Below are 56065 nucleotides of genomic sequence, written 5' to 3'. Positions count from 1 at the left end.
CGCGTACGTTCTGGGTGCTCGCCGACGGACAGCACGCGGGGCTGGTCAGGTTGCAGGACCTCCCCGACGACACCCCCATGTTCGACCTGCGGATCCGGCAGTCATGGCGGGGACGGGGCCTCGGCACGGCGGCGGTCGCCTGGCTGACCGGCTACCTCTTCACCGAGTTCCCGCAGATCACGCGGATCGAAGGCACGACGCGCCAGGACAACCACGCGATGAGAGCGGTCTTCCGGAAGAGCGGATACGCGAAAGAGGCGCATTACCGGGAAGCGTGGCCAGGCCAGGACGGGATCCGCTATGACTCGATCGGCTATGCGATCCTTCGCCGTGACTGGCTTTCCGGGACGGTCACACTCCCGGACTGGGACGACGAATCCCAGTGAATCTCTTGTTCAGCTGTTCTTGATCATTCTCTCGCCCCCCAGAGCGAGAAGAAGGAACATATCGAACTGGTGCAGGTTGGCCTTGTCCATGCGTCTGATCGCTTCGATGCCTGTTTTGGCGGTCCAGACATGGATCAACGCTTCCTCGCGGGTGACCTGGAACGCGGGATCGTAGTCGGCGCGATGCCGCAGCACTTGAAGTTCGCTGAAGGTCTTGGCCAGTTCCTCGAGGTCCGCCGGGACCGTTCCCGTGGTGGAGTCCACGAACAGCAGGCTGACCGGGCCAGGAAGAGTGCGCCGAGCGACGAGGTCATCGACCCATCTGGCCGCTTTCCGGAAATTGCCGTGGGCGTACCAGCGGCCGATGACCTGCTGATGTTCGAGCGGCCCCGTTCGGGCCGCTCGACGTGCGCCATGCTGAACCAGCTCATAAAAGAGCGCGTAGTATGCGGTCGAGATCGCGCGGCGCAGAAAAACGGTGCGGCGGCCCCATGCTTCGCCCGTCAGAGCGCTGGCGAGATGGAGGTAGTCGTCGGCATTGAAGTCTCGTCTCACGGCCTCTCCTGCTGATCGGAGTCCATCGACTCATTGCCGGCGCTCGTGTCTTCGGGCCGGTCGCGAGAGGCCCAGTAGCTTGCGGTGAACAGCCTCACATGCACGTAGTCATCGAGGCCTTGTTCGACCGCGAGCCGATTCGCCCCCGTGTGGAGTCCGTGAAAGTACGCGACAGACCAGGTTTCGCCTTCCGGCGAGTCCGTGACGACCAGCGCCCTGAGGATGTCTTCTCCCGCCGAATCCTCGTACGGCTCGACGACTACCTGGCGAACCGCGGGACCGTCGGGGAGGTTCAACTCCTTGATCGCGGCGGCCAGGTTGTTCATCATTTCGGTTCGCCTGTGGGCTCTCATAAGAACCATCTTGACCCTTTCGGACATTAGTAGACGGCCACGTCAGCGGGCCATTCGCATCTTGTCAGAAGTCTCCATCACAGGCCTCGAATTTATGAAAGATCAGGCTCGCGACTACGTCAAATGCGGTCGCAATCCAGGGCAACACCGTCTTTGTTAGGCGGCGCCTTTCCGTTCGAGGAGGCGGTCGGCTCGGGTGCGGGCGGTCGTGGCGAGGCGGGTGGCGGCGGGCTGGCCGAGGAAGATGCCGAGCAGGGCCAGCGCGATCCCGCCGAGTTGCTGCGCGGTGAGCGCTTCCGCCGCGATCGTCGTCCCGAGCAGGACCCCGGTCACCGGGTTGAGCAGTCCGAGCAGGCCCACCGTGCCGGCCGGCAGGTGCCGCAGCCCCGCGAACCAAGAGGCGAAGGCGATGGCCGTGGCGACGACGGTGACGTAGGTGAAACCCGCGATCGCGGGGGTCGTCAGGGTCGGTGGCGGGCCTTCCAGAGCGATGGCGAACGGCATCAGGACGAGGCCGCCGGCGATGAGCTGCCACGACGTCGATGACAGTACGTCGACCTCGTGGCTCCACCTTTTGGCCAGCACGTACCCGAGTGACGACATCAGCATGGCCGCGACGGAGGCGAGCACGCCGCGGCCGTCGACGGCGGTCGTGCCGGTGAGGAGCATCAGGCACACGCCCGCGATGCCGACGGCGGCTCCGGCCAGGTACGTGACCCGCGGCCGCTCGGCGAGTAACGACCAGGCCAGCAGCATCATCACGACGGGCGAGGTCGCCATGATCGTCGAGGCGACGGTCGTCGGGAGCAGTTGCGCGGCCAGGTAGACGAGCGCGAAGAAGGCGCTCATGTTGAGGATCCCGAGGACGAGAGACTTCCACCACCACGTGCCATGGGGGCGCTTCCTGCTGAGGAGGAGCAGCAGCAGCCCGGCGGGCAGCGCCCTGATGGCGGCCCCGTACAGGGGGTAGCCGGAGGGGAGGAACTGGTGGGTGACGTAGTAGTTCGTCCCCCAGGCCACGGGCGCGATCGCAGTGACCAAGGCCCAACCCGCAGTAGCTTTCATGGAAGCTATAATATCTTCCTTGGAAGCTATATTGGAGAGTCATGAGCGAACCCCTGGATCACATCGCCCGCATCCAGCGGCAATGGGCTCGCGAGCGCCCGGACGTGGACGTCACCCCGCAGGGGGTGATCGGGCGGCTGCACCGCCTCGCCGGGCATCTCACCGAGCAGTTGTGCGTCGTCTACCGGCGGTACGGGCTCAAGGAGGGCGAGTTCGACGTCCTGGCCGCTCTGCGGCGGGCCGGGGAGCCGTACGAGCACGCGCCCGGGGAGCTCGCCGCGTTCACCATGGTCACCACGGGCGCGATGACCAAGCGCATCGACCGGCTCGAACGCGACGGGCTGGTCACCCGCCGGGTGAGCGAGCGTGACGGGCGCGGCCGGGTGGTGGCGCTCACCGACGCGGGCAAGGACCTGATCGACCGGGCGTTCACCGAGCACATGCGCAACGAACGCCGCCTCGTCGACGAGCTGGACCCGGAGCAGGCCGCCCAACTCGAATCACTGCTGGCGGCCTGGCTGGCCCACTTCGAGGCGCCCCTCCAGCCGGACGGCTGAGCACGCGCGGTGTTCTGTTATGTTGGGCGGCGACGCGGGGTGCCCGGAGATCCGGGCTGAGATCAAACCCGTCGAACCTGATCTAGTTCGGACTAGCGAAGGGACGTCAACGTTGACCTCGTCCATAGCGGCAATCGCCCCGAACGGCGACGCGGGCGCGCAAGGTACGTTCTGCGACGACATGTGGCAGCGCACCGCCGATCTGATGGGCGCGATCCACGACCACCCGTTCAACACCGCCCTCGGCGACGGCACCCTCGAACGCGACCGGTTCGCCTTCTACATCGTCCAGGACGGCCGCTACCTGGAGGCGTTCTCCAAGGCCCTGGCCACCGCGTCGACCCGCGCGGCCGACCCCGCGGACGCGGCCTTCTACGCCCAGAGCGCCCACACCGCCCTGGCCGCGGAACGCATGCTGCACGCGGGATACATCGAGGAGTTCGGCCTCGGCGCCGAGGACGCGGCGGGCATCGCGACCTCGCCGACGTGCCTGGCGTACGCGTCGTTCCTGCAGGCCACGGCACTCACCGCGCCCTATCCGGTGCTCGCCGCAGCGGTGCTGCCGTGCTTCTGGATCTACCAGGACGTCGGTACGGCCCTGCTTCAGAAGGCCGGCCCCGAGCACCCGTACCAGAAGTGGATCTCCACCTACTCCGACCCCGCCTTCGCGGCCTCGGTCGAACAGGCCAAGTCCATCACGGACCGGCTCGCCACGACCACCGACCCGGCGACTCGGGAGGCCATGGGGGAGGCGTACTGCCGGGCGGCCGCGTACGAGTGGATGTTCTGGGACAGCGCCTGGCACCGCGAGTCCTGGCCGACCGCCCGCTGGCTTTCCTGACGGCGATGGTCGTCCGGTGCGTACGCGCAGGCCGCCCGATAGGCTGCCGGGCCACCAGCGTGTCGCCGATCCGGCACATGACGTTGTCCCACCCGTTCGTCCCACCCGTTCGCCATCGCTTCGACCGGCAAGTGCGCGAGGTCAGGGTGCTGGGCGGCCAAGGAGCCGCCGTACGAGATCCGGGGAGACGTCCACTTCGGCGGCCGGCATGCGGTGCGGACCCACCCGGCGAGCCTGACTCGTTCCATTGGCGGCGGAGGGCCGTAGGGTGATCGCCGTGGAGAGACATATCGCGTTCGAGCGGCTGTACAACTTCCGCGATCTCGGCGGCTACCAGGCCGCGGACGGCCGTGAGGTGCGGTGGGGGCGGCTGTTCCGCTCGGACTCGCTGGCCAGGCTCGAAGGTCTGGACTGGGCCCGGTTCCAGGAGCTGGGGATCCGCACTGTGATCGACCTTCGCTACCCCTGGGAGATCGAGGCCCAGGGCCGCGTGCCCGCACAGCGGGGATTGGCCTACTTCAACTTCAGCATCGAGCACCGGCCGTACGACCAGGCGGAGATCGACCCGGACGTGGACCCGTGGCGCTACCTGGCCGACCGGTATGCCGAGGTGGCCTTGGACGGCGTGAACGAGCTCCGTCAGGCGCTCGAGGTCATCGCCGCGGGCACCGGGCCTCTGGTGTTCCACTGCAAGTCCGGCAAGGATCGGACCGGTCTGGTGGCCGCCCTCGTACTGTCCCTGCTGGGTGTGGCCGAAGACGACATCGTCGAGGACTTCGCGCTCACCGAACTGGCCACCGACCGCCTGCTCGCCGACTGGCGAGCCGCCAATCCCGGCCGCGAACTGCGCTGGCCCGCCTACGGACGAGCCCCGGCGGACATCATGCGCCTGTCCCTTGCCGACATGACCGCGACCTACGGCTCCATCCACGCCTACGCCACCGAGCGACTCGGTATCGACAAGGAACTGATCAGCCGGCTTCGAGGCAACCTGCTCAGGCCGTGAACGACGCAGACCCCAACGACCCGCCCCGGTCGCGTTGTTCCTCGGAGGCCAGAGCAGGCCTGCCGGAGGCGGCGGACCTGTTGGCGCACTCCCGCGTGGCAGGTGTCTGCGTGCATGGATAACTGCGGTGCGCGCAGCGCCAATGCCAAGCGCGAGGGTGCTCTTCCATGATGGAGGCCAATGCACGCAACGCCCACTTACGGGGGAACGGGCTCAGGGCTACGCGATACCGACGAACAGGGCCCGCCTCATTATCATGATCATGTCACACATCACCACCACCGCAGCGGGACTGGCCGCAGTCGTGGCCGCCGGCCTGATCGGCGCTCCGGCCTCTGCCGCCTCCGGCGCGATCGGAGGGAGCTCGACAGCATTAGCGACGCAGGCAGGCGGCTGCAAGAGCATCTCAGGTAGCCCGAAGGGCGCTCCCAGGGCGGACATCGCGGTCTACTACTGCTGGCAGGGCAGCGGCAAAGCCAAGCGGGTCTTCTGGACGACCCACTACTACCCCAGGGGCACGCGCATCGGACTCGAGGTGACCGGCGTACGCAAGGGGGCGATCTACACCGTGAAGTCGAAACGCCCCAAGGTGTCCTACAGCGTGACACGCGGCAGGTTCAACAGGACGGTCGACCACGTCTGGTTCAAGGCGTGCAAGGTGCGGGGTACCAAGGTGTACTACGCCTGCACCGTGCTTCGCTGAGCACCTTTCCGGGGTCGAAGGGGCGGAACCCCGGAATGATCTAGCGGGTGTCGGAGTCCGTTTCTGCCAAGGCTGCTCGGCCTGCCTCCAAGCGGGCCACCGGGATGCGGAACGGGGAGCAGGAGACGTAGTCCAGGCCCACGTCGTGGCAGAAGTGGATCGAGTCCGGGTCTCCGCCGTGTTCGCCGCAGATGCCCAGGTGCAGGTCTGGTCTGGCCGATCTGCCTTCCGCCACCGCTATTTCGACGAGGCGGCCGACTCCCTCTCGGTCCAGGGTCTCGAACGGGGAGACGCCGAAGATGCCCAGGTCCAGGTACTTCGGGAAGAAGGCCGATTCCACGTCGTCCCTCGAGAAGCCCCACGCCATCTGGGTCAGGTCGTTGGTGCCGAACGAGAAGAACTCCGCCGCCTCCGCTATCTGGGCCGCCGTGAGGGCTGCCCTGGGGACCTCGATCATGGTGCCTATCAGGGCCTCCACGCCGACCTCCGCGAGGATGCCGCGCGCCTCCTCTCGTACCGACTCCAGCTCCTGTACGGCCGCCACCAGCGGGATCATGATCTCCGGCTTTGCCCCAGGGACTTCCTTGGCCGCCTGGGCTATCGCCCTCACCTGCATCGCGAACAGGCCCGGAATGACCAGGCCCAGGCGTACGCCGCGCAACCCCAGCATCGGGTTCTGCTCGTGCAGGCGTTTTACCGCTGCCAGGAGCTGGTGGTCCTTCTCCGTGGCCTCGTCCGTGGCCGCTTTGACCGACAGGTCCACGATGTCAGGGAGGAACTCGTGGAGAGGTGGGTCGATTAGGCGGATTGTCACGGGGTCGCCGCCCATAGCTTGAAAAATCCCGAGGAAGTCGGTCTTTTGTAGCGGCTCCAGCGCGTCCAGCGCCGCCTGGCGGTCCTCGTCCGTCGATGCCAGCACCAGATCTTCCACCAGTTGCCGGCGTTCGCCCAGGAACATGTGCTCCGTCCGGCACAGGCCGATGCCCTCCCCGCCGAAGCGACGGGCCCGAGCCGCGTCCTCCGGGGTGTCCGCGTTCGCCCGCACGCCCAGCCTGCGGGCCGCGTCCGCGCGGCGCATGATCCGGTCCACCGCCCCGACCAGGTCGTCATCCTGAATGCCGCGCTCGAAGTACTCGACCACCGCCGAGTCCACCACCGGCACCTCCCCGAGGAACACCTCCCCGGAGGTCCCGTCGATGGAGATCACATCGCCCTCCGAGACCACCACCCCGCCGGGCGCGGTGAACGTGCGCTCGCGCGTGGAGACCTCCAGCTCCTCCGCCCCGCACACGCACGTCTTGCCCATCCCGCGGGCCACCACCGCCGCGTGCGAGGTCTTGCCGCCGCGGCTGGTCAGGATGCCCTTGGCGGCGATCATGCCGGCCAGGTCGTCGGGGTTGGTCTCGCGGCGGATGAGGATGACGTCTTCGCCCTGCTCCGACAGCTCCACCGCCCGTTCGGAGGAGAAGACGGCCTTGCCGACCGCGGCGCCGGGGGAGGCGTTCATACCCTTGGCGATCTTCTGCTTGGCGGCGCCGCCGTCGAAGCGGGGGAACATGAGCTGCGCGAGCTGGTCGCCGGTGACGCGCGTGACGGCCTCGTCCAGCGTGATCAGGCCCTGGTCCACGAGCTGGGTGGCGATGCGGAACGCGGCCGCCGCCGTACGCTTGCCGACCCGCGTCTGCAACATCCACAGTTTCCCGCGCTCGATCGTGAACTCGATGTCGCACAGGTCCTTGTAGTGGTTCTCCAGGGTCCGCATGATCGCGAGGAGCTCGTCGTACGACTGCTTGTCGATGCGTTCGAGCTCCTCCAGCGGGATCGTGTTGCGGATGCCGGCCACCACGTCCTCGCCCTGGGCGTTCTGCAGGTAGTCGCCGTAGATGCCCTGCCGGCCGGAGCCGGGGTCGCGGGTGAAGGCGACGCCGGTGCCCGAGTCGTTGCCGACGTTGCCGAAGACCATGGCCACGATGTTGACGGCGGTGCCGAGGTCGGCGGGGATCCGTTCCTGGCGGCGGTAGAGGATGGCGCGCGGGGCGTTCCAGGAGTCGAAGACGGCCATGACGGCCAGCCGCATCTGCTCGCGCGGGTCGGTGGGGAAGTCCTTGCCGGTCTCCTCGCGCACGATGCCCTTGAACGTCTCCACGAGGCCCTGCAGCTCGCCCGCGTCCAGGTCGGTGTCCTGGCGTTTGCCCTTCACCGCGTCCAGCGCCTGCTCGAACCGCTCGCCATCGATCCCGAGCACGGTCTTGCCGAACATCTGGATGAGCCGACGGTAGGAGTCCCAGGCGAACCGGTCGTTGCCGCCCGCCTGCTTGGCCAGGCCGTGCACGGACTCGTCGTTGAGACCGATGTTGAGCACCGTCTCCATCATCCCCGGCATCGAGAACTTGGCCCCCGACCGCACGCTCACCAGCAGCGGATCGTCGGCCTGCCCGAGCCGCCGGCCCATCTGGGCCTCCAGGGCCTCCAGGTGCTCGGCGACCTCCTCGGAAAGGCCGTCCGGCTCGGCGCCCTCCGCCAGGTAATGGCGGCACGCCTCACTGGTGATCGTGAATCCGGGGGGAACGGGCAGCCCAAGATTGGTCATTTCGGCGAGGTTCGCACCCTTGCCGCCGAGAAGATCCTTGAGATTCCTGTTGCCCTCGGTGAAGTCGTAAACGTACTTGGCCACCACACGCTCCAATCCAACGCCTCTGCCCGGACTCTACCGGCGAAATTGATGATGAAACTGCACTCCTCGTATAAGTCGGCGTTTGTGCTGGTGAAGGGCCTATGAGAGGTCTAATCCAATTATAAGCTCGGAAGTCGCAAAATTGGATTAGACCAATTGGTTTAAACCAATTCTTGAGAAAGACGGCGGGTGGGTGCAGAATCGGATCACACCCCCACCAGGAGGCCCCCATGGCCACTCCTACCAAGCCCAAGCGGCGCGCCCGGGTCGTCGCGGGTTCCGCAAAGGCGGCCGTCGACTCGACGATCTACCTCGACGACCGCCTGCCGTTCGCCCGCTGGCTCCGGCCGCAACTGCGCAAGCTGTTCCCGAGCCACTGGTCGTTCCTGCTGGGCGAGCTGGCGCTCTACTCGTTCGCGCTGCTGGTGCTCACGGGGACGTTCCTGACGCTGTTCTACAAACCCAACCCCGACGTGGCCTTCGCGTCGGTCACGGAGATCAGCCTGGAGGTGCGCGGCGGGCTGCTGATGCGCCAGCTGCACCACTGGTCGGCGACGGTGTTCGTGCTGGCGATCGTGGCCCACATGTGCCGCGTCTTCTTCACCGGCGCCTTCAGGAAGCCGCGCGAGCTGACGTGGATGCTCGGCGTGATGCTGTTCGGGCTGGCGCTGTTCGAGGCGTTCCTGGGGGTCTCGCTGACCGCCGACCAGCTCGCCATGACCGGGCTGCGGCAGGCGCAGGGGTTGTTGTTGTCGATCCCGCTGGCCGGCACGTACCTGTCGGCGTTCGTGTTCGACGGCGCGTTCCCCGGCCAGGTCATCCCGCGCGTCTTCGTCACGCACGTGTTGCTGGTGCCCGGCATCCTGCTGGCGGTGGTGCCGGTGCACGCGCTGATCCTCACCTGGCGGCAGAAGCACACCGAGCGCCGGGCGACAGCCGCCGACGAACACCGGGTCACCGGCGGGCCGTTCTTCCCCTACTTCGCGGTCAAGAACGGCGCCACGGCGCTGTTCACGATGGGGGTCATCGCGCTGCTGGCCACGTTCGTGCGGGTCAACCCGGTGTGGGAGCACGGGGCGTACAGCCAGGGCGGTTATCCGCCGTCGGCGCAGCCGTTCTGGTACTACGGGGTGCTGGACGGCGCGCAGCGGCTGGTCCCGCCGTGGGAGATCACGATCGGCGGGTACGTGTTACAGCTCGGATTGTGGATACCGCCGCTGATCCTCGCGGTGTTCTTCGGCGTGCTCTTCCTGTATCCGTTCCTGGAGCGGCGGTTCACCGGAGACGGCGACTACCACCAGCTGCTGGACCGGCCGTCGCAGGCGCCGGTGCGCACGGCGCTGGGCGTCGCGGTGATCACGTTCTTCACGGTGTTGTGGGCGGGGATGTGGCTGTCCGAGGCGTCGCCGGAGATGCACTCCGCGGCCGGTTTCCCGCAGCCGAATCCCGCGCCGGACGCGCTGCTGACCGTGCCGCCCGACACGTACCAGGTGGTCGTCTTCGGTCTGCGGGTGGCGGTGTTCGTGCTGCCGGTGCTGGCCTTCCTCGTCACCCGGGCGATCTGCCGGCGGCGGATGTCCTAGGAGGCGAGGGGGTTGTCCTCGGGCGGCGAGCCCGGCACGCCGTCCCGCGGCGGCAGCCAGAGCACGAACGTCGCCCCTTGCCCCAGCCGCGAGAACACCGACACCCGGCCCCCGTGCGACTCCACGATCTGGCGGACGATGGCCAGACCCAGACCCGTGTGGCGGTCGCGGCGGCTGGCCTCGCCGCGCCAGAAGCGGTCGAACACCCGCGCCTGATCCGCCTCCCCCAGCCCGGGCCCGTCGTCGCGGACCGCCACCCACAACCAGCCCTCCGACCTGCCCGCCGCGACCCGGATCGTGCCGCCGGGCGGCGACAGGCGCACGGAGTTGGACAGCAGGTTGGCCACGGCGCGGCGCAGCGCGTCGGAGTCGCCGGTCATCTCCAGGCCGGGCCCCAGGTCACGGACGATCGTCACGTGGCGGGCGGCGGCCGGGGTGGCGTGCTCCTCGCACGCCTCCCCCGCCACCCTGGCCAGATCCAGGTCGGCGTCGGCGAACGCGGCGCCCTGGCGCCTGGCGCTGGCCAGCAGGTCCTCCACGAGCCTGGTCATGCGGGTGGTCGCGCGGTCGACGATGGCCACGGCCCTGGCCCGCTCCTCGTCGCTGGCGTCGGGGGCGGCGAGCACGGCGTCCACGTTCGCGCGGATGATCGTCAGCGGGCTGCGCAGCTCGTGCGAGGCGTCGTCGATGAGCTGGCGTTGCGCGCTGAACGCCTCCTCCAGCCGTTCCAGCATGGTGTCGATGGTGTCGGCCAGGTCCTTCAGCTCGTCGCGCGGGCCGTTCAGCTTGATGCGCCGGGTCAGGTCGGTGGCCTGGATCTCCTCCGTGGTGTGCGTGATCGACCTGACCGGGCGCAGCACCCGCCCCGCGAGCACCCAGCCGATGCCCAGGCTGGCGACGTAGAGGCCGGCCAGCGTGGCCAGCGAGTAGTCGCGCAACGTGGCCATCGTCCCGACGTTGACCGCGTTCTCGACCTCTTCGACGAAGACCACTTCCTGCTTGCCCAGGTATTCGCTGCCGCGGTAGGCCTTGGCGTACTCGGTGGTGTACGGGCGCTGGTCGGTGGTCTTGGAGACCGCGAAGTAGATGCCGCCGAGCACGATCGCGGCCAGCACGAACAGCAGGCCCGAGTAGAGCACGGTGATCCGGAAGCGGATGGTGTGGATCATGTCGGCTCCTTGAGCCGGTAGCCGCGGCTGATCACCGTCTCGATCAGGCCGTCCTCCTGCAGCTTGCGGCGCAGGTTGCCGACCGTGACGCGCACGGTGCTGGTGAACGGGTCCGTGTGCTCGTCCCAGACGTGTTCGAGCAGTTCCTCGCTGGAGACCACGTGCCCCGGCTTGGTCATCAGATAATGCAGCACGCCGTACTCCTTGGGGGTCAGCGCCAGCGACCGGCCGTCCAGCGACACCTCCAGCCTGGCCGTGTCGATCCGCAGCCCGCCCACCTCGATCACGGACGTGCCGCCGCCGGCGTCCCTGCGCAGCAGCGCCCGCACCCTGGCCAGCAGCTCCGGGAACGCGAACGGCTTGACCAGGTAGTCGTCGGCCCCCTCGTCGAGCCCGCGCACCCGGTCGTCCAGCCGGTCGCGGGCGGTCACCATGATGATCCGCGCGCCCTGCCCCGCGGCACGGACGGTGCGGCAGAGCTGGAAGCCGTCGCCGCCTGGCAGGTTCAGGTCGAGCAGGACCAGGTCGTACGTGTTGATCTGCAGCTTCTCGTGCGCGGCAGGCGCGTCGTAGGCCACGTCCACCGCGTATCCCGCGCGGACCAGCCCGACCCGCAACGCGTCGACCAGGTCCTCCTCGTCCTCAACCACAAGCAGTCGCATGCCAAGGACCCTAATTTCGGATGATGCGTTCCGCGATGGGCGCCGCCCTGTCGATGGGGATCGCGAACCCGATGCCGATGTTGCCGCCGCCCCTGCTCGCCGCGATCGCGGTGTTCACCCCCACGACCTCGCCCCTGGCGTTGACCAGCGGGCCGCCCGAGTTGCCGGGGTTGATGGACGCGTCCGTCTGCACGGCCGTACGCCGGGCGCCGCCGAGCCGTACCTCCCTGTCCAGGGCGCTCACGATGCCGGCGGTGACCGTGCCCGACAGGCCCAGCGGCGAGCCGATGGCGAGCACCTGGTCGCCCACGGACAGGTCCGAGGACCTGCCGAGCGTGGCGGGCGTCAGGTCGCCGGGGAAGTCGACCTCCAGCACGGCCAGGTCCTCGCCGTCGTCCTCGCCGATCACCTGAGCGGTCAGCCGGCGGCCGTCGTTCAGCACCACGGTCACCTGCACCTCGCCGCTGACCACGTGCGCGTTGGTGAGGATGTGGCCCCGCTCGTCCACCACGAACCCGGAACCGCCTCCCCTGCCGGCCTCCACGGACACCACGCTGGGCAACACGCGGGCGGCCGTCGCGCTGAGCCCGCTCAGGCCGGCCGACGGGGCGGCCGCCACCCTCGGGAGGGCCGCGGCGGGGGCCGGCTCGGACCCTTCGTAGAGCCGGGCCCCCGCCACGCCCGCCGCCGCTCCGGTGAGCGCCGCGACGAGCGCGGCCGTCACCAGCAGGCGTCCCTTGGGCGGCGCTGTGGGTGCCTTCTGCGCCTTCGGCACGTTCGGCACGGTATGCGGCACGGTGAGGGGCACTGCGGGCTCCTGGCGGGCGTCCAGGGGCAGCGTGCGGAACTCCGGCCCGCGCGGCCGGCCCAGGCCCCTCACGGCAGCCTCGAGAACCAGAGCATCGACGTCAGCGCCGCGATCAGCGCGAAGACCATCCCTGCCGCCACGAACCACTGCCATACCTCCTGACGCTCGGTCCGGTAGCCGACCGAGGTGCCGATGTCCTCGTAGACGGCCTGCAGCTCGTCGCCGCTCGCCGCCTCGTAGAAGCCGCCACCGGCCGCCTCCGCCAGCCCGCGCAGAGCCGGGCCGTCCACCGGCACCGGCACCTCGCGGCCCGAGAGGGAGATGGTGCCGTCCGGCGTCCCGTACGCGATCGTGGTGACCGGAACGCCCCTGTTGGACGCCTCGGTGGCCGCCTCGGTCACCGTGCGTCCCGTCGTGTTGGAGCCGTCCGAGAGCAGCACGATGTGCGCGGGCGGCGCCTCCTCCTCCGTGTCGAGCGACGCGATGGCCTCCAGCGAGGAGTAGACCGCCTCGCCGATGGCGGTGCCAGACGCCGTGCTGAGCCGGTCGAGCGCGCTCAGCACCGCCTGCCGGTCCCTGGTGGGCGGCACCGCCACCGAGGCCGTCGAGGAGAACGACACCAGGCCGAGGTTGAACCGCTCAGGCAACCCCTGGACGAACTGCCTGGCCGCCTGCTGGGCCGCCTCGAACCGGTTCGGCGAAACGTCGGTGGCCCCCATCGACGCGGACACGTCGAACGCCACCATGATCGTCGCGCGTTCCCTCGGCACCTGCACCTCGGCCGTCGGCCTGGCGAAGCCCACGACCAGCAGGGCGAACATGAACAACAACGCCGCCGCGGGAACGTGCCTGCGCCACCCGGGCCGCCTCGGCGCGATCTTGTCGAGCAGGTCCAGATTCGTGAACCTGACGGCGTACGAGCTGCGGCGCAGCGCCATGATCGCGTACGTGACGGCGAGCAGGGCCACGGGGATGAGCAGCAGCAGCCAGAAGGGCGCGATGAAGGTCACGCCGCATCACCTCCTCCATCGGGTGGCCGCGCGGGCAGTGCCGGGCTGGCGGCCAGCCTGGCCAGGCGGCGTTGCCTCATGACGTGCTGGACCAGGTCGCGCACCCAGTCCCGGTCCGTGCGCAGCCGCAGGTGGGTCGCCCCAGCCCGGCGCAGCCCCTGCGCGATGGCGTCGCGCTGCCCGGCCGCCGCCTCCGCGTACCTGCGGCGCAGCCGCGCGTTCCCCGTGGCGACCTCGCGCCGCCGGCCCGTCTCCGGGTCGATCAGCATCAGGATCCCCACGTCGGGCAGGCTCAGCTCGCGCGGGTCGAGCACCTCCACGGCCAGCACCTGATGCCTGGCGGTGAGCCGGCGCAGCGGCTGCTCCCAGGTCTCCGGTGTGTCCAGGAAGTCCGACACGACGACGACCAGGCCGCGGCGGCGTACCACCCTGCCCAGTTGCTCGACCGCCACGCCGAGCAGCGGCTCGGCCACCCCCGGCGGGGTCCTGGGCAGCGCGAACGCCGCCTGCAGCAGCGCCATCAGGTGCGGCCGGCCCGTCCTGGCGGGCAACGTCCTGACGCCGCCGCCGTGCAGCAGGTGGGTGCCGATCCGGTTGCCGGTCCGCTGGGTGAGGAAGCCGACCGCCGCCAGCGCGGACAGGGCCAGCTCCCGCTTCTCCATCGCCGCGGTGCCGAAGTCCATGCTGGCGGTGGCGTCGAGCAGGGCCCATATCTCCAGCTCCCGGTCGGCGACCAGGTCCCGCACGTGCGGGTCGTTCGTACGGGCGGTGACGTTCCAGTCCATCCGCCGCACGTCGTCGCCCGGCTGGTACTGCCTGGCCTCCGCCAGTTCGCTGCCGGGGCCCGGAACCAGGCCGAGGTGTTCGCCCTGGAGCAGTCCATCCAGCCTCCTGGTGATCGTCAGCTCGAGCCTGCGGAGCGCGGACTCGGCCATCAGGTACGGCTTCATGCCGCTGCTTCCCGGGCTTCCTGCTGGGGCGCTATCACCGGCATGGGCACGGCCGCCAGCACCCGGTCCACGAGCTGCCTGGGCGACACCCCGTCGGCCAGCGCGTCGAACGAGAGCACGAACCGGTGCGCCATCACGTCGTGCGCCAGGTCCCGTACGTCCTCGGGCAGCACGTAGTCGCGCCCCCGCATCAGCGCCAGCGCCCGGCCGGCCGCCAGCAGGCCGAGCGTGGCCCTGGGGCTCGCGCCGAAGGCCAGCAACCGCCGCAGGTCCGCCACCCCGTACCGGTCGGGGTCGCGGGTGGCGTAGACGAGGCGGACGGCGTACTCGGCGACCGCGTGGTGCACGAACACCTCCTCCGCCCGCCGCTGCAGCGCGACGACCTGCGCGGGGTCGAGGATCGGCTGCGCCACCGGCGGGTCCACGCTCATCCGGTAGACGATCGCCAGCTCCTCCGATTCGCTGGGATAGTCCACGTCGATCTTCATCAGGAAGCGGTCGCGCTGCGCCTCGGGCAGGTGGTAGACGCCTTCCGACTCGATCGGGTTCTGCGTGGCCAGCACCAGGAACGGCCTCGGCACGTCATGGGTGACGCCGCCGATGCTGACCTGCCGCTCGGCCATGATCTCCAGCAGGGCCGACTGCACCTTCGCGGGCGCCCTGTTGATCTCGTCGGCGAGCAGCAGGTTGGCCATGACCGGCCCGAGCTCGATGTCGAACGACTCGGTCGACGGCCGGTAGATCCTGGTGCCCACGATGTCGGCCGGCACCAGGTCCGGCGTGAACTGGATGCGGGCGAACGTGCCGCCCACGACCTTGGCCATGGTCTCGGCGGCCAGCGTCTTGGCGATGCCGGGCACGCCTTCGAGCAGGCAGTGACCCTTGGCGAGGACCGCCACGAGCAGCCGCTCGACCATGTGATCCTGGCCCACGATCACCCGCTTGACCTCGAACAGCGCCCGTTCGAGCAGTGCGGGCCCGAGCGGTGTGGGCTCCGTCATGGCTGCACGACCTTGGGGCAGTCGTCCACGACCACCCGCAGCTCCAGAGCGGTCGGCTCGGGATCGGCGAACGCGGCGCTCCCGGTCATGAGCACCGCGCCGGCGGCCAGCAACACAAGAGCGAAACGTGATGTACGCATTGGTGTTCCTCGTCCCCTCGATTGAGCCTCGTATCGGCTTAGGGGTATGTCATCAAGCGACCGCGAAAGGCTGCGTAACCGCCGCCTTTACACGATTTTTCGGTGAATGGGGTTACATCTCCGGCATGACGCCCATCCAGCGCTATCTCGCAGAAGAGGTGGCCCTCGACCACGTGGACGGCCTGATTCCCCGCCGCGAAGCGCTGCGGCGGCTCGCCCTGATGGGCTTGGGCCTCCCCGCCGCCACCGCGCTCCTCGCCGCCTGCGGCGCGCCACCGGAACCGGCGGCCTCCCCCGCTCCCGCCACCACCTCGGCCTCGGCCTCGGCCTCGGCCAGCCCGGCGGGTCCCGCGCCGCTGCCGACGGAGCCGATCACCTTCCCCGGGCCTGAGGGTACGACGTTGCAGGCCGCGTGGGCCGCCGCCACCGACCCGAAGGGCGCGGTCCTGGTGATCCACGAGAACCGCGGCCTCACCGACCACATCCGCTCGGTCGCCGGCCGCCTGGCCGCCAGCGGCTACTCGGCCCTGGCGGTCGACCTGCTGTCCCGCGAGGGCGGCACCGCGTCGTTCACCGACACCGCCCAGGCCACCGCCAAGCTCGGGGAGATCGCGCCCGAGCGGTTCGTGGCCGACATGAAGGCGGCGGTGGGCGAGCTGCTCAACCGCGCGGAGGGGGCGAAGCTCGGCATGGTGGGCTTCTGCTTCGGCGGCGGCATGACCTGGCTGCTGCTGTCGTCGTCGGAGCCCCGGCTGGCCGCCGCCGTGCCCTTCTACGGCCCGCTGCCCGGCAACGCCGATATGGCCGGTACGAAGGCCGCCGTCCTGGGCGTGTACGCCGAGCAGGACGACCGGGTGAACGCCACCAGGGACGCCGCCAAGGCCGCGCTGGAGAAGGCGGGGCTGACGCACGAGCTGGTGACGTTCCCCGGGGTCGGGCACGCGTTCTTCAACGACACGGGGCAGCGGTACGACGCGCAGGCGGCGGCGCAGGCGTACGAGCGGGTCCTGGACTGGTTCGGCCGCCACCTGGCCTGACGGCCACCCCGGTGTGGGGTGGCCGTCCTGGGTTAGGTCAGCCGATCAGATACTTCATCAGCTTCTTGACGGTCGCGTTCCTTTCGTTGTCGTTGGCGAGTTGCTCCAGGCCGAAGCCCACGAGCACCGTGTCCTTGGTGGCCACGGCCGCCGTCTTGTCGGCCTGCGCCCTGACGAAGTCACCGGCGCCCGTCGGGCTGCCCGCCGGCGGTCCGGGGATCGTCCACGGGCCGAGCCCGGTCTCGAAGCCCTCGGCCTCGAGGTTTCCGGCGGTGGTGGTGATCCGGGTGTCGTCGACGAACGCGCCGACGCCGCCGGTGCCCGGGTCGGTCACGTAGCTGATCGACACCTCGACCTGCTGCCCCGCGTACGCGGACAGGTCGAAGGCCACCTGCTGCCAGCCGCCCGAGTTCTCGGTGAACCGGTTCCAGGAGCCGCTGGTCCCGGTCGGCGTGCACGGGTTGCCGGGGGTCAGGTAGTGCAGCAGCCAGGGGTGCTCCGCCACATAGAACCCGGCCTCGCACTCCGTCGGGACCCCGGTGTCGGTGCCGCCGTTCAGGTCGGGCAGCGTGGTCCAGTTGTCCTGGCCGACCGTGTGGGCCTCGATGATGACGTTGTCGTAGCCGGGCTCGGTGTCGAAGGAGAGCTGGAACGCCAGTCTCGGCTGCTGCGCCGCTGTCACGGAGCCCAGGTTGACGGTCCTGGTCAGCCGCATGTAGGAGTCGTCGGCGTGCGGGCCCCTGACGTACCACTGGCCTTCGACGGGGTCGAACGGGCCGCCGGCGCCGAGCACGTAATCAGCCGCTGGTGTGCCCTTGAACAGCGGGAAGTCCGTGCCCACGGGCTGCAGCACGCCGGCCTCGTCCACCGGGTTGGCCACCGTGGCGGGCCCGCCGAACGTGCCGTTCACCCCGGCCAGCGGGCCCGTGCCGGTGAAGCCGGCCGGGCTCTCGCGCGGGATGCGGCCGCCGACGCCCATGTAGTACTGCGTGAAGTCGTCGGCCAGCAGCAGGCACTCGTCGAACAGGCCCTGGACGGTGGTGACCACGCAGTCGCCGTCCGGGTTGCCGTCGATGCCGTAGTAGATGCCGCCGATGATGGTGTCGAGAATGCCGTAGTACGCGGCGGTCTCGCCGGTGTAGAGGAGCTTGCCTCCTTCGTTGAGGTAGTCGCGGATGGAGATGGTCAGGTCCTGCTGCGACCGCTTGACGTCGGCGTCGGGCAGGTTGCCGAGCGGGGTCACGGTGACCAGGTCCTGCTGGTCCATGGACAGCCGGTTGTCGCCCAGCTCCCACACGATGCCCTTGAAGTGCGACAACACCCCTAGGTGGTGCGGCACGCCCTGGGCGTCCACGTCCCACGTCTCGGAGGCGTACCCGGCGGCCTGCAGGGCCTGCTTGTACTTGGTGGTGTACTTGGGCGCGGTCACCGAGGCCGGGTAGTCCGGGTTGAAGCCGGTGTAGTCCTCGTTCGCCACCACCAGCACCTTGGCCGCGGAGTCCTTGGCCAGGGTGTAGGTGAAGTGCGAGCTGGAGACGACGCCGGTGCCCTGTTTGAAGCCCTGGAACCAGACTTCGACCTTGTCACCCGGTTTCGCGCCGCTGACGGTGGCGCGGTATTCGGCGAAGTACAGGTCGTTCTCGTCGCCGTACCGCTCGCCGCCCTGCCACTCGGACAGGGATCTGGTCTGCGCCGGGCCGCCGTTGATGCGGAAGCGCAACACCTTGGACTGCAGCGACCTGCGGGCGGTGACGGCCACCGGCTGCGGGTCGCCGTACGACACGCTGAAGGAGTCCGGCGCGAAGTCGGGCACCGTGCGCCCGACCACGGAGACCGGCTTGTCCGGCGTGTGCACGGTCTTGGCGGCGGCCAGCGCCAGCGGGACGTTCTTGAGGAACTCGTCCTGGATCAGCGCCTCGCTGTCGGGGAAGGTGAAGCCCAGCCCGCCGGTGCAGTCGTCGAGCGTCCACTCGTCATTCGGGTCCCTCTGGACCGCGTCCTCGCACGTGGACATCTCCGGCGTGATCGCCATGACGCCCCGCAGATTGCTCACGTGCCCGTCGGTCTCGCCGTTGGTGGTGTAGAGCTCGGCGCCGATGTCGGGGTCGTAACCGGGTACGGCCGGGTGGGCGTCGTCGCCGAGCATGGCCTCGAAGATCAGGTCGTCGGGCGACGGCGTGGCCTGCTGCCAGCCGATGCCGTACAGCAGCAACATGGCCGCGGAGTGGTAGTTCAGCAGGTACGTGAACTGCACCCGCTTGGTCAGGTTGTCCAGCGCCACGGTCTCCGGCTCGGACTGCGGCGACTTGCCGCGGTAGGTCTGGCTGGAGAGGATGTTCGAGGAACCCTCGTTGTCGTAGCCCCACTTGTAGGCGAAGTTGCGGTTGGGGTCGACGCCGTCGGCGCTGGTGATCTGCCCGTCGCCGTCGTTGTCACGCAGGTTCTTGCGCCACAGGCGGTTGTCGGGGGTGAAGGTGTAGTCGTATCCGTCGGGGTTGGCCACCGGCAGGAACCACAACTCGGTGGTGTTCACGAGCTGGGTCAGCTCGGCGTTGGTCCCGTAGCCGTCGAGGAAGTGGTGCAGCAGCCGCCGCACCATCTCGGGAGTGATCCATTCGCGGGCGTGTTGTGCGCCTACGTAGAGCATGGCCTTGCGCTTGCCGTCGCCCAGCTTGCGGGCGTCCTTGGTGACCTTGATCGCGGTGATCGGCGTGCCGTTGAGGCTGTTGCCGAGGTTGACGACCTTGGCGAGGCCGGGCTTGGCGTTCGCCGCGGCGATGATCTCTTCACGGATGCCGCCCGCGCCCGCGTACCGCTTGAACACCCCGTCGCCCTTTGCCGCCAGCCGGGCCGCGGCCGCGGTCTGGGCCTTCAGGGTGACGCCCTGTCTGGCCAGCGTGTCGGCCAGGGCGGAGGCGAGGATCACCTCGATGGTGACCTTGCCGTTGGTGCGCTTGACGATCCGCATCTCCTCGCGGTCCACACCTGCCGCGACCAGCTTGGCGAGCTGGCCGGCGGTGAGCTCACCGGTGTAGACGAAGACCCCGTCGGGGCCTGCCGCGGGCTTCGGCACCGCGGACGCGGGTGGGACGGTGAACGAGCCGAGTAACAGGAGTGTGCTGGCTAACATGATTAACGTGCGCTTCATCGCGCCTCCGAGAAATCAGCCCCCGAATGCCGCTAGGGATGCCCGCAATGTCGGTGTATGCCTGGGGGCTTGTCAATCACGACGGCCACATCCGGTCAAAGATTGGACAACTTCATCCGGGCGGCATCCGGTGCCGTATAACCCGCGAACGGGCTGACGTGAAACCACGAAGCCGGTCAAGCGTGCGCGCGTCACGGCGGTGCGGCGGTGAAGCGGAGGAGCGTCCCCCTGGAAGGTCGTCAGCCGGCGACGGCGGGAGGAGTCCACTTGGCTCCGCCGTAAAAGACCTTGATTTTGAACGCGAAACGGGCCGCCCGCCGTTTTTCGGCGGGCGGCCCGTGCGAAGAACGCAAAGACTAGTCGTTGAGATGCTGGCGAAGATACGCGTCCACGGCGTCGATGGAGATGCGCTCCTGGGCCATCGAGTCGCGCTCCCTGATCGTCACCGCCTGGTCGTCGAGCGTGTCGAAGTCGACCGTGATGCAGAACGGCGTGCCGATCTCGTCCTGGCGCCGGTAGCGGCGGCCGATCGCGCCCGCGTCGTCGAACTCCACGTTCCACCTGCGCCGCAGCTGCGCGGCCAGGTCGCGGGCCTTCGGCGACAGGTCGGCGTTGCGCGACAGCGGCAGCACCGCGGCCTTGACCGGCGCGAGCCGGTGGTCGAGCCGCATGACCGTGCGCTTCTCCATGACGCCCTTGGCGTTGGGCGCCTCGTCCTCGCTGTACGCGTCCAGCAGGAACGTCAGCGTGGCCCGGTCGACACCGGCGGCCGGCTCGATGACGTAGGGGACGTAACGCTCCCCGGTGTCCTGCTCGAAGAAGCTCAGGTCGACACCCGACGCCTTGGAGTGGGCGGTCAGGTCGTAGTCGGTGCGGTTGGCGATGCCCTCGAGCTCACCCCACTCCGAGCCGGCGAAGTTGAAGCGGTATTCGACATCGACCGTGCGCGTGGAGTAGTGGGAGCGCTTGTCCGCCGGGTGCTCGTAGAGGCGCAGATTGTCCTTGCTGATGCCCAGGTCGGAGTACCAGCGGAACCGCTCGTCGATCCAGTATTGGTGCCATTCCTCGTCCGTGCCCGGCTTGACGAAGAACTCCATCTCCATCTGCTCGAACTCGCGGGTGCGGAAGATGAAGTTGCCCGGGGTGATCTCGTTGCGGAACGACTTGCCGATCTGGCCGATGCCGAACGGGATCTTCCTGCGGGCCGACTGCTGCACGTTGAGGTAGTTGATGAAGATGCCCTGCGCGGTCTCGGGCCGCAGGTAGGCCAGGCCCGACTCGTCCTCGACCGGGCCGAGGTAGGTCTTGAGCAGGCCGCTGAACTGCCTGGGCTCGGTGAACGTGCCCTTGTTGCCGCAGTTGGGGCAGGTGATGTCGGCCAGGCCGCCCTCGGGCGACTTGCCGTTCTTCTCCTCGTAGGCCTCGATGAGGTGGTCGGCCCTGAAGCGCTTGTGGCAGGACAGGCACTCGGTCAGCGGGTCGGTGAAGGTCTCGACGTGGCCGCTGGCCCGCCACACCTCGGGCGCCAGGATGACGCAGGAGTCGAGGCCCACGACGTCGTCGCGCGACTGGACCATCGACAGCCACCACTGCCGCTTGACGTTGTTCTTCAGCTCGACACCCAGTGGACCGTAGTCCCACGACGCGCGCAGTCCGCCGTAGATCTCGCTCGACGGGTATACGAGCCCGCGGCGTTTGGCGAGGCTGACGATGGTGTCCATGACGTCGGTGCGTCGTGCCATTTTGGTTGATTCTCTTTCCGGCTGGAGGTCGGCGAGTGAAATTGGTGAGATCCCAGCTTAGGGGACGCTCGGCCCCTCTCGCTCGCGAGTATTCCTACACCCCATCCTGCGTGTAAACGTCCTCGAACGCGCTGGGTTCGTTGACCATGAGAATCATCAGTGGATACATCGCCATCCGGGCGGCGGAGAGCGCTCTGCGGTAGAACCCGGCGCCCTCCCACTCGCTGACCAGCGCCCACAGGTTGGGTTCATCGACCGACCTGGCCAGCCTGCCCCGCTGGTAGCCCGGCTGGGCGGCGAGCGTGTCGAGGATGGTGTGGCCCTGCTTGACGAAGTCTTGGGACTGGGACTCTGGAACGGTGTATCGGATCACGGCGAGCACCCGACCAGCCTAGAGGTGCTATGGCCGCCTGATGCGCGAACTCCCGTAGGCTCTGGGTGTGGCCCCTGACAACAAGCGTCCGCTGCCCCAGGGCGAGCGGTTCTTCACCCCAGGCGCGACCGGGCTGCGCAAGGCCGTGGAGCAGCGCAGCGCGGTGCCGATGACGTTCCTGTTCACGCAGGTGCCCCGGTGGGTGGCGCCTGTCGTGCTGGTGATCCTGCTGCTGGCCGGGTTCGCGGTGGCCAACCCGATCGGCGGCGTGGCCGTGTTGCCGGTGATCGTGTTCATCGGCTGGCTGGCGTACCTGTCGTGGCCGTCGCTGGGGATCGGCGGGAGGTTGTTGCGGGTCGCCATGCTGACCTTCCTGGTGTTGCTCGTGGCGACCCGCTTCGGGGCCTTCTAGGGCAGCCCCTCTAAGGCAGCCCCTCTAAGGCAGCAGCGTGTAGTGCGGGAAGTTGCCGGGCAGGCGTTCGGCCTCCGGGCCCGAGGTGGCGGCCCGCACGAGCAGCTCGCCGCCGACGAACGCGCCGCGCCACGACGCGCCGAGCCCGCCGAACAGCTCCTCGCGGTCGCCGCGCGAGCGCGGCTTGTTGTGGCCCACCTTGAACGCCCGCACCTCGGGGGCCAGCCGGTGGAACGTCTCCTCCTCGTCGCAGGACAGGGTGGCCACCAGGGCGCCGTTGCTGGCGTTCATGGCGGCCAGCAGCTCGGCCTCCGTGTCCACCAGCACGATCGTGTCCACCGGGCCGAACGGCTCGGCGTGGAAGAGGGGTGAGGAGCGGGGCGGGTTGAGGAGGGCGGTCGGGGGGAGGTACGCCGAAATATCCTGCCCCGGCAGGAAATGTCCGGACTCGAGCGACGCCCTGTGCACCGGCACGCCGCCCCGTCCCACCGCCTCGTCCACCTGGTCGGCCAGTTCCTTGGCCTTCGAGGCGTTGATCAGCGGGCCGAAGTCCAGCTGCGGAAGCGGGTCGTCGGCATCCTCGACCGCGAGCGGATGGCCGAAGCGCAGCGAGCCGACCGCCGCCTGGTAGGCGCCCAGGAACTCATGGAACAACGACCGCTGCACCACGAACCGCGGGTAGGCGGTGCAGCGCTGCTTGCCGTAGTCGAAGGAGGCGCGGATCTGCCTCGTGAGCAGGTCCCAGTCTCCGTACTCCCACACGCCCCAGCAGTTGAGCCCCTCCTGCTCCAGCACGTGCCGACGCCCGAGGTCGGCCAGCGAGGTCGCCACCTTGGCCCCCGCGTCCCTGCCGCCCACGAACGACACGCAGCCCAGCGACTTGCCCGCCACCAGCACCGGCGACAGCTCCGCCCCTCCACCGCTGACCAGCGTGAACGGCAGCCCTTCACGTACGGCCAGCGCGCAGGCGAGGGTGAGGCAGCACAAGCCGCCGTCCGTGGGCGTCTTGGCGATCACCGCGTTGCCGGCCAGCGCCTGCACGAGCATGGCGTGCATGAGCACGCTCATCGGATAGTTCCAGCTCGCGATGTTGCTGACGGGACCGGGCAGCGGCATGCGCCCGGTCGTCATGCGGTCGATCTCGGTGAGGTACCAGCGCACGCCGTCCAGGCAGCGGTCGACGTCGGCGCGGGCGGTCTTCCACGGCTTGCCGATCTCCCAGACCAGCAGCAGGGCCAGCAGGTCGCGGTGTTCGGCCATGGACTCCACGGCCGCCGAGACCATCGCCTTGCGGTCGGCCAGCGGCAGGTACCGCCAGCGCCGGTGCTCCTCGACGGCCCCGGCCACCGCCCGCCCGGCGCCTGCCCTGTCGAGCCTGGGCAGGCCCGCGATGGCGGTGCCGTCCACGGGCGAGAAGCTCGGCACGGGACGCCCGTCGCGGTGCCAGATGCCGCCCCAGTGGTTCAGCACCCGATCGTCGTGGAAGGCTTCCGGCGCCGCCGTGCAACATCCGTTGTAGGCGTCGCGCCAGGCCGTACCAGGCTTGAGCTGCATGAGCGCTCCTCCTCAGTCGGACCAGTCGGCGGTGATGAGCTCGGGCAGCGGCTCGAACTCCTTGATCGCCTCCAGCGATGGGCCCATGGCGGCGTTGGCCTCGCGCTCGACCATCACCTCCACCAGCACCGGCAGCCGCTCCCGTGCCGACTCGGCCGACGCCCAGGCCAGGGCGTCCTGGAGGTCATCGGGCACCTCTACCCGGCGAGCCGGGCAACCGAACGCCTCCATGGCCTTGACGTGGTCGATGCCGCCCTCGCCGTAGTGCAGGTCAACGGCGTAGTTCATGTCGTACGGGAGCTCCGCCTGCCTGATGAGACCCAGATACTCGTTGTTGACCATGACGATGACGAACGGGATCCGGTACTGCGCCGCCACCGCCACCTCCTCCATGAGGAACTGGAAGGAGTAGTCGCCGACCACGGCCACGACCTGGCGTTCCGGATGCGCGCACTTGACGCCCATGGCCGCGGGTATCTCCCAGCCCAGCGGCCCGGCCTGCCCGCAGACCAGGTAGCGCCGCGGCAGGTACGTCGTCTGGAACTGGCCCGACCAGATCTGGTAGAGCCCGATGGCCGTGACGAACGTGGTGTCCCTGCCGAAATACTCGTTGATCTCCTTGAACACCCGCGGCGGCTTGATCGGCACGTCGTCGAAGTCGTCGCGGCGCGCCATCGTCCGGCGCAGGTCGCCGATCTTGCGCACCCACTTGCCCGGCTCCTGCGGCCCGCTGCGGCGGCGCGCCTCGGTGACCAGCTCCGCCAGCACCGGTTTGGCGTGGCCGACGATCCCGAGGTCGGGCTCGAAGACCCGGCCGAGCTGCATCGGCTCGATGTCCACGTGGATGAACTTGCGCCCCCCGCGATAGACGTCGAGGTCGCCGGTGTGCCGGTCGCCGAACCTGGCGCCCACGGCCAGGACCAGGTCGCTGTCCAGGAACGCGGCGTTGCCCCACCTCGTCTGGGTCTGGATCCCGGCCATTCCGGCGAACAGCGGGTGGTCCTCCGGGAAGGCGCCCTTGCCCATGAGCGTCACCTGCACCGGCACCTGGAGGTGCTCGGCCAGCGCGCGCAGCTCGTCGGCGGCGTCGGCGATGATCACGCCGCCGCCGGCCAGGATGATCGGCCGCCTGGCCTCCGCCAGCAGGTCGGCGGCCTTGCGCACGGCCGCGGGCAGCGGCTGCGGCACCTCGACGGGCAGCGGCGCGTCCACGTCGCGGTCGTACAGGCAGGTGCCGCGCTGGACGTCGATCGGCAGGTCGATGAGCACCGGCCCGGGCCGTCCCGAGCGAGCGATCCGGAACGCCTCCCTGAACACCCACGGCGCCTGCGCGGGCTCCTTGAGCTGCACCGCCCACTTGGTCACGGGCCTGGCGATCTCCACGATGTCGACCGCCTGGAACGCCTCCTGGTGCAGTTTGGAGGTGGCCGCCTGGCCCGTGACGCAGATCATCGGGATGGAGTCGGCGAGCGCGGTGTAGAGGCCGGTGATCATGTTCGTGCCGGCGGGGCCCGACGTGCCGATGCAGACGCCGACGTTCCCCGTCACCCGGGACCAGCCGTCGGCCGCGTGGGTGCCGCCTTCCTCGTGGCGTACGGTGATGTGCCGGATCGAGCTGTGCTGGAGCGCGGCGTAGAGCGGCAGGATGGCCGCGCCGGGGATGCCGAAGACGGTGTCCACCCCCTCCGACTCCAGGACCGCGACCACGGCCTCCATGCAGGGAATGCGGTTCATCCATTGAGCCTTTCGATCACCTTGAGCAGGGCGGAGTGGTCGAGCGAGCCGTGGCCCTGCGCCCTGGCCGCGGCCACGAGCTGGGCGACCTGGCCGGTGAGCGGCAGGCTGACCCCGGCCTCGCGGGCGGCGGCGACGGCGATGCCCATGTCCTTGTGGTGCAGGTCGATCCGGAATCCGGGGGCGAACTCCCGTTTGACCATGGTGTGCCGTTTCAGCTCGAGGATCCTGGAGCCCGCCAGGCCACCCGCGAGCACGTCGAGCCCGGCGGCCGGGTCCACGCCCGAGGCTTCCAGCAGCACGATCGCCTCCGCCACCAGCCCGTAGATGCCGCCGACGACGAGCTGGTTGGCGGCCTTCACGGTCTGGCCCGCGCCGGGCGCGCCGACGTGCACGACCGTCGTGCCGAGCGACCACAACACGGACTTGGCCGCGTCGAAGTGCTCGGGCTCGGCGCCCACCATGATCGAGAGCGTGCCGTCGATCGCGCCGCGCTCGCCGCCGCTGACCGGGGCGTCCAGCGCCCGTACGCCGACGGCCGCCGCCTGCCGCGCCACCCAGCGGGAGGTCTCCGGCTTGATGGTGCTCATGTCGATGTAGAGCAGGTTCGGCTTGCCGTACTCGATGACCAGCGGCGCGACCTCCTCCACCTGTGGCGAGTCGGGCAGCATCGTGATCACCGCCTCCGCGCCGGCGACCGCCTCGACCACGCTCGACGCGCCCTTGCCGCCCAGGCCGGCGAGCTGCTCGATGCGCTCGGCGCTCACGTCATACCCGGTCACCGCATGTCCGGCTTTGAGAAGGTTGGCCGCCATCGGGCTGCCCATGATCCCCAAACCGACGAACCCGATGTTCATGCCCGCCTCCACTCGAACGCGCCCGGCCCCTCGTGCCGGTACTCCAGGCCGACGTGCCCGCGATATCCCGCGTCCGCCAACCGCCCGAAGATCTCCTCGTACGGCATCCGCCCGCTGCCCGGCTGCCCTCTGCCGGGGTCGTCGGCGATCTGCACATGGCCGAACCTGGCCGCGTGCCGGTCGATGAGCGACAACACGTCCTCGCCCATCCGGTTCAGGTGGTACAGGTCGGCCAGGAAGGCCACGTTCTCCCTGTCCACCTCGTCGATCAGCTCGAACGCCGCCTGCGACGACGTGATCGGATATTTCGGGTTCTCGTGGGAGTTGAGGGCTTCGACCACCACGGTCGCGCCGATCCCGGCTGCCGCGTCCGCCGCCCGCCGCAGGTTGGCCACGGCCAGCTCCCGGTCGGTGTCCGGCTCGTTGCCGTACAGGGCGTTCAGCACCCCGCAGCCCAGCTCGCCCGCCAGCCGCACGGCCACGTCGATGTTGGCCTGGAACCTGGCCGAGTCGTCCGGCCTGGCCAGCAGGCCGCGCTCGCCCGCGGCCATGTCGCCGGCGTCGAAGTTCAGGCCGACCAGGCGTACCCCGGCGTCATCGACGGCCTGCCGCAGCGCCGCGAGCTCCGCGCTCGTGGGGTCCGGGGTGTCGAAGGGCCACCACAACTCGACCGCGTCGAACCCCGCCTTGGCCGCCGCGGCAGGACGCTCCAGCAGCGGCAGATCGGTGAACAGGATGGACAGGTTGACGTCGAACCTCACGACACGCGTGTTCATTGCCTCACTCCGTGAGGCGGCTCGGTCGCCTTTGATGCCGTCGCGGCTCTCGTGAGGGCCGAGCGCATGAGCCGGGCCGTCTCGGACGGCGTGCGGCCGACCCGGACCCCGGCCGCCTCCAGGGCCTCCTTCTTGGCCTGGGCGGTGCCGGACGAGCCGGACACGATCGCGCCCGCGTGCCCCATGGTCTTGCCCTCGGGGGCGGTGAACCCGGCCACGTACGCGACCACGGGCTTGGTGACGTGGGAGGCGATGTAGGCGGCGGCCCGCTCCTCGGCGTCGCCGCCGATCTCGCCGATCATGACGATGGCCTCCGTCGCCGGATCGTCCTGGAACGCCTGCAGGCAGTCGATGTGCGAGGTCCCGACGACCGGGTCGCCGCCGATGCCGACGGCGGTGGAGAAGCCGAGGTCGCGCAGCTCGTACATGAGCTGGTACGTCAGCGTCCCCGACTTCGAGACCAGCCCGATGCGCCCCGCGGAGGTGATGTCGGCGGGGATGATCCCGGCCGAGGACTGCCCCGGGCTGATCAGGCCGGGGCAGTTGGGCCCGATGATCCTGGTCCGGCCGCCCGCGAGGGCGCGGAAGCGGACCGCGTCATGCACGGGCACACCCTCGGTGATGACCACGCACAGCGGCACGGCCGCCGCGACGGCCTCCTCCACGGCCGAGCCGGTGAACCGCGGCGGCACGAAGATCACCGAGACGTCGGCCCCGGTCTCCGACACCGCCTCGGCCACCGACCCGAACACGGGCACCGTGCGGTCGCCGAAGTCCACGGACCGCCCGCCCTTGCCAGGGGTCACCCCGGCCACGACGTCAGTGCCCGCGGCGAGCATGCGGGCGGTGTGCCGGGTGCCCTCCGCGCCCGTCATGCCCTGTACGAGCACCCGGCTGTCCTTGGTCAGAAAGATCGCCATCAAGCACCTGCCGCGAGTCTGGCCGCCATCTCGGCGGCGCCGTCCATGGTGGAGACCTGCCGGACCGCCGGGTGCCTGGCGTCGCTGAGGATGCGCCTGCCCACCTCGGCGTTGTTGCCGTCCAGCCGTACGACGATGGGCCTGCCGTGGCCGCGTTCGCCGAGGAGTTCGAGTGCGGTGACGATGCCGTTGGCCACCGCGTCGCAGGCCGTGATGCCGCCGAAGACGTTGACCAGCACCGAGCGCACGTCGGGGTCGGCCAGGATGATCTCCAGCCCGTCGGCCATGACCTGGGCGGACGCGCCGCCGCCGATGTCCAGGAAATTGGCCGGTGCTGCACCCGCCCCGGCCACCACGTCGAGCGTGCTCATGACCAGCCCGGCGCCGTTGCCGATGACGCCGACCTTCCCGTCCAGCTTGACGTAGTTCAATCCCTTGGCCCGGGCCCGGGCCTCCAGGCTGTCCGAATGCTCCGCGTACTCCCAGGAGTGCCGGAATCCAGAGTTGTCGTCCAGGGTGACCTTGCCGTCGAGTGCCACGATCCGCTGGTCCGTGGTGCAGATCAGCGGGTTGACCTCGACCAGTAACGCGTCCTCAGCGACCAGCACCCGCCACAACTTCTCCAGCACCTCGGCCGCCTGCTCGGGCAGGCCCGCCTTGGCCGCCAGCAGCCGCGCGGTGTCCTCGTCCACTCCCGCCACCGGGTCGATCGGCAATCTCACCAGGGCGTCGGGGTCGGTGGCCGCGAGCTCCTCGATCTCCATGCCGCCCCGGCCCGACACCATCGCCAGGAACCCGCCCTCAGCCCGGTCGACCAGGAAAGCCGCGTAATACTCCTCGAACGGCACGGTCGCCGTCTCCACCAGCACGCTGCGCGCGATGTGCCCCTTGATGTCCATCCCGATCACGCGGTCGGCCTCCTGCTCGGCGGTGACCGGTCCCGCCGCGGTCCTGATGCCACCTGCCTTGCCGCGTCCACCGGTCTTCACCTGGGCCTTGATGACAACGGGCGCGTTCAGCTCGGCCGCGATCGCGCGGGCCTCGGCCGGGGTGCCCGCGATCCTGCCCGCGGGAACCGGGATGCCGTGACGCCCGAAGAGCTCCTTCGCCTGGTACTCGTACAGGTCCATTCGAGCCTCCTTTGTAGACGGTATACCGTATGGAATATGCTCCGTCTAGGGTCTCGACACGGGTCTGTTCTCTGGATATTCCATACAGTATGGAGAATGCAGTTAGAGATTGGCGGGGCCGCCCGTACCTTCCAGGGCCCGTCCCCGCGGACCGCACGCGCATGTTCTGGCTGGCCTGGGCCGCCATGGCAGCGATCAGCCCCCTCCAGTACGGCTACGCCGCCCTCCTCGCCAAGGAACCCAACGGCCTGACCCTGCTGGCCGCCTGGATCGCCTGCCAGGCCGCGGGCGCGCTGCCCGCCCTCCACCTGGTACGGCGGGGCCGCCTCGGCGTGCGCGCCTGCCTGGCCGCCGGCGCCGCGTTGAGCGGCCTCGGCCTCACCACGGCGGCCCTCACCGGCCCGGCGCTGCCGCTCGCCCTCGTGGGCTACGCGCTGCTCGGCGGGCTGGGCGCCGGTCTGGTCTACGGCGTGTGCGGCGAGGTCGTCTCCTCCTGGTATCCGGAACGGCCCGCCGCCCGCGTCGGCCTGATCACCGGCGCCTTCGGGTACGGCGCGGTGCCCCTGCTGCTCTGGGCCGGGATCGCCCCGGGCTCGACGTCCACCGCCTTCCTGGTCGCCGCGGTCCTGGCGGTGGCGGTCATCGCGGCCGCGGCCCGATACCTGCGGCTCCCTCCGGCTCTGTGGTGGCCCGGCGACGTGGACCCGCGCTCGCACGCCCTGGACGCCGCGAGATTGCGCACGACCCCGGACGCGGCCAAGCAGTTCCTGCTGGGCCAGGCGCTGCGCACGCGGACATTGCCCGCGCTGGCCCTGATCCTGACGTGCGCCGGCGCGGTGTCGGTCTTCGACGTGATCGTGGTCGCGGGCACCGGCTCATGGGGCGCGCTGGCCGTCCTGGTGGCGCTGAACGGGGCCAGCCGGTCGGTGGCCATGCGGGCGTCGGAGGTGTTCGGCCGCAGGCGGGTGCTGGCCGCCGTGCTGGCCGCGCTCGCGATCGGCCAGGTCCTGCTCGCGACCGCCGTGCAGAACGGTGCGGCGACCGCCGGACTGCCAGGGGCGACGGGCACTTCGCTGACCGACGCCGCGGGACCGCTGTTGTGGCTCGGGGCCATCGCCGCCGGACTCGGAGGCGGCGCCTTCTACCCGCTCGTCGCCAGCCTCGTGCGCGAGTTCTTCGGCACCGAGCGGCACGGCGAGATCCACGCCGTCGTCTACAGCGCCAAGGCCCTGGCCGGAGTCGCGGCCGTCGCCCTGGCCCTGCTCGCCCTGAGCGCCCCCGCGACCGGTCTCCTGGCCGCCGCCGCGCTCGCGGCGCTCCCGGCCCTGGCGACGCCGAGACTGCGTATTCCGGGGCTCCCGGCCACGATCCCCTTGTGATGAGACTCACGACCGTGGACAACCCCATGACGGTATGCTGTAGGCAGTCGACGAAAAACTTTTAAAGCAGCCCTGGAGACACAGACATGTTGCTGTCGGATCAGGCCGGTCAGGCGGCGGCCGCCAAGATTCCCCGCCCCGCGACGCTCAGGGAGAGCGTCATCGAGGCTATCCAAGAGCTCATCGTCTCCGGCCAGCTCAAGCCCGGCCAGCACCTCGTGGAGAGCGAGCTGGCCGAGCTGCTGGGCGTGTCCAGGCAACCGGTCCGCGAGGCGCTGCAGCAGCTCAGCGGCGAGGGCTGGGTCGATCTCCACCCCGGCCAGGGGGCGTTCGTGCACGTCCCGACGCTGGAGGAGGCCGACCAGCTGCTCGCCGTCCGCACGCTGCTCGAGACCGAGTCCGCCAGGCTCGCCGCGAAACACGCGGGCGAGGACGGCGTCAAGCGGCTGCGCACCCTGTGCGCACGCGGCATCGCGGCGGTGGAGTCCGACGACATCGACTCCGCCGTGGCGACCAACTCCGAGCTGCACGCCCTGGTGACCGCCCTGTCGGGCAACGCGGTGCTGGCCGAGCTGGCCAGCCAGGTGGCCCGGCGGGTGCGGTGGTACCACACGCCGGTGGCCCGCCAGCGCGGCATGGCCTCCTGGGACGAGCACACGGCGCTGATCGACGCCATCGAAGCAGGTGACGAGCGCCGCGCGGCGAAGATCATGCGTGAGCACACCGAGCACACCCGTGCCTCCTACATGGAGCAGCGCGAAAACGAGCCCGTAGAGCCCGCGCCCAAGCCGGTGCGCCGGCGCCGCCCGCGCACGCCGTACGCGGGATGATGACGGGTTGATCCGATGTTCACACAAGACCGCATGCTCCGAAACACCTCGGGTAGAGGATGGAGCCGAACAGTTAGGAGGTGCATGACCATGAAGGCGCTCATCCGTTTTCTCCTCGGTGATCCCCCGGGTCAGTCAGCAGACGGCAGGGTGATCGGCCTCGGCCTGAGCATGGCGCTCAAGAAGCAATACTCCGCCGAAGACGCGGAGCGCCACCTGCGCCAGTGGGCCACCGAGCACGACGTACGCAAGAGCCCGCGGCACTGACCCGCAGGCGCACGGACAGACGCAAGAGCCCGCGGCACCCCCTGGAGTGCGCGAAGGCCCGCGGCGTTGAGCCGCGGCAGGGGCGCCCTCACCTCCGCCCCCGCGCGCGGCCCGACTTAACGCTCCGCAGGCTCCGGCTCCACCACCTCCGCCTTCTTCGCATCACGGGCTGACTTGAGCAGGCTCAGCACCGCGGTCAGGGCGAGAGTCCCGACGATGACGCCGAGAGACACCATGATCGGGATCTCCGGCGCCCACGACACGCCGTCGTGGTGCAGCGCTTCCATGATCAGCTTCACGCCGATGAAGGCGAGCACCACCGACAGCCCCTTGCTCAGGTAGACGAGCCGGTCGAGCAGGCCGCCGATGAGGAAGAAGAGCTGGCGCAGCCCCATGAGGGCGAAGGCGTTGACGGTGAAGACCAGGTACGGCTCCTTGGTCAGGCCGAAGACGGCCGGAATCGAGTCCAGCGCGAACAGCAGGTCGGTGGTCCCGATGGCGACCATCACGATCAGCATCGGGGTGACCATCCTGCGGCCGTGGTGCACGGTGAGACGGGCGCCGTGATAGGTGTCCGTCGTCGGGAGCACCCGGCGCACCGTGCGCAACGCGATGTTCTCGGAGAACTCCGCCTCCTCGTCCTCGTGCCCGATCAGCTTCCAGGCGGTGTAGACGAGGAAGGCGCCGAATATGTAGAAGAGCCAGTCGAACCTGGCCACTGCCTCGGCTCCCGCCGCGATGAACCCGCCACGCATGACCAGCGCCAGGATGATGCCGACGAGCAGCACCTTCTGGCGATACTGCCTGGGCACCTTGAAGCGGCTCATGATCAGCAGGAAGACGAAGAGGTTGTCCACGCTGAGCGAATACTCGGTGATCCACCCCGCGAAGAACTCCCCGCCGTGCGCGGGCCCCGACAGGAGCAGCAGTCCGATGCCGAAGGCCACGGCCAGGCCCACGTAGAACGACACCCAGGCCACGCACTCCTTCAAAGAGGGTTCGTGCGGTTTGCGGGCGACCAGGTAGAAGTCAAACGCGAGAACGAGGCCGAAGCCGCCGAGCGTGGCCAGCCAGATCCAGACGGGCAGGTTCACCGGCGTCCTCCCTTCCTCGTGTGCAGCGCTTGGGCGTGCCGTACGTAGAGGCCGAGCAGCGCCTCCGCGTGCGGGTTGCCGGCGGCGCGGCGCACGAGCCAGTGTGGCATGAGCCGTTCGTGCAGCCAGACGAAGCCGATCGCGAAGCCCAGGCTCACCATCGCCTGGTAGGCCAGGAACGGCAGCACGCCGTCTTCCAGGCCGATCCCGACCACGCTCTCCTGCACCAGGCGGGACGCGGGGAACGCCGCCACCCAGAACAGGCCGACGGGCCCGAAGGTCCCAGGCCGGAACACGCCGTGGCCGAGTAGCACGCCGTATAAGCCGCCGAAGAGGGCGAGCGGTACGGCGAGCGCCAGGGCCGACAGCGCGGCCATCCCGATGGGCTGTCCTGCGACCAGGATCAGCCCACCGGCCATGGCTCCGGCTACGGCTCCGATCGACGCCCCTGGCAGGGCGAGTTCGAGGCTGTGCCGTCCATTCATCAGCCCACGACCACGCCGAAGGCGAACAGGCTGTAGAACAGCATGCCGAGGTAGAACACCGCGCCGAACCCGATGATCACGTTGGTCCACCACTTCGGCCTGATCGGTTTGGGCAACATGCGGTTGTTCACCAGGAGCAACGTCACGCAGTACGCGCCCATCGCGAACGTCGACAGGAACGCCAGCGTGTCCAGGATCCCGCTCGGTCCGTCAGCCGGGCCGAACAGCAGGATCAGGATGCCGAAGATGATCACGCCCCAGAGGAAGAACGCGTACAGACGCGACATGCCCAGCTTCTTCGCCCCGGGGATGAAGTTGTACGTCATGTCCGCCTGACCCCGGGAGAACGAGTCGAACAGCCCCAGAGTGGCGTTCAGGCCGATCAGCGCGATGAACCCGAGGAACACCGCCCCGAGCACCGAGCTGCCCGCCGAGGAGACGGCGTTGGACATGGCCGAGAGCGCCACCTCCCGGTCGTCGCCCTGGATGGCCGTGCGCACGCCCGGGTCCAGCCGCACCGCCGCCTGCGCGATCACCGTGAAGGAGATCGTGACCAGCATGGTGATGCCCCAGAACAGCAGCAGCGCGTCGAACGTGACCCAGCGCCGCCAGCCCTTCCACCTGGCCATCTCGGCCGGGTCGTCGGTGTCGAACATGAACCCGCGCGCGGGCATCTCCTCTTCCTCGCCCGCGTGCCGCAATCCGCGGATCTTCGGAATGTGCGCGCCCATGCCGGCGCCGGAGGCACGCAGGTGGAGCGTGTACCACATCTGCTGCATGCCCGAGGGCCCGGCGAACGCGCAAGCCCCGACGATCACCGGGAACCAGGCGGCCGACATGGCCTCCGGCGGCAGGTAGCCGATGGCGAACATGCCCGTGAGCGTGCTGGCCACGTCGCCCCAGGAGCCCACCATGGCCGCGACCACCGCCGTGCCGAGCACGAGCGTGCCGATGAGTATCGACAGCAGGTTCTCGAGCAGGTTGTAGATCACCTTGGCGAAGCTGAAGACCACGCCCACCAGGACCAGCCCGACGATCGCGGTCACAATCCAGGGGATGCCGGTTATCTCCTCGAACGCCGCCGCTCCCGCCGACAGGTGCCCCGGCCAGATGTAGACGGCGATGGCCACGATGAAGAAGAACCACATCAGCGGCTTGAACACCCTGGCCGCGCCGGAGAAGATGCTCTCCCCCGTGGCCATGGCGTAGCGCGCCATCTCCAGCATCACCACGGCCTGCAGGGTGACGCCGATCAGGAACAGCCACCTGATCTCCGGCCCGAACAGCAGCACCAGCCTGGGCCACATGTACGACTCGCCGATGCCCACGCCAAGCGCGACGAGGAACACCGTCGGCCCGAGAATGTGCACCGAGGGAGGCGCGTCGGGGAGCTTCCTGATGGGCATCGGCTCAAGCCGGCCCGCTTTCCATACTCGTTCGTCCTCGACCGGCGGCGTGGCCGTCGCCGGTGGTGTTTTCGATGTGTCCACCTACGGACCTCCTGGGGGGTTGTTGCCTTGCTCGTGCGCTGCCCCGAATAAAGCCCCCTCGCCTGGCGCTGCTTCGCTCGGCTCTTAGCTCAGCAGCCCGGCGGCCCTGGCCCATCGGTACTTCGCACCGAGGACCGCCACGGGCTTTTCTGTCGTGTACGGGTACGCGACCACGCCATGCTCGAACAGGTACTCGCTGGCCTCCTCAACTTCGGTGTCGCCGGCCAACGACGCCACGACCGGCTTGATGTTGCCCTTCTCCCGCTCCTCCGCCACCACGCGGGCGATGAGCTCGGCGAAGACCATCGGCGGCGTCACGATCGTGTGCCAGTAGCCGAGGACGAGCGCGTGGATCCGCTCGTCCGCCAGCCCCAGGCGGACCGTGTTCTCGTAGGTCGAGGGCGGTTCGCCGCCGGTGATGTCGATGGGGTTGCCCGCCGCGCCGAACGGCGGGATGTAGGCGCGGAAGGCCGCGTCCAGGTCGTCCGGGATGTCCATGAGGGTCAGCCCGGCGTCCACGATGGCGTCCGACAGCAGCACGCCCGAGCCGCCCGCCCCGGTGATGATGACGACGTTCTCGCCCTTGGGCGCGGGCAGGATCGGCAGGGCGCGGGCGTACTCCAGCATGTCGTTGAGGCCGGGCGCGCGCACCACCCCGGCCTGCCGGAGGATGTCGTCGTACACCTTGTCGTCGCCGGCCAGCGCCCCGGTGTGGGATCCGGCGGCCCGCGCGCCCATGGCGGTGCGCCCGGCCTTGAGCACGATGACCGGCTTCTGCTTGACCACCCGGCGGGCCGCGTCGACGAAGCCGCGCCCGTCCTTGAGGTCCTCCAGGTGCATGGCCACGGCCTTGGTGTTGTCGTCCTGCTCGAAGAAGGTCAGCAGGTCGTCCTCGTCCACGTCGGCCTTGTTGCCGACGCCGACGATGGCCGAGACGCCCATCTTGGTGGTGCGGCTGAAGCCCAGGATGGCCATGCCGATGCCGCCGCTCTGGGAGGTCAGCGCCACGCTGCCCTTGACGTCGTACGGGGTGCAGAACGTCGCGCAGAGGTTCTCCGGCGTGTAGTAGTAGCCGTAGATGTTCGGCCCGAGCATGCGCACGCCGTGCCGCTTGGCGATCTCGACGATCTCCTGCTGGCCCTCGACGTTCCCGGTCTCGGCGAACCCCGACGGGATCATGATGGCGCCCGCCACGCCCTTCTCCCCGGCCTGCTCCAGCGCCGGCGCCACGAACTTGGCGGGGATCGCGAACACGGCCACGTCCACGTCACCCGGCACGTCCGAGATGCTCTTGTACGCCGCCAGCCCCATGATCTCGTCGGCCTTGGGGTTGATCGGGAAGATCTGCCCCTTGTAGCCGCCGTCGATGAGGTTGCGCATGACCGAGTTGCCGATCTTGCCGGTCTCGGCCGAGGCGCCGATCACGGCCACCGAACGCGGCTTGAAGATCCGCTTCATCTGCCGCAGGATCTCCTCGCGCGACAGCCGGGTGACCTCGGCCGGCTTCTCGCCGATGAGGATGCGCACGTCCGCGGCGACCGCGCCGTTCGCGTCGGCGAAGACGGGGTTGAGGTCCACCTCGACGATCTCGGGGAAGTCGGAGACCAGCCTCCCGACGCGCTCGATCAGCGCCGCGAGCGCCTCCCTGTTGGCGGGTTCGGCACCACGGACACCTCGCAGCACCTCTGCCGCTCTGATGTCGTCCAGCATCCCAAGGGCATCTTCACCCGAAACAGGGGCAAGTCTGAAGGTAACGTCCTTCAAAACTTCTACCAAAACTCCGCCCAAGCCGAAGGCGATGACCTTGCCGAAGGTGGGGTCGGTGACGGCGCCGACGATGACCTCGTGGCCGCCGCCGACGAGCTGCTGCACCTGGATGCCGTCGATCTTGGCGTCGGGGTTGTAGGCGCGGGCGTTGGCGAGGATCTTGTCGTAACCCTCCTTGACCTCCTCCACCGTCTTCAGCCCGACCAGCACGCCGCCGGCGTCGGTCTTGTGCAGGATGTCGGGGGATACGATCTTCAGCACGACCGGCAGGCCGATGCTCTCCGCGAGCTCGGCGGCCTCAGCGGCCGAGGTGGCCAGGCCCTCGCCGGGGGTGGCGATGCCGTACGCCTCGCAGAGCTTGCGCCCTTCCGGCGCGGTCAGCGCCGTACGCCCTTCGGCGAGCGCCTTCTCGATGACTTCCCGCGCAGCGCCCATGGTCGCGCTCCCTACGGGCCCTCCCTGGTTACGCTGGAGGCTGCCGCTGTCGGGCCCTACTCGCCGCTCCACTTAGATGACTCCGTTCGACTTGAGTTCGACCAGCTCGTCCGCGCTCACGCCGAGCTCGCCGTAGATCTCCAGGTTGTGCTCGCCGAGCAGGGGCGGGGTGACGATGTCCACCGGCGAGTCCGACAGCTGCAGCGGGCTGCCGACGGTCGTGAACTCGCCGCGCTCGGGGTGGTCGACCGTCACGACGATGCCCTCGTCGCGCAGGCTCTCGTCCTCCACCAGCTCCTTGGTCGACAGGATCGGCCCGCAGGGGATGTTCTCGGCGTTGAGCCGGTCGAGCACCGTCCACTTGTCGTGCTGGATCGTCCACTCCTCGATGAGCTGGAACATCTTGTCCAGCTTGGACAGGCGAGCCTCAGGGGTCGCCCACTCGGGGTCGTCGGCCAGCTCGGGGCGGCCGATGATGGACGAGATCGGCTTCCAGCCGATCGGCTGGACGATCACGTAGATGTAGTCGTTCGGGCCGCCGGGCGCGCAGCGCACCGCCCAGCCCGGCTGGCCGCCGCCGCTGGCGTTGCCGGAGCGGGGCACCTCGTCGGTGAACGTCTTGTTCGGATATTCGCGCAGCGGGCCGTGCGCCAGCCGCTGCTGGTCGCGCAGCTTGACGCGGGACAGGTTCAGCACGGCGTGCTGCATGGCCACCTGTACGCGCTGGCCGCGCTGGGTCTGCTGGCGCTGGTAGAGGGCGGCCAGGATGCCGGCGACCACGTGGATGCCGGTGCCCGAGTCGCCGATCTGGGCTCCGGTGGCCAGCGGCGGGCCGTCCTCGAAGCCCGTCGTGCTCATCGAGCCGCCCATGGCCTGGGCGATCACCTCGTACGCCTTGAACTTGGCGTACCTGCCGGCGCCGAAGCCCTTGATGGAGGCGTAGATGAGGCGGGGGTTGAGCTCCTGGAGGCGTTCCCAGGTGAATCCCATACGGTCCACGGCGCCCGGGCCGAAGTTCTCCACCAGGATGTCGGCGCTCTTCACCAGCTCGGTGAAGATCTCCTTGCCGCGCTCGCTCTTCATGTTGAGCGTGATGCTGCGCTTGTTGCAGTTGAGCATCGTGAAGTAGAGGCTGTCCACGTCGGGCACGTCGCGGAGCTGCTGTCGGGTGATGTCGCCGGTCGGCGCCTCCAGCTTGACCACGTCGGCGCCCAGCCAGGCGAGCAGCTGAGTAGCGGACGGGCCTGACTGGACATGGGTCATGTCGAGGACGCGGACACCTTCGAGAGCCTTCATGTCGGTGTATTCCCCTACTTGTACATGGTCTGGTTCATGGTCCCGGGGGCGTAGACCTCCGGATCCACCCACACGTTGATCAGGGAGGGCTTGCCCGACTCCCTGGCCCGCTCCAGCGCGGGACGGATCTCCGACGGGTCGCGTACCTCCTCGCCGTAGCCGCCGAGCAACTTGGCGAAGTCGCCGTAGCGGATGTCGCCGAGGGTGTTGCCGACGCGGCCGCGGTCTTCGCCGTACTTGACGGCCTGGCCGTACCTGATCTGGTTCATGGAGGAGTTGTTGCCGATGACGCCGATGAACGGCAGGTCGAAGCGGACCATGGTCTCGAAGTCCCAGCCGGTCAGGCTGAAGGCGCCGTCACCGAACAGGCACAGCACCTCCTTGTCGCGCCTGGCCTGCTTGGCCGCCATCGCGAAGGCCATGCCGACGCCGAGCGTGCCGAGCGGTCCCGGGTCCATCCAGTGGCCGGGCGACTTGGGCTGCACGACCTGTCCGGAGAAGGTGACGATGTCGCCGCCGTCGCCGATGTAGATGCTGTCCTCGGTGAGGAACTCGTTGATCTCGTGGACCAGGCGGTAGGGGTCGATGGGCTGGGCGCCGGAGAGCTGGCGGGGCAGGCGCTTCTCGTACGCCTGGGTCTCGACGGCGCGCAGCTCGTCCAGCCACGCCTTGCGCTTGGCGACCGCGTCCTGGATGCGGCCGCTGGCCGCCTGGGCCGCCGCCGACAGGATGAGGCCGGCGTCGCCGACGATCCCCAGATCGATGTCCCGATTTTTCCCGACAGTGCGGTAGTCGAGGTCGATCTGCACCACCTTGGCGGTCGGCGAGAGCCGCTTGCCGTAGCCCATCCGGAAGTCGAACGGGGTGCCGACGATGATGATCAGGTCGGCCTCGGTGAAGGCGTACCTGCGGCTGAGCTGGAAGTGGTGCGGGTCGCCCGGCGGTAGGGTGCCGCGACCCGAACCGTTCATGTACGCGGGCACGTTCAGCGCCCGGACGAAGTCGATCGCCGCGTCGGTCGCCCGGCACGTCCAGACCTGGCTCCCGAGCAGGATGGCCGGCTTCTCGGCGTGCGCCAGCAGGTCCGCCAGCCGCTCGATCGCCTCGGGGTCACCCTGCTGGCGGGTGGAGGCCCGATAGTGGCCCGGCGCGGGGATGCGCGCCTTCTCCAGGGGAACCTTCGCGTCGAGCACATCACGCGGGATCTCCAGGAACGACGGCCCAGGAGCGCCGTGGTAGCACTCCCTGAAGGCCATCGACACGATGTCGGCCACCCGCTCCGTGCTCGGCACCGTGGCGGCGAACTTGGTGATCGGGGTCATCATGTCCACGTGTGGCAGGTCCTGCAGCGAGCCCATCTTGTGCTGGCTCAGCGCCCCCTGCCCGCCGATGAGCAACATGGGGCTCTCCGCGCGGAAGGCGTTGGCCACGCCCGTGACCGCGTCGGTCGTGCCCGGTCCCGCCGTGACCACCGCGCAGCCGGGCTTGCCGGTGATGCGCGCGTATCCGTCCGCGGCGTGTGCCGCCACCTGCTCGTGGCGTACGTCGATGACCTCGATGCCCTCATCGACGCAGCCGTCATAGATATCGATGATGTGGCCGCCGCAGAGCGTGTAGATCACGTCCACACCCTCGGCCTTCAGCGCCTTGGCTACTAGATGACCGCCAGAGATCGTTTCCGACATCATGCCACCCTTTCCCGCCGTCTGTCTTCCGCATACTGCATACCGTATGAACGCAATGCTTACTCCCTCCTGAACGGCCTGTCTAGCCCCCTGGGGGCAACTCGATCAGCTCCACCTGCTCGCCGGCCCACCCCGGGGGGACCACCGCCAGCGCCTCCGCCAGCGCCGCTCCCCACAGGGATCCTGGCCGGTCATGACCTACGGGAACGGCGCCCCGGCCGGACCGCCGCACAGGCACGAGACGGGTGTTGTGCGGATGCGTCCGCACCTCACCCGCCAGCGCGCTCGTCTCCTTGCGCACCGGCGTCCCGGCCAGCTCCCGCACGATGGGAGCGAGCAGGGTGAGCGCCGCGGCGAGTGCCGCGAACGGGTTCCCGGGCAACCCCACGACCAGCTGTCCGCCCGGCAGCCGGGCGAGCAACTGCGGGTGCCCAGGGCGCACGGCCACGCCGTCGACGAGCACGTCCGCGCCGAGGTCGCCGAGCACCTTCCGGAGGTGATCGGCCGGGCCTTTGGAGGACGCGCCGCAGGCGACGATGACGTCGGCAGACGCGACCGGCCTGGCTGCGAGGCCGACGCCATCAGGCGCCGCAGCGGGCGGCCCGGCCAATGCGGCGCGAAGCGCCTCCTGGCCGTCAGGCACACGTGCGGTGCCGGTGACCCGGCCCCCGGCCCACTCGACCAGCCCCGGCAGGAACGGCCCGATGGCGTCCCGCACCCGCCCTGGCCCTGGCAGCCCTTGGTGCACCACCTCGTCCCCGGTGACCAGCACGGTGACGCGCGGCCGAGGACGTACCCGCAGCTCGTCGTGGCCAAGGCCAGCGGCGAGCCCGAGCACCACCGGGGTCACTACCGCGCCCGCTCCCAGCACGACGGCGCCTTCGGCGATGTCCTCGCCTCGGCGCCGGATGTGCCGGCCCGCTTCGACGGCGCCGGCCACGCGCACCGCATCCGTCCGCGAGGCCGCCGCGAGCCCCACATCCGCGTGCTCGTAGGGCAGCACCGAGTCCGCGCCCGCAGGCGTCGGGGCGCCGGTGGCGATCTCCACTGCCTCCCCCGGCCGCAACTCGCCCTCATGGGGCGCTCCCCCGGCCAGCACCTGCCCGACCACGCGCCACGGCCCGGAGCCGGCCACCGCGTAGCCGTCCATCGCCGACACGTCCACCCCCGGCACGGCGACCAGAGCCACCAAGGGGGCGGCCAGGCGGCAGCCCAGCGCGTCCGAAAGGGGCACCGAGACAGGGCCGAGCGGGCAGGCAGACCCGGCCGCGAGGGCTCGCGCGGAGCCCCATGACATTGCTTCCACCACTGGTTCATGCCGCACAACGGTCACAGCCAAGCTCCTTGACCCGACTTTTTCCATACTGTATACCGAATGCACAATCCGACGCGAGAACGGAGCGCAGCATGAAGGTCGCTGTTCTTGGCGCCGGCGCCATCGGCGCATACGTGGGGGCCGCCCTCCACCGGGCGGGAGTCGAGGTGCACCTCATCGCGAGAGGCCAGCACCTGCAGGCGATTCGGAGCGCCGGCGTGCGGGTGCTCACCCCAAGGGGCGACTTCGTCGCCCACCCCCATGCCACCGACGACCCCACTCAGGTCGGTCCGGTGGACCACGTCTTCCTGGGCCTCAAGGCGAACAGCTACGCCTCCGCGGGCCCCATGATCAAGCCGCTGCTGCACGGGACCACGAGCGTCATCGCCGCGCAGAACGGCATTCCGTGGTGGTACTTCCACGGACTCAAGGGCCCCTACGAGGGCTACCGCATCGAGAGTGTCGACCCAGGCGGCGCGGTCACGACCGCGTTGCCGCTGCACCGTGCGATCGGATGTGTGGTCTACGCCGCCACCGAGATCGAGGAGCCTGGCGTGATCCGGCACCTCGAAGGCACCCGCTTCTCCATCGGCGAGCCGAACGGCGAGCTGACCGAGCGGTGCGCCGCCTTCAGCCAGGCCGCCATCGAGGGCGGGCTGAAGTGTCCGGTGGAGCGCGACCTCCGCCGTGACGTATGGATCAAACTGATGGGAAACATCGCCTTCAACCCGATCAGCGCGCTGGCCAGGGCGACGATGGCCGGGATCTGCCGCCACGACGGCACCAGGGAGCTGGTCGTGGCCATGATGCGGGAGACCGTCGACGTGGCCAGCAGGGTCGGCTGCGATCCCGGCATCTCGATCGAGCGCCGCCTGCGCGGCGCGGAGAAGGCGGGCGAGCACAAGACGTCCACACTTCAGGACCTGGAGAAGGGCAAGCCGCTGGAGCTCGACGTGCTGCTGGCGGCGGTGGTCGAGCTGGCCGACCTCACCGGCGCCAACGTCCCGACACTGCGCGCGATCCACGCGGTGAGCGATCTGCTGAACGAGAACCTTGTCCGCGCGGTCTAGCTGGGAATACCTTAAATTGTATACAGAATGGAGGGATCATGAGCTACGACCGCCTGACCCATCCACTGGTGCGTGAGAACGGCGTGCTCCGCGAGGCGACCTGGGAAGAGGCGCTGGAGCGAGCGGCGGAGGGCTTCCGCCGCAACGTCGACAGGCACGGCCCCGACAGCTTCGCCATGCTGTCGTGCGCCCGCTCCACCAATGAGATGAACTACGTCGGGCAGAAGTTCACCCGCGTGGTGATCGGCACCAACAACGTGGACTCCTGCAACCGCACCTGCCACGCGCCCAGCGTGGCGGGGCTGTCGGCCGTGTTCGGCAGCGGTGGCGGCACCTCCTCCTATCAGGAGGTGGAGGACACCGATGTCATAGTGATGTGGGGCTCAGCGGCGCGCAACGCCCACCCCATCTTCTTCCAGCACGTGTTGAAGGGCATCCACAACGGCGCCCGGATGTTCGCGGTGGACCCCCGCCGCACCGGCACCGCCCAGTGGGCCGACCTGTGGCTGGGGCTCAACGTGGGCACCGACATCCCGCTGGCCCACGCCGTGGCCCGCGAGATCATCCACGCGGGGCTGCACAACGAGGCGTTCATCGAGCGGGCCACGACCGGCTTCGAGGAGTTCAAGGAGTCGGTCGAGCCGTGGACGCTCAGCGTCGCCGAGCAGGTCACCGGCGTGCCCGCGGACGCCATCCGCGAGCTGGCCCACACCTACGCCCGCGCCGACCGCGCCCAGCTGTGCTGGACGCTCGGCATCACCGAGCACCACAACGCCACGGACAACGTACGAGCGCTGATCAACCTGTCCCTGCTCACCGGCCACGTGGGCCGCTACGGCTCGGGCCTGTCGCCGCTGCGCGGCCAGAACAACGTGCAGGGCGGCGGCGACATGGGCGCCATCCCCAACCGCCTGCCCGGCTTCCAGGACATCCTCGACCCCGGCATCCGGGACCGTTTCGAGGGCGCCTGGGGCAGGGCGATCCAGCCGCGCTACGGGCTCAACCTGACCGAGATGCTGGAGGCGATGGCCGACGGCGAGGTGACCACCTGCTACCTCATCGGTGAGAACCCCGTGCAGTCCGAGGCCGACTCGCTGTCCTGCATCAAGCGCCTGTCCATGCTCGATCACCTCGTCGTGCAGGACATCTTCCTCACCAAGACCGCCCAGATGGCCGACGTGGTGCTGCCGGCCAGCGCCGCCTGGTGCGAGGCCGACGGCACGTTCACCAACAGCGAGCGCCGGGTCCAGCGGGTGCGCAAGGCCCTGGAGCCGCCAGGCGAGGCCCGCGACGACATCTGGATCATGTGCGAGCTGGCCCGCAGGCTGGGCCACGACTGGCACTACGACGGCGCGGAGGAGGTCTGGAACGAGCTGCGCGCCCTGTCCCCCCAGCACCACGGCATGACCTACCAGCGGCTCGCCGACCTGCAGGGCATCCAGTGGCCCTGCCCGTCGGAGGACTCGCTCGAACCGCCCTACCTGCACGGGCGGCTCTGGGAGAGCGACCCGGTCAAGCGGGGCACGCCGGCGCCGTTCGCGCTGTTGCGCCACTCGCCGCCGGTGGACCTGCTGGACGAGGAATACCCGCTGCGGCTGACCACCGGCCGCCGCCTCGACTCCTACAACACCGGCGTGCAGTCCTCCGGGTTCGCCTCGCCGCTGCGGCGCGGCGAGACCGTCGAGCTCTGCCCCGAGGACGCCGACCGTCTCGGACTCATCGCGGGCGAGGAGGTGCGGATCAGCTCGCGGCGCGGCTCGGTGGTCGCGCCCGTGTTCATCGATCCGGCGCTGCGGCCCGGACTGGTGTTCATGACCATGCACTTCCCCGACGACGTGGACACCAACTCCTTGACCATCGAGGCCACCGACCCCATCTCGGGCACGGCCGAGTTCAAGGCCGCGGCCGTACGCGTCGAGAAGCTCGTCAAGGCCGGGTGAACAGATGGATTTGAGATTCCGTGGTGCGGAGCCGTCCGAGGAGGAGCGCGCGGCGGTCGACGCCCTGCTCGGGCCGCCCGCCACCGCCTGGGACGGCGGCTCGAGGACCGAGGCCGACCTGCGCAGCGCCACCCGCTCCGAGTCCCAGCGTGACCTGCTGCTGCCCGCGCTGCACGCGGTCAACGACCGGGTCGGGTGGCTCAGCGAGGGTGCGCTGGAGTACATCTGCCGCCGCCTCACGATCCCGCCCGCCGAGGCGTACGGGGTGGCGACGTTCTACTCGCTCTTCTCCATGGAGGAGCGGCCGAAGCGGGTGCTGCACGTCTGCACCGACCTGGCCTGCCAGGCGAAGGGCTCGGACGAGGTACGCGAACGCGTACAGGAACGCCTCGGCCCGCCGGGGAAGTCGTGGCACGAGAGCCCCTGCCTGGGCCTGTGCGAGCGTGCCCCGGCCGCGCTCGCGCTGGAGGCGGGCACCCCGCCCAAGGCACAGGTGTACGCCCCGGCCAACGTGGACACGATCGCCACCACACCGAGCCCGAACGGCCGCACCCCCAGCCTCGACGTCACGGGCGACGCCCCCGTGAAGGCGGCCGTGCCGCAGTCCGGGCAGGACGGCCTGATCCTGCTCAGGCGGATCGGCACCGTCGACCCCACCAGCCTGGACGGCTACCGCGCGGCCGGCGGGTACTCGGCGCTCAGGAGGGCGTTCGAGCTCGGCCCCGCCGGAGTGATCCGCGAGGTGCTGGACTCCGGCCTGGTCGGCAGGGGCGGCGCGGCGTTCCCGACGGGGCGCAAGTGGGACGCCACCGCCCGCCAGCCGGACCACCCGCACTACCTGGTGTGCAACGCCGACGAGAGCGAGCCCGGCACGTTCAAGGACCGGGTCATCATGGAGGGCGACCCGTACGCGCTGGTCGAGGCCATGACGATCGCCGCCTACGCCACCGGCTGCGCCAAGGGATACCTCTACATCAGGGGTGAATATCCCAGGGCGACCGCCCGGCTCCAGCACGCGATCGCGACCGCCCGCGCACGAGGGCTGCTCGGCGACGACATCCTCGGCAAGGGCCTGTCCTTCGACATCGAGCTGCGAAGGGGCGCGGGCGCGTACATCTGCGGCGAGGAGACCGCGATCTTCAACTCCATCGAGGGGCAACGCGGCGAGCCGCGCAGCAAGCCGCCGTTCCCCGTGGAGAAGGGGCTGTTCGGCAAGCCGACCGTGGTCAACAACGTGGAGACCCTGGTCAACGTGCTGCCGATCCTGGAGGGCGGCGCGCAGGCGTACGCGGCGGCCGAGCCCAAGCTGTTCTGCGTCTCGGGCGCGGTCGAGCGGCCCGGCGTGTACGAGCTGACGTTCGGCGCCACCCTGCGCGAACTGCTGGAGATGACCGGGACGACCGGCACGACCAGGGCGGTGCTGCTCGGCGGCGCGGCCGGCGCGTTCGTCACCGACCTGGACATCCCGCTCACCTTCGAGGGCACCAGGAACGCCGGCGCGACGCTCGGCTCCGGCGTGGTGCTCGTCATCGACGACGGCGTGGAACTCAAGCAGCTGCTGCTGCGCATCGCGGAGTTCTTCCGCGACGAGTCCTGCGGCCAGTGCGTGCCCTGCCGGGTCGGCACCGTACGCCAGGAGGAGGCTCTGCACCGGTTGTCACGGAGGGTCGATGACACCGATCTCGTGCTGCTGCGCGAAGTCGGCCAGACCATGCGCGACGCCTCGATCTGCGGCCTCGGACAGACCGCCTGGAACGCCGTCGAATCGGCCATCGACCGCCTGGGAGTGTTCAAATGATCCCGCTCCAGCCGCCCCGGCGGCTCATCGACGTCGAGATCGACGGCGAGGACGTACGGGTGCCGGAGGGCTCGACCATCCTCGACGCCTGCCAGGCGGCGGGGAAGGACGTGCCGACCCTCTGTTACGGCGACACACTCACCCCGAAGAACGCCTGCCGCGTCTGCGTCGTGGAGGTGGAGGGCGCCAGGACGCTGGCGCCCGCCTGCTCCAGGAAGGCCGAGGCCGGCATGAAGGTCGGCACGGACACCGAGCGGGCCAGGCAGAGCCGCAAGGTCGTGCTGGAGCTGCTCGGCTCCTCCGTCGACATGTCGACCACGCCCAGGGCGGCCGAGTGGGTCGCCGAGTACGACGCCGACCCTGCCAGGTTCGGCGACGACGCGGCCACGGTCGAGCAGCCCGCCAAGGTGGACAACGACCTCTACGTACGCGACTACAGCAAGTGCATCCTGTGCTACAAGTGCGTGGACGCCTGCGGCGACCAGTGGCAGAACACGTTCGCCATCTCCGTCGCGGGCCGGGGCTTCGACTCGACGATCTCCACGGAGTTCGGCGCCCCGCTCACCGACTCGGCCTGCGTCTACTGCGGAAACTGCGTCGAGGTCTGCCCGACGGGCGCGTTGTCGTTCAAGACCGAGTTCGACATGCGGGCCGAGGGCACCTGGGACGAGTCGCAGCAGACCGAGACCACGACGATCTGCAGCTACTGCGGGGTCGGCTGCAACCTGACCCTGCACGTGCAGGAGAACAAGATCGTGAAGGTGACCTCGCCGCACGACAACCCGGTCACCAAGGGCAACCTGTGCGTCAAGGGCCGCTTCGGATACGGCTATGTCTAGGGTCTCCGTCAAGAGGCGCATCCTGCGCGTCAAGGACACCGTCCGCATCAGCAAGGTCGACTCGCTGGCCGCGGAGGAGCCGCTGGAGATCCGGCTCGACGGGACGCCGCTGACGGTGACCATGCGGACTCCGGGCGACGACTTCGACCTGGCCGCCGGGTTCCTGGTCAGCGAGGGGGCCGTGGGCTCGGCGGACGACATCGCCACGATCCGCTACTGCGCGGGCGCGACGGTGGACGGCGGGAACACGTACAACGTGCTCGACGTGCGCCTCGCGCCTGGCGTGCCGGCTCCCGAGCCGCGCAACTTCTACACCACGTCCTCCTGCGGCGTCTGTGGCAAGGCGTCCCTGGAGGCGGTACGCACCGTGGCTCGCTGGAGCGCGGGGGACGACCCGGTCGAGCTGGCGCAGTCGACCGTCGCGGAGCTGCCGGGCCGGCTACGGGCGGCCCAGCGGGTCTTCGACAGGACCGGGGGCCTGCACGCGGCCGGCCTGTTCACGGCCGACGGCGAGCCGCTGTGCGTGCGTGAGGACGTGGGCCGCCACAACGCCGTGGACAAGCTGCTCGGCTGGGCGCTCAGGAACGGGCGCCTCCCGCTGCGCGGCACGGTGCTCATGGTGTCGGGGCGGGCGTCGTTCGAGCTGGTGCAGAAGGCGGTCATGGGGGGCATTCCGGTGCTCGCCGCGGTCTCCGCGCCCTCCTCGCTCGCGGCCGAGCTGGCCGCGGAGGAGGGGCTGACGCTCATCGGGTTCCTGCGCGGGGACTCGATGAACGTCTACACGGGCGAGCGGCGTCTCAATCTCACCTCGGGCGCCGGTCAAGGCTCAGCCGGCGCGCTAACGCCGGGGTGATGACGGGATGCCGCACGGCGGTGCCTGGCCCCCAGCGCCGCCGTCCGGCATCCCCACTCACGATCCCTCGCCAGACTTTGACAACCATTTTCATTTTGGCGCATACTGACTCACATGATGTCAGGACATTCCCGGTCGTATGCTGCCGGTTTGCTGGCCGGAGCCGCGCTGCTCACCACCGCCGCCTGCGGATCCGGCTCCGCAGGGACCACCACCGCTTCAGGGACCAAGCCCAAGGTGGTCGCCGCCTTCTACCCGCTCCAGTGGCTGACCGAGCAGGTGGGGGGATCCGACGTACAGGTGACGGTGCTGACCGCGCCCGGCGTCGAGCCGCACGACCTGGAGCTGGGCATCCAGCAGGTGACCGACATCCAGAACGCCGCGCTCACCGTCTACATCAAGGGCGTCCAGCCGGCTGTGGACGACGCGGTGGCGCAGGACACGAGCTTCGACGCCGTCACCGCCGTCACCACCCTCCCCGCCGGGGAGCACGCGGAGGAGGGCGAAGAGGCGCACACGGTCTCGTACGACCCGCACATCTGGCTCGACCCCGCCCGCCTGGCCACCGTCGCCACCAAGCTGGGCGAGCGCCTGGGGGCCGCCGACCCGGCGCACGCGCAGGCGTACAAGGACCGCGCCGCCAAGACGGCGGGCGCGCTGGGGACGCTGGACCAGGAGCTCGCGGCGGGGCTGAGCACCTGCAAGACCAAGACACTGGTCACCGCGCACGAGGCGTTCGGCTACCTCTCCGATCGCTACAAGCTGAAGCAGGTCGGCATCACCCTCGACCCCGAGCAGGAGCCGTCGCCCGCGCGCCTCTCGGAGGTGGCCAAGCTCTCCAAGGCCGAGGGCGTGACCACGATCTTCACCGAATCCCTGGTCAGCCCGAAGGTGGCCGAGGTGCTCGCGAACGAGGTGGGCGCGAAGACCGCCGTACTCGACCCGCTGGAGAGCAAGCCCTCGGGCGACTATCTGTCCGCCATGCGCGATAACCTCAAAACCCTACAAACAGCACTGGGGTGTACGGCATGAGCGAAACGGCCTTCGCGATGACCGACGGCCGGGTCTCCTTCGATGGCAAGCCCGTCCTTCGGGGGATCGACCTGACCGTCAGTCCCGGGGAGGTCGTCGCCCTCCTGGGCGCCAACGGCTCCGGCAAGTCCACACTGGTCCGCACGCTGCTCGGCCTCACGCCGCTGACCAGCGGCACGACCTTGGTGTACGGCTCCGCGCCGGGCAGGTTCCGCGACTGGTGGCGCATCGGCTACGTGCCGCAACGGCTCCAGGTCGGCGGCGGCGTGCCCGCGACCGTACGCGAGGTCGTGGCCTCGGGCCGCATCGCCAGGCAGAGCAGGCTCCGCAGGACCAGCGCGGCAGACAAGGCGGCCGTGTCGGGCGCGCTGGAGGCCGTCCGGCTGGCCGACCGGGCGAACGACCCGGTCCAGTCGCTGTCGGGCGGCCAGCAGCAGCGGGTGCTCATCGCCCGCGCGCTGGCCGGGGAGCCGGACACGTACGTGATGGACGAGCCGACCGCGGGCGTGGACGCCGAGACGCAGCGGTTGCTCGCCGACACGCTGTCCGGGCTGGTGCTCGACGGCAAGACGGTGGTGCTGGTCGCGCACGAGCTGGGCCCGCTGGAGCCGATCATCACGCGCGGCGTGGTGATCCGCGAGGGGCGGGTCGCGCACGACGGCCGCCCGCCGCGGCCCGAAGGCGACTGCGCGCTGCCAGGGCACGAGCACCAGCACCCGCATACCGCGGAAACGGCCGCGGGACCTCTCAGTGGTCTCAGCGGGTGGCAGGGGGAGCCGATATGATCATGGAGTTGCTGCAGGAGCAGCTCTTCCAGCTCGCGCTGATCGCGGCGCTGCTGGTGGGGTTGTGCGCGCCGGCGGTGGGGACGTTCATCGTGCAGCGCAGGCTGGCGTTGCTCGGCGACGGCGTCGGACACGTGGCGCTGACCGGCGTGGCCCTGGGCTTCCTGACCGGCACGGCGCCGGTGCTGACCGCCGTGATCGTGGCCGTCATCGGCGCCGTGGCCATCGAGCTGGTCAGGGCGCGCGGGCGGACGAGCGGCGACGTGGCGCTGGCGCTGCTGTTCTACGGCGGGATCGCGGGCGGCGTCATGCTCATGGCCATCGCGCCGGGCGGCAGCAACGCCAAGCTGAACTCCTACCTGTTCGGCGCCATCGCCAGCGTCACCCCTCAGGACATCTGGGTCATCGCCGCGCTGGCCGTCGCGGTGATCGCGGTGGTGGTGATCTTCGGCAGGGAGCTGTTCGTGCTCTGCCAGGACGAGGAGATGGCCAGGGCCAGCGGCCTGCCGGTGCGCTTCCTCAGCCTGCTGATCGCCGTCACGGCCGCGCTCACGGTCGTCATCGCCATGCGCGTGGTCGGCCTGCTGCTGGTCAGCGCGCTGATGGTGATCCCGGTGGCCACCAGCCAGCAGCTCACCAGGGGGTTCCGCGCCACGATGCTGCTGGCCATGGTGTTCGGGGTGCTCGCCTCGGTCGGCGGCCTGCTCGCCTCCACCTACTCCGCTAAGGTGCCTCCTGGCGCGGCGATCGTGCTTCTTGCGCTCGCCGGCTTCGTCGTGGCCCTCGGGGTCGGTAAATTCGTACGGCGAGCCCAGGAATCTACCGTGAGCGAGCGGCCGAAGATGCGTGTCGAGGAGGTCGTATGACGACAAGGCGCGATGCCGTGCACGACACTCTCCGCAAGAGCGAGGGCTTCCGCAGCGCGCAGGACGTCTACGCCGAGATGCGCCTGCACGGCGCCAAGATCGGCCTGACCACCGTCTACCGCGCCCTGCAGGCGCTCGCCGACGGGGGCAAGGTCGACGTGTTGCGTACGGACGAGGGCGAGTCCGTCTACCGGGCCTGCGCCAGCGACGTGCACCACCATCACCTGGTGTGCCGTCGTTGCGGGCGCACCGTGGAGGTCGCCGGGCCCGCGGTGGAGCGCTGGGCCGAGATGGTGGGGAGCGAGCACGGGTTCACCGAGATCACGCACACGGTGGAGGTCTTCGGCACCTGCTCGTCCTGCTCCACGCCGGCGGTCCGGAGGGGCTGAGGCCTGCTTTATGCCGGTCCGGACGGGCTGCTGAGGGCGGCGGGCTCATCGCGTTCGGCACCGGCCGGGTGGGGCCGGGAGCCGCGGCGGGAACCGTACAGGACCCCCAGGACGATCACCGCGCACCCGGCGAGCTGCAGCGGCGACGGCCGCTCGCCGAGCGCCACAGCGGAGAGCACCACGGTCGTCATCGGCTGGATCAGCAGCAACAGGGCGGTGAGCGCGGCGGGTTGCCGCGGCAATGAGAACGTGATCAGCGACCACCCCAGCACCTGAGGCCCCAGGGCGAGCAGCAACAACCAGCCGTGCGCCGGCCAGCTGGGCGCGAGATCCGCACCCCCGAACAGCGGACTGAGCACCGCGATCATCAAGGTGGCGACCACGGTCGCGTGCGCGAGCGGCCCTGCGGCCCGCGCGGACCCGGCCTTCATGAGCAGCAGGAACGCCGCATAGGAGATGGACGTGGCCACCCCGGCCAGCACGCCCATAAAAGGATCACTCCCGTAGGCGGCACTGTCGAACACCCCGGAGATCAGCACCACACCGGCGAACACGACAGGCGTGCTGACCATGAGCCGCCTGGCCGGTCGCTCCCCGAACAACCCCCAGGCGGCGAACGCCACGATGAACACCTGCAGATTCCCCAGCACGGTCGCCAGCCCGGCGCCCACATAGTCGATAGCGTGGTGCCAGAACAGCAGATCGAGCGCGAACACCACCCCCGCCAGCCAGGCCACCACCATCGCCCTGAACGGCAACGGCCCCAGCCTGCGCCGCTCCAGCCAGGCCAGGACGAGCATCGGCGGCACGGCGTACGCGCAACGGAACAACGCGGACGTGGCAGGCGATACACCCGATAACCGCACCAGGGGCGCGGAGGTGGAAATGACCAGCGCACCGACGATCGCGATCAGCACAATACGCCGATGTGCACTCATGGAAACCCCCGGAACCCCATGCAGGAGATACGCTGCGACCACGCTAGAACCCAGCGCGAACAGGAGTCAACATGCCGTTTGGCCATGACATGGTGCATTCTTTGGCCACCGTTGTCGAGCTGGTCAACACCTCGCCCTCCACCGGCGGGGATGACGGCCTGGCCACGCTGGCCGAGCTACAGACGTTCGTGGAGTCCCGGCAGGTCAGCGGCGTCAGTACGCTGACGCCCCGCGACCTGGGCCAGGTACGGCTGGTACGCGAGGCGTTCCACCGCGTCTTCACCGCCCCCGACCAGCCCACGGCCGTCCGCACCCTGAACGCCCTGCTCTCGGAGACCCGCATCACCCCGAGACTCACGGAGCATGACGGCCATCCCCTGCACGTGCACTACTTCGCCGCGGACGCGACGCTGGCGGAACACGTGGCGGCGGACTGCGGGGTGGCCCTGGCGCACCTGCTGGTGGACGGCGAGTCCGAACGCCTCCGCACCTGCTCGGCCCCGGACTGCGACCGCGTCTTCGTGGACGAGTCCCGCAACCGGTCCCGCGTTTACTGCGACAGCCGCACGTGCGGCAACCGCATGCACGTAGCCGCCTACCGCGCCCGCCGCCGCGCGTAAGGGGAGCACCCCGGTGGGAACAAGCGAACCACAGACGCCCCCTGCCGCGTTCGCGATCAAGCTCATCGAATGGTCGCGGCCCTTGACACCCGGACGTCTCATCCAGCGCAATGACCCGCCGGCTTGGCGGAACAGGACCAGGCTGGCCCGGCGGTACCACCGGGCCGGCGGTCCTCAGCCTCAGCGTCCGTGCCCGGAGTGACCGTTGCTGTCGTGGCCGTTGCCGTGGTCGTTGTGGCCATGACCGTTGCCGTCGTTGTGGCCATGACCGTTGCCGTGACCGTCGTGGTCGTAGCCGTGACCGTGGCCGTTGTTGCCGTGGCCACGAGGGGAACCGGCATGGAAATCTTTACGGTCGAGGGAGTGATGCCGGGCGTAGGCGCCTGACACGGCCTTCCACTTGCCGCCGCTCCATCGGTAGAAACGGTGGCCGTCAAACCGGTAGTGCTGGCCATGGTCAGAGCTGTACCAGTCGCCGTGGCCGCTGTGGCGGTACCACCACCGCTGGCCATCCCAACGCTGGGCGTCACTGTTGTGGCGCACTGTCTGATAGCTGATGGCGACGGTGCCACCTTGGCCGGCATGCTCATTCGTGGCCGCCGAGGCGGCTCCACTCGCGGCGAAGATGATGCCGCCCGTGACTGCAAGGGTGGCGGCTGCGGTCGCCAAGCGCCGAGTGATCTTGCTCATGGCTGTGTGTCTCCTTTGACACGCACGTTGCCCTGGTGACTCCAGCGACGAACGCGCTCAATGTGTTACGTCTGCGTTAACTCGACACACATCCCGTTTAGTCCCAATCATCCCATGATGTGATGATCCTCACGAATGTCGGAATTAGGGAATCAGCGCCATGCTTCGCACGCAGAGCCAATGCCATGATGATCAACGCACGCCTGGACCCGCGTTGCCCGCCGTACCAGCCGCTCCAGCGTCTGATCCTCGGCGTCCGCCAAGCGCCGTGCTCCCACGGGCGGCGAAAGCGGCAGCATGCCATGCCGGCTGAACGCGATGTCCATCAGCTGACGGCTATGGCGAGATCAACTCCAAACCGATGGCAAGGACACCCAGGCGTTCCTTCTCCGGTGGGTAAATGCCCCGGATGACCGCCAGCAGTTCCTGAGGGTTCTTGCCGAGATCGCCGCCGATGGCGACAGGGTCCTCGTGCGCCAGCATGCCCTCGAAGGTCTCGTACTCCGACACCCGAATCACCCGAGTCCGCAGCCGCTCATCGCCCGAGACGAAGCCGAGTTCCTGGCCGGGCTGGATCTTCCGCATGCTCGCATATGCCACCCGTACCTCGACGGTCTTGACCCCTGAGGCGATGAGGTCGAAGTACGGCTTGCGGATGCGAACTTCTCGCCGGCCCTGAACGTCGCCATGCTCGCTCACGGTCCCCCTCCTACCCGCGCGGCGGCCAGAGCCACCGTGGAACTCCGCCGCCTCCCCGTTCCGGGATATTGCACACCAGGGTGGGTGTCCAGTGCGTCCCGACGGGCGAGGGCGGGGGCGGGCAGCGTAGGCAGATCATCGTCTGTACCCCCAATCCTGATCTCGGGGTTGCTTTGAGCGATCTTGCGCGCGATTTCGCACGTCATCTGGGATAGTGGCCGCGTGCGCACCGTTCATATCGAAGCCAAACCGGATCACCTCCTGCGCCTCGCGCGCCAGAAGGACCCGGTGAGCGCGGTCGCGGAAATGATCTGGAACGCGCTGGACGCCGAGGCGGGTCAGGTCAGCGTCGAACTCGAGGTCAACGAACTGAACGGCGTGGAATCGGTCAGCATCACCGATGACGGCCACGGCATGCCGAACGCCTCGTGCGCGGGCTTCTTCGGCGGCCTCGGCGGCTCGTGGAAGACCACCGCCAAGTTCTCGCCGCAACTGAAGCGTGGCCTGCACGGCCGCAGCGGGCAGGGCAGACTGCGCGCTTTCGCGCTGGGAGAGCAGGTCCGCTGGATCACGGTCGCGGAAGCGATCGACGGGCGGACCGAGCGTACGGTCATCAGCGGGGCGGTCGATCGGCCCGCCGATTTCGACATCTCCGATCCCGAGTACGTGACGGAGCCGAGCGGCACCCGGGTCGAGGCGTTGGTGCCGGCGGATTTCGTCGGCCGTCTCATCCATGACGACACGGCTCAACAACTCGCCTCGATATTCGCCCCGTTCCTGGCGGCCAATGCCGATGTGCGGATCACTTATCAGGGAACAGCCCTCGACCCGGCCATGGTGTGGACGGACACGGCCGAATACGTCGTACGCTGGTCAGACTCCCCGGGGCTCGCCGAACCGCTGCTGCGGGTCATCGAATGGCCCAAGAATGTCGGCCGCGTGCTGGCCCTCTGCGATGCGAACGGCGTGGTCCTGGACGAAGCGTCGCCTGGCATACAGGCGCCCGGTTATCACTTCACCGCCTACCTGCTGTGGGATGGATTCGTAGAGCAGCGGGGCAACCTACCGCTGGTGGAAATGGACGAGACCGCCGAACTTCTGGAGTTGGCGCGAGAATCGTTGCGCGGGCATTTCAAGAGGCGTGATCAGGAGCGCCGGGCCAGGCTGATCCAGGAATGGAAAAGCGAGGGAGTTTATCCCTATTCCGGCGAGCCCGCCCTGGCCGCGCAGGCCGTGGAGCGCCAGATGTTCGACGAGGTAGCCACCACAATCGCACGTCGGCTACCCGGAGTGCCGCAGAGTAAGAAAACCACCCTGCGGTTGCTCAGGGAGATCATCTCGCATGATCCGAGTGGGCTCTACCCAGTGCTGGACGAACTGTTTCGGCTGCCTCAATCGGAGCAGGAAGAGCTGAAACGCATTCTTCAGCGAACCAGCCTTTCCGAGGTGATCAAGGCTACCGGTCAGGTCAGCGACCGGCTCGATTTCCTCGCCGCGCTGAAGAAGCTCGTCTTCGAGCCGGAAATCAGCCAGACGGTCAAGGAACGAAGCGAGCTGCACAAGATCCTGGAGCGGGAGACGTGGATCTTCGGGGACGCCTACACACTGATGGTCAGCGATCAGAGTCTGGACGCGGTGCTCGAACGCCATCTCGAAGCGCTGGGCCGGGCGCCGCATAACGGTCGGCTCAATCCAGTGCGTCGTGCGGACGGCCGGACCGGGATCGTCGACCTGCTATTGGGACGGGCACATCGAGGAAGCTCCGGGAGGGAGCATCTCGTCGTCGAACTCAAGGCTCCCAAGGTAAAGATCGGCCAGATAGAGGTCGCCCAGATCAAGAGTTATGCCGAGGCGATCGTCAGCGATCCCCAGTTCCGGGATGCTCGCGCTTCCTGGGATTTCTGGGTTGTCTCCACGGAGATGGATGACATTGTCAGACGTGACGCCAGTGCGCCGAACCGGCCGCCTGGTTGTATTGCGGAATGGGAGGGCGGGGTCCGCATCTGGGCACGTACCTGGAGCGAGATCATCGACGACTGCGAGGACCGACTGCACTTCTACCGAGAGCGGTTGAACCACGATCCGGCCACTGAGCACGCCGTGGAATACCTGCGGAGAGTGCATGGCGCGGTTGCTCCCGAAGCCGCTGTGAGTTGACCCAGGTGGGCTCCAACTGACCGGCCATCCAGTGGGCGGTGGCGGGCTCGGCTGTGGATGATCCCCCGCGGGAGCGGGTGTTGACGGTGCTCAGATCGTCTGTCTGAGTTGATTGCGTTGCGTGGCGGCATATTCCGGATATTTCCCGTCAACCCGGGGTGGGGCTCAGGGAGTGTCAGGGGTGGCTTCCATCGACGAGA

At 69.3% G+C, this 56065-nt stretch carries 52 protein-coding genes and 1 riboswitch (1 of these 53 only partly in view); of the genes, 22 read left to right on the top strand and 30 right to left on the bottom strand.

All coding sequences use genetic code 11. The features are described 5' to 3' along the window. Positions 1-386, top strand: partial view of a GNAT family N-acetyltransferase gene (locus ACFLIM_RS05095; protein ID WP_393162384.1) — the 3' portion only. 151 nt of this gene lie to the left of the window's left edge; the window shows 386 of its 537 coding nt (coding positions 152-537); its start codon lies beyond the left edge, outside the window; its stop codon occupies positions 384-386. A gap of 9 nt (positions 387-395) precedes the next feature. Here the strand turns inward: ACFLIM_RS05095 and ACFLIM_RS05090 are convergent, their stop codons facing one another. From ACFLIM_RS05090 to ACFLIM_RS05080, 3 genes are all read right to left on the bottom strand, one after another. Further along, positions 396-941 (bottom strand): hypothetical protein, encoded by a 546-nt coding sequence (locus tag ACFLIM_RS05090; protein WP_393162382.1) that lies wholly within the window; start codon positions 939-941, stop codon positions 396-398. After that, positions 938-1270: a hypothetical protein gene (locus ACFLIM_RS05085; protein ID WP_393162380.1), complete on the bottom strand. Its 333-nt coding sequence runs from the start codon at positions 1268-1270 to the stop codon at positions 938-940. Before ACFLIM_RS05085 ends, ACFLIM_RS05090 begins: the two co-directional genes overlap by 4 nt. A gap of 180 nt (positions 1271-1450) precedes the next feature. Beyond that, positions 1451-2359 carry an EamA family transporter gene (locus ACFLIM_RS05080; RefSeq protein ID WP_393162378.1) on the bottom strand — a complete coding sequence of 303 codons (909 nt, stop codon included), beginning with the start codon at positions 2357-2359 and terminating at the stop codon, positions 1451-1453. Positions 2360-2400: 41 nt separating this feature from the next. On the opposite strand from ACFLIM_RS05080, the gene ACFLIM_RS05075 reads away from it, so the two are divergent. From ACFLIM_RS05075 to ACFLIM_RS05060, 4 genes are all read left to right on the top strand, one after another. Beyond that, complete coding sequence (locus tag ACFLIM_RS05075) at positions 2401-2916, top strand: MarR family winged helix-turn-helix transcriptional regulator (RefSeq protein ID WP_393162376.1); 516 nt, start codon at positions 2401-2403, stop codon at positions 2914-2916. 25 nt (positions 2917-2941) lie between these two features. Beyond that, positions 2942-3037: riboswitch (TPP riboswitch) on the top strand. Beyond that, a complete protein-coding gene (gene tenA, locus ACFLIM_RS05070; protein ID WP_393162374.1) occupies positions 3029-3757 on the top strand; it encodes a thiaminase II in 729 nt (242 codons plus the stop codon). Its footprint overlaps the riboswitch before it by 9 nt. Before the next feature lie 277 nt (positions 3758-4034). Beyond that, complete coding sequence (locus ACFLIM_RS05065; protein WP_393162372.1) at positions 4035-4763, top strand: tyrosine-protein phosphatase; 729 nt, start codon at positions 4035-4037, stop codon at positions 4761-4763. Positions 4764-5025: 262 nt separating this feature from the next. Beyond that, entirely contained in the window at positions 5026-5466 is a 441-nt protein-coding gene (locus ACFLIM_RS05060; protein ID WP_393162371.1) for a hypothetical protein, read from the top strand. Between the two features lie 40 nt (positions 5467-5506). Here the strand turns inward: ACFLIM_RS05060 and ppdK are convergent, their stop codons facing one another. Further along, the gene (gene ppdK / locus ACFLIM_RS05055; protein ID WP_393162369.1) at positions 5507-8140 is read right to left on the bottom strand and encodes a pyruvate, phosphate dikinase; all 2634 of its coding nucleotides are present in this window, start codon (positions 8138-8140) and stop codon (positions 5507-5509) included. Between the two features lie 230 nt (positions 8141-8370). On the opposite strand from ppdK, the gene ACFLIM_RS05050 reads away from it, so the two are divergent. Next, the gene (locus tag ACFLIM_RS05050) at positions 8371-9723 is read left to right on the top strand and encodes a cytochrome b (RefSeq protein WP_393162367.1); all 1353 of its coding nucleotides are present in this window, start codon (positions 8371-8373) and stop codon (positions 9721-9723) included. Here the strand turns inward: ACFLIM_RS05050 and ACFLIM_RS05045 are convergent. Genes ACFLIM_RS05045 through ACFLIM_RS05015 form a run of 7 tightly spaced genes read right to left on the bottom strand, consistent with a single transcriptional unit; the run spans position 9720 to position 15463 of the window. Further along, positions 9720-10892 (bottom strand): sensor histidine kinase, encoded by a 1173-nt coding sequence (locus ACFLIM_RS05045; RefSeq protein WP_393162365.1) that lies wholly within the window; start codon positions 10890-10892, stop codon positions 9720-9722. The genes ACFLIM_RS05050 and ACFLIM_RS05045 overlap by 4 nt on opposite strands. Beyond that, the gene (locus tag ACFLIM_RS05040) at positions 10889-11554 is read right to left on the bottom strand and encodes a response regulator transcription factor (RefSeq protein WP_393162363.1); all 666 of its coding nucleotides are present in this window, start codon (positions 11552-11554) and stop codon (positions 10889-10891) included. The genes ACFLIM_RS05045 and ACFLIM_RS05040 overlap by 4 nt, the downstream gene beginning before the upstream one ends. Positions 11555-11564: 10 nt before the next feature. Beyond that, positions 11565-12434 carry a S1C family serine protease gene (locus tag ACFLIM_RS05035; RefSeq protein ID WP_393162361.1) on the bottom strand — a complete coding sequence of 290 codons (870 nt, stop codon included), beginning with the start codon at positions 12432-12434 and terminating at the stop codon, positions 11565-11567. After that, positions 12431-13372 carry a VWA domain-containing protein gene (locus ACFLIM_RS05030; RefSeq protein WP_393162359.1) on the bottom strand — a complete coding sequence of 314 codons (942 nt, stop codon included), beginning with the start codon at positions 13370-13372 and terminating at the stop codon, positions 12431-12433. Before ACFLIM_RS05030 ends, ACFLIM_RS05035 begins: the two co-directional genes overlap by 4 nt. Beyond that, positions 13369-14322 carry a DUF58 domain-containing protein gene (locus tag ACFLIM_RS05025; protein WP_393162357.1) on the bottom strand — a complete coding sequence of 318 codons (954 nt, stop codon included), beginning with the start codon at positions 14320-14322 and terminating at the stop codon, positions 13369-13371. Before ACFLIM_RS05025 ends, ACFLIM_RS05030 begins: the two co-directional genes overlap by 4 nt. Further along, positions 14319-15323, bottom strand: coding sequence for an AAA family ATPase (locus ACFLIM_RS05020; RefSeq protein WP_393162355.1), 1005 nt, complete (start codon positions 15321-15323; stop codon positions 14319-14321). Before ACFLIM_RS05020 ends, ACFLIM_RS05025 begins: the two co-directional genes overlap by 4 nt. Continuing rightward, a complete protein-coding gene (locus ACFLIM_RS05015; protein ID WP_393162353.1) occupies positions 15320-15463 on the bottom strand; it encodes a hypothetical protein in 144 nt (47 codons plus the stop codon). Before ACFLIM_RS05015 ends, ACFLIM_RS05020 begins: the two co-directional genes overlap by 4 nt. A gap of 125 nt (positions 15464-15588) precedes the next feature. On the opposite strand from ACFLIM_RS05015, the gene ACFLIM_RS05010 reads away from it, so the two are divergent. Then, on the top strand, positions 15589-16500 hold the full coding sequence (locus tag ACFLIM_RS05010; protein ID WP_393162351.1) for a dienelactone hydrolase family protein: 912 nt from the start codon (positions 15589-15591) through the stop codon (positions 16498-16500). A gap of 37 nt (positions 16501-16537) precedes the next feature. Here ACFLIM_RS05010 and ACFLIM_RS05005 read toward each other — a convergent pair whose 3' ends face one another. From ACFLIM_RS05005 to ACFLIM_RS04995, 3 genes are all read right to left on the bottom strand, one after another. Continuing rightward, a complete protein-coding gene (locus ACFLIM_RS05005; RefSeq protein WP_393162349.1) occupies positions 16538-19648 on the bottom strand; it encodes a M14 family metallopeptidase in 3111 nt (1036 codons plus the stop codon). A gap of 356 nt (positions 19649-20004) precedes the next feature. Continuing rightward, positions 20005-21390 (bottom strand): glycine--tRNA ligase, encoded by a 1386-nt coding sequence (locus ACFLIM_RS05000; RefSeq protein ID WP_393162347.1) that lies wholly within the window; start codon positions 21388-21390, stop codon positions 20005-20007. A 94-nt stretch (positions 21391-21484) separates the two neighbouring features. Further along, positions 21485-21772, bottom strand: a complete 288-nt coding sequence (locus tag ACFLIM_RS04995) for an antibiotic biosynthesis monooxygenase family protein (protein WP_393162345.1) — start codon at positions 21770-21772, stop codon at positions 21485-21487. A 58-nt stretch (positions 21773-21830) separates the two neighbouring features. On the opposite strand from ACFLIM_RS04995, the gene ACFLIM_RS04990 reads away from it, so the two are divergent. Next, positions 21831-22175: a DUF6703 family protein gene (locus ACFLIM_RS04990; protein WP_393162343.1), complete on the top strand. Its 345-nt coding sequence runs from the start codon at positions 21831-21833 to the stop codon at positions 22173-22175. A gap of 24 nt (positions 22176-22199) precedes the next feature. On the opposite strand, the gene ACFLIM_RS04985 is transcribed toward ACFLIM_RS04990, so the two are convergent. Genes ACFLIM_RS04985 through sucC form a run of 6 tightly spaced genes read right to left on the bottom strand, consistent with a single transcriptional unit; the run spans position 22200 to position 29146 of the window. Beyond that, a complete protein-coding gene (locus ACFLIM_RS04985) occupies positions 22200-23729 on the bottom strand; it encodes an aldehyde dehydrogenase family protein (RefSeq protein WP_393162341.1) in 1530 nt (509 codons plus the stop codon). A 12-nt stretch (positions 23730-23741) separates the two neighbouring features. After that, positions 23742-25463, bottom strand: a complete 1722-nt coding sequence (gene gcl / locus ACFLIM_RS04980; RefSeq protein WP_393162339.1) for a glyoxylate carboligase — start codon at positions 25461-25463, stop codon at positions 23742-23744. After that, positions 25460-26320, bottom strand: coding sequence for an NAD(P)-dependent oxidoreductase (locus ACFLIM_RS04975; protein WP_393162337.1), 861 nt, complete (start codon positions 26318-26320; stop codon positions 25460-25462). The genes gcl and ACFLIM_RS04975 overlap by 4 nt, the downstream gene beginning before the upstream one ends. After that, positions 26317-27096, bottom strand: coding sequence for a hydroxypyruvate isomerase family protein (locus tag ACFLIM_RS04970; protein ID WP_393162335.1), 780 nt, complete (start codon positions 27094-27096; stop codon positions 26317-26319). The genes ACFLIM_RS04975 and ACFLIM_RS04970 overlap by 4 nt, the downstream gene beginning before the upstream one ends. Beyond that, positions 27093-28016, bottom strand: coding sequence for a succinate--CoA ligase subunit alpha (sucD, locus tag ACFLIM_RS04965; protein ID WP_393162333.1), 924 nt, complete (start codon positions 28014-28016; stop codon positions 27093-27095). Before sucD ends, ACFLIM_RS04970 begins: the two co-directional genes overlap by 4 nt. Beyond that, positions 28016-29146 carry an ADP-forming succinate--CoA ligase subunit beta gene (gene sucC, locus ACFLIM_RS04960; RefSeq protein ID WP_393162331.1) on the bottom strand — a complete coding sequence of 377 codons (1131 nt, stop codon included), beginning with the start codon at positions 29144-29146 and terminating at the stop codon, positions 28016-28018. Before sucC ends, sucD begins: the two co-directional genes overlap by 1 nt. Positions 29147-29307: 161 nt before the next feature. On the opposite strand from sucC, the gene ACFLIM_RS04955 reads away from it, so the two are divergent. The 3 genes from ACFLIM_RS04955 (at position 29308) to ACFLIM_RS04945 (ending at position 31622) form a co-directional block, all read left to right on the top strand. Beyond that, entirely contained in the window at positions 29308-30525 is a 1218-nt protein-coding gene (locus ACFLIM_RS04955) for an MFS transporter (RefSeq protein WP_393162329.1), read from the top strand. Positions 30526-30611: 86 nt separating this feature from the next. Next, on the top strand, positions 30612-31355 hold the full coding sequence (locus ACFLIM_RS04950; protein WP_393162328.1) for a GntR family transcriptional regulator: 744 nt from the start codon (positions 30612-30614) through the stop codon (positions 31353-31355). Between the two features lie 90 nt (positions 31356-31445). Next, positions 31446-31622: a hypothetical protein gene (locus ACFLIM_RS04945; protein WP_393162326.1), complete on the top strand. Its 177-nt coding sequence runs from the start codon at positions 31446-31448 to the stop codon at positions 31620-31622. Between the two features lie 116 nt (positions 31623-31738). Here the strand turns inward: ACFLIM_RS04945 and ACFLIM_RS04940 are convergent, their stop codons facing one another. From ACFLIM_RS04940 to ACFLIM_RS04910, 7 genes are all read right to left on the bottom strand, one after another. Then, positions 31739-32716, bottom strand: coding sequence for a TerC family protein (locus tag ACFLIM_RS04940; RefSeq protein ID WP_393162324.1), 978 nt, complete (start codon positions 32714-32716; stop codon positions 31739-31741). After that, positions 32713-33201: a hypothetical protein gene (locus tag ACFLIM_RS04935; protein ID WP_393162322.1), complete on the bottom strand. Its 489-nt coding sequence runs from the start codon at positions 33199-33201 to the stop codon at positions 32713-32715. Before ACFLIM_RS04935 ends, ACFLIM_RS04940 begins: the two co-directional genes overlap by 4 nt. Further along, a complete protein-coding gene (locus ACFLIM_RS04930; RefSeq protein WP_393162320.1) occupies positions 33201-34691 on the bottom strand; it encodes an Nramp family divalent metal transporter in 1491 nt (496 codons plus the stop codon). Before ACFLIM_RS04930 ends, ACFLIM_RS04935 begins: the two co-directional genes overlap by 1 nt. 84 nt (positions 34692-34775) lie before the next feature. Continuing rightward, positions 34776-36893: an acetate--CoA ligase family protein gene (locus tag ACFLIM_RS04925; RefSeq protein WP_393162318.1), complete on the bottom strand. Its 2118-nt coding sequence runs from the start codon at positions 36891-36893 to the stop codon at positions 34776-34778. Between the two features lie 72 nt (positions 36894-36965). Then, positions 36966-38189: a formyl-CoA transferase gene (gene frc / locus ACFLIM_RS04920; RefSeq protein ID WP_393162316.1), complete on the bottom strand. Its 1224-nt coding sequence runs from the start codon at positions 38187-38189 to the stop codon at positions 36966-36968. A 14-nt stretch (positions 38190-38203) separates the two neighbouring features. Further along, entirely contained in the window at positions 38204-39877 is a 1674-nt protein-coding gene (locus ACFLIM_RS04915) for a thiamine pyrophosphate-binding protein (RefSeq protein WP_393162314.1), read from the bottom strand. Between the two features lie 79 nt (positions 39878-39956). Then, the gene (locus tag ACFLIM_RS04910) at positions 39957-41171 is read right to left on the bottom strand and encodes a molybdopterin molybdotransferase MoeA (protein ID WP_393162312.1); all 1215 of its coding nucleotides are present in this window, start codon (positions 41169-41171) and stop codon (positions 39957-39959) included. 110 nt (positions 41172-41281) lie between these two features. Between ACFLIM_RS04910 and ACFLIM_RS04905 the strand changes: the two genes are divergently transcribed. From ACFLIM_RS04905 to ACFLIM_RS04865, 9 genes are all read left to right on the top strand, one after another. Continuing rightward, positions 41282-42259, top strand: a complete 978-nt coding sequence (locus ACFLIM_RS04905; RefSeq protein WP_393162311.1) for a 2-dehydropantoate 2-reductase — start codon at positions 41282-41284, stop codon at positions 42257-42259. Positions 42260-42297: 38 nt separating this feature from the next. Next, on the top strand, positions 42298-44199 hold the full coding sequence (locus ACFLIM_RS04900; protein WP_393162309.1) for a molybdopterin oxidoreductase family protein: 1902 nt from the start codon (positions 42298-42300) through the stop codon (positions 44197-44199). Positions 44200-44203: 4 nt separating this feature from the next. Then, complete coding sequence (locus ACFLIM_RS04895) at positions 44204-45997, top strand: NAD(P)H-dependent oxidoreductase subunit E (protein WP_393162307.1); 1794 nt, start codon at positions 44204-44206, stop codon at positions 45995-45997. Next, on the top strand, positions 45994-46836 hold the full coding sequence (locus ACFLIM_RS04890) for a 2Fe-2S iron-sulfur cluster-binding protein (protein WP_393162305.1): 843 nt from the start codon (positions 45994-45996) through the stop codon (positions 46834-46836). The genes ACFLIM_RS04895 and ACFLIM_RS04890 overlap by 4 nt, the downstream gene beginning before the upstream one ends. Beyond that, positions 46829-47689, top strand: a complete 861-nt coding sequence (gene fdhD / locus ACFLIM_RS04885) for a formate dehydrogenase accessory sulfurtransferase FdhD (protein ID WP_393162303.1) — start codon at positions 46829-46831, stop codon at positions 47687-47689. The genes ACFLIM_RS04890 and fdhD overlap by 8 nt, the downstream gene beginning before the upstream one ends. 150 nt (positions 47690-47839) lie before the next feature. After that, positions 47840-48721, top strand: coding sequence for a metal ABC transporter substrate-binding protein (locus ACFLIM_RS04880; protein ID WP_393162301.1), 882 nt, complete (start codon positions 47840-47842; stop codon positions 48719-48721). Beyond that, positions 48718-49506 carry a metal ABC transporter ATP-binding protein gene (locus ACFLIM_RS04875; protein WP_393162299.1) on the top strand — a complete coding sequence of 263 codons (789 nt, stop codon included), beginning with the start codon at positions 48718-48720 and terminating at the stop codon, positions 49504-49506. Before ACFLIM_RS04880 ends, ACFLIM_RS04875 begins: the two co-directional genes overlap by 4 nt. Beyond that, on the top strand, positions 49506-50372 hold the full coding sequence (locus ACFLIM_RS04870; protein ID WP_393162526.1) for a metal ABC transporter permease: 867 nt from the start codon (positions 49506-49508) through the stop codon (positions 50370-50372). Before ACFLIM_RS04875 ends, ACFLIM_RS04870 begins: the two co-directional genes overlap by 1 nt. Next, entirely contained in the window at positions 50369-50761 is a 393-nt protein-coding gene (locus tag ACFLIM_RS04865; RefSeq protein WP_393162297.1) for a Fur family transcriptional regulator, read from the top strand. The genes ACFLIM_RS04870 and ACFLIM_RS04865 overlap by 4 nt, the downstream gene beginning before the upstream one ends. A gap of 8 nt (positions 50762-50769) precedes the next feature. Here ACFLIM_RS04865 and ACFLIM_RS04860 read toward each other — a convergent pair whose 3' ends face one another. Next, positions 50770-51699, bottom strand: a complete 930-nt coding sequence (locus ACFLIM_RS04860) for a DMT family transporter (protein ID WP_393162295.1) — start codon at positions 51697-51699, stop codon at positions 50770-50772. A gap of 92 nt (positions 51700-51791) precedes the next feature. Between ACFLIM_RS04860 and ACFLIM_RS04855 the strand changes: the two genes are divergently transcribed. Further along, a complete protein-coding gene (locus ACFLIM_RS04855; protein ID WP_393162524.1) occupies positions 51792-52319 on the top strand; it encodes a CGNR zinc finger domain-containing protein in 528 nt (175 codons plus the stop codon). Positions 52320-52499: 180 nt separating this feature from the next. On the opposite strand, the gene ACFLIM_RS04850 is transcribed toward ACFLIM_RS04855, so the two are convergent. Together ACFLIM_RS04850 and ACFLIM_RS04845 are read right to left on the bottom strand one after the other, a co-directional pair. Further along, positions 52500-53009 (bottom strand): hypothetical protein, encoded by a 510-nt coding sequence (locus ACFLIM_RS04850; RefSeq protein ID WP_393162293.1) that lies wholly within the window; start codon positions 53007-53009, stop codon positions 52500-52502. 336 nt (positions 53010-53345) lie between these two features. After that, complete coding sequence (locus ACFLIM_RS04845) at positions 53346-53708, bottom strand: ASCH domain-containing protein (RefSeq protein WP_393162291.1); 363 nt, start codon at positions 53706-53708, stop codon at positions 53346-53348. Positions 53709-53930: 222 nt separating this feature from the next. Here ACFLIM_RS04845 and ACFLIM_RS04840 point away from each other — a divergent pair, with 222 nt between their 5' ends. Further along, entirely contained in the window at positions 53931-55865 is a 1935-nt protein-coding gene (locus tag ACFLIM_RS04840; RefSeq protein ID WP_393162289.1) for an ATP-binding protein, read from the top strand. The last annotated feature ends 200 nt before the right edge of the window (positions 55866-56065 follow it).

Source organism: Nonomuraea marmarensis (genome assembly GCF_043197025.1).
Lineage (GTDB): Bacteria > Actinomycetota > Actinomycetes > Streptosporangiales > Streptosporangiaceae > Nonomuraea > Nonomuraea marmarensis.
This window is presented reverse-complemented; position numbering and strand designations above follow the sequence as displayed.

Excerpts from the sequence above, each read along its gene's own strand:
- ACFLIM_RS05085 (WP_393162380.1), bottom strand. The coding sequence starts at position 1,270 with ATGATGAACAACCTGGCCGCCGCGATCAAGGAGTTGAACCTCCCCGAC.
- ACFLIM_RS05080 (WP_393162378.1), bottom strand. The coding sequence starts at position 2,359 with ATGAAAGCTACTGCGGGTTGGGCCTTGGTCACTGCGATCGCGCCCGTG.
- ACFLIM_RS05075 (WP_393162376.1), top strand. The coding sequence starts at position 2,401 with ATGAGCGAACCCCTGGATCACATCGCCCGCATCCAGCGGCAATGGGCT.
- ACFLIM_RS05060 (WP_393162371.1), top strand. The coding sequence starts at position 5,026 with ATGTCACACATCACCACCACCGCAGCGGGACTGGCCGCAGTCGTGGCC.
- ACFLIM_RS05050 (WP_393162367.1), top strand. The coding sequence starts at position 8,371 with ATGGCCACTCCTACCAAGCCCAAGCGGCGCGCCCGGGTCGTCGCGGGT.
- ACFLIM_RS05045 (WP_393162365.1), bottom strand. The coding sequence starts at position 10,892 with ATGATCCACACCATCCGCTTCCGGATCACCGTGCTCTACTCGGGCCTG.
- ACFLIM_RS05040 (WP_393162363.1), bottom strand. The coding sequence starts at position 11,554 with ATGCGACTGCTTGTGGTTGAGGACGAGGAGGACCTGGTCGACGCGTTG.
- ACFLIM_RS05025 (WP_393162357.1), bottom strand. The coding sequence starts at position 14,322 with ATGAAGCCGTACCTGATGGCCGAGTCCGCGCTCCGCAGGCTCGAGCTG.
- ACFLIM_RS05020 (WP_393162355.1), bottom strand. The coding sequence starts at position 15,323 with ATGACGGAGCCCACACCGCTCGGGCCCGCACTGCTCGAACGGGCGCTG.
- ACFLIM_RS05015 (WP_393162353.1), bottom strand. The coding sequence starts at position 15,463 with ATGCGTACATCACGTTTCGCTCTTGTGTTGCTGGCCGCCGGCGCGGTG.
- ACFLIM_RS05010 (WP_393162351.1), top strand. The coding sequence starts at position 15,589 with ATGACGCCCATCCAGCGCTATCTCGCAGAAGAGGTGGCCCTCGACCAC.
- ACFLIM_RS05005 (WP_393162349.1), bottom strand. The coding sequence starts at position 19,648 with ATGAAGCGCACGTTAATCATGTTAGCCAGCACACTCCTGTTACTCGGC.
- ACFLIM_RS05000 (WP_393162347.1), bottom strand. The coding sequence starts at position 21,390 with ATGGCACGACGCACCGACGTCATGGACACCATCGTCAGCCTCGCCAAA.
- ACFLIM_RS04985 (WP_393162341.1), bottom strand. The coding sequence starts at position 23,729 with ATGCAGCTCAAGCCTGGTACGGCCTGGCGCGACGCCTACAACGGATGT.
- gcl (WP_393162339.1), bottom strand. The coding sequence starts at position 25,463 with ATGAACCGCATTCCCTGCATGGAGGCCGTGGTCGCGGTCCTGGAGTCG.
- ACFLIM_RS04975 (WP_393162337.1), bottom strand. The coding sequence starts at position 26,320 with ATGAACATCGGGTTCGTCGGTTTGGGGATCATGGGCAGCCCGATGGCG.
- ACFLIM_RS04970 (WP_393162335.1), bottom strand. The coding sequence starts at position 27,096 with ATGAACACGCGTGTCGTGAGGTTCGACGTCAACCTGTCCATCCTGTTC.
- sucD (WP_393162333.1), bottom strand. The coding sequence starts at position 28,016 with ATGGCGATCTTTCTGACCAAGGACAGCCGGGTGCTCGTACAGGGCATG.
- sucC (WP_393162331.1), bottom strand. The coding sequence starts at position 29,146 with ATGGACCTGTACGAGTACCAGGCGAAGGAGCTCTTCGGGCGTCACGGC.
- ACFLIM_RS04955 (WP_393162329.1), top strand. The coding sequence starts at position 29,308 with ATGTTCTGGCTGGCCTGGGCCGCCATGGCAGCGATCAGCCCCCTCCAG.
- ACFLIM_RS04950 (WP_393162328.1), top strand. The coding sequence starts at position 30,612 with ATGTTGCTGTCGGATCAGGCCGGTCAGGCGGCGGCCGCCAAGATTCCC.
- ACFLIM_RS04945 (WP_393162326.1), top strand. The coding sequence starts at position 31,446 with ATGAAGGCGCTCATCCGTTTTCTCCTCGGTGATCCCCCGGGTCAGTCA.
- ACFLIM_RS04935 (WP_393162322.1), bottom strand. The coding sequence starts at position 33,201 with ATGAATGGACGGCACAGCCTCGAACTCGCCCTGCCAGGGGCGTCGATC.
- ACFLIM_RS04925 (WP_393162318.1), bottom strand. The coding sequence starts at position 36,893 with ATGGGCGCTGCGCGGGAAGTCATCGAGAAGGCGCTCGCCGAAGGGCGT.
- frc (WP_393162316.1), bottom strand. The coding sequence starts at position 38,189 with ATGAAGGCTCTCGAAGGTGTCCGCGTCCTCGACATGACCCATGTCCAG.
- ACFLIM_RS04915 (WP_393162314.1), bottom strand. The coding sequence starts at position 39,877 with ATGATGTCGGAAACGATCTCTGGCGGTCATCTAGTAGCCAAGGCGCTG.
- ACFLIM_RS04910 (WP_393162312.1), bottom strand. The coding sequence starts at position 41,171 with ATGTCATGGGGCTCCGCGCGAGCCCTCGCGGCCGGGTCTGCCTGCCCG.
- ACFLIM_RS04905 (WP_393162311.1), top strand. The coding sequence starts at position 41,282 with ATGAAGGTCGCTGTTCTTGGCGCCGGCGCCATCGGCGCATACGTGGGG.
- ACFLIM_RS04900 (WP_393162309.1), top strand. The coding sequence starts at position 42,298 with ATGAGCTACGACCGCCTGACCCATCCACTGGTGCGTGAGAACGGCGTG.
- ACFLIM_RS04895 (WP_393162307.1), top strand. The coding sequence starts at position 44,204 with ATGGATTTGAGATTCCGTGGTGCGGAGCCGTCCGAGGAGGAGCGCGCG.
- ACFLIM_RS04890 (WP_393162305.1), top strand. The coding sequence starts at position 45,994 with ATGATCCCGCTCCAGCCGCCCCGGCGGCTCATCGACGTCGAGATCGAC.
- fdhD (WP_393162303.1), top strand. The coding sequence starts at position 46,829 with ATGTCTAGGGTCTCCGTCAAGAGGCGCATCCTGCGCGTCAAGGACACC.
- ACFLIM_RS04875 (WP_393162299.1), top strand. The coding sequence starts at position 48,718 with ATGAGCGAAACGGCCTTCGCGATGACCGACGGCCGGGTCTCCTTCGAT.
- ACFLIM_RS04865 (WP_393162297.1), top strand. The coding sequence starts at position 50,369 with ATGACGACAAGGCGCGATGCCGTGCACGACACTCTCCGCAAGAGCGAG.
- ACFLIM_RS04860 (WP_393162295.1), bottom strand. The coding sequence starts at position 51,699 with ATGAGTGCACATCGGCGTATTGTGCTGATCGCGATCGTCGGTGCGCTG.
- ACFLIM_RS04850 (WP_393162293.1), bottom strand. The coding sequence starts at position 53,009 with ATGAGCAAGATCACTCGGCGCTTGGCGACCGCAGCCGCCACCCTTGCA.